Below are 57,671 nucleotides of genomic sequence, written 5' to 3'. Positions count from 1 at the left end.
CATGCGGCGGTCGCGCGGGGCAGCGTCTGCCGGGGTCGTGCGGGGTGCGATGTGTGCCGGTGCCGGTGCCGGTGCCGGTCGTCGGGCGGGATCGGCACGGCGGGGCCTGCGGGGCTCAGCGCGGGCGGACCGTGCGTGGGCCTACGCGTGAGGCGGTCGCGCGGGGCAGCGTCTGCCGGGGTCGTGCGGGGTGCGATGTGCCCGGTGCCGGTCGTCGGGCGGGATCGGCACGGCGGGCCCTGCGGGGCTCAGCGCGGGCGGACCGTGCGCGGGCCTACGCATGCGGCGCCCGCCGCGTGGACGCGGGCGCGCAGCTCGCGGTCGGCGGTCACCACCAGGCAGTGGCGGGGGGCGGCCGCCGCGGCGAGCCCGGCGATCAGATCGTCGCCGCTGCCCGGCGCCTCCTCGATCCTGACGCCCGCCACCGGCGGCACCCCGCGGGCCGCGCCCTCGGTCACCAGCACGATGTCGAGCGGTACACCGGTCGCCCACGCCGGGGTGCCGCCCGCGGCGGGCAGGCCCGAGGCGGCGAGCGGGACCAGCAGGTCCCGCAGCCGGGCGGCGGCGCCCTGCCGGTCCCGCCACCAGCCGTCGGGCACGGAGCCGACCACGTTCGCACCGTCCACGAGCAGCAGCGGTGCGGGGCCGGTCACGACGGCTCCCCGCCGCCCGCCAGGTGCGGGAAGCGGAATTCGGTACGGCTGCGCAGCACCTCGCCGGGACGCAGCTGCGTCGAGGGGTACTCGGGACGGTTCGGCGAGTCCGGCAGGTGCTGCGTCTCCAGGCACACCGCGTCGTGCGGGCCGTAGGAGCGGCCGCCGGAGCCGGTGAGGCTGCCGTCCAGCAGGTTGGCGGTGTAGACCTGGATGCCGGGTTCCGTGGTGCGGACCTCCATGGTCCTGCCGCTGCCGGGGTCGTGGAGCACCGCGGCGGTCCGCGGCACCGCCGGTTCGGCGGGCGGCCTCAGCACCCAGCAGTGGTCGTAGCCGTCGGCTGCCTTGACCTGCGGGTCCGGGGCGCGCAGCCCGTCGCCGAGCGCCCGCGGCGAGGTGAAGTCGAACGGCGTGCCCGCCACCCGCTGTTCCGGCCCCCACGGGATGGACTCGGTGGAGACCGGCAGGAAGCCGTCGGCGTCGACACGCAGCATGTGACGCAGTATCCCGCCGCCGGCCGCCCCCTGCCCGCCGGAGGCCGGCGGGTCCGCCTGCGCCCCGGCCAGGTTGAAGTACGCGTGGTTGGTGAGGTTGACGACCGTCGGCAGGTCGGTGCGCGCCTCGAAGGACAGCGCCAGCGTCCCGTCCTCGCCGAGCGAGTACGTCGCGCTCACGTCCAGCGCGCCGGGGAAGCCCATGTCGCCGTCCGGGCTGTGCAGCGTCAACCGCAGCGCGCCCGGCAGCGGTTCGGCCTGCCACAGCCGGTGGTGGAAGCCGTCGGGGCCGCCGTGCAGGGTGTGCCCGCGGTCGTTGGCCGGCAGCCGGTGCAGCCGGCCGTCGAGAAGCAGCCTGGCGCCGCCGATCCGGTTGGCGTAACGGCCGATCAGCGCCCCGAAGAACGGGCTCTCGGCGTAGGCCGGCACGTCCGGCAGCGACAGCACGACCGACGCGCTGCGCCCCGCGGCGTCCGGCACGTGCAGGGCGTGCAGGGTGCCGCCGTAGGTGAGGATCTCGGCGGCGACCCCGGCCGCCGACTCCAGCCGCCAGCACTCCACCGGCCGTCCGTCGGGGGCGTGGCCGAAGGGTGAGCTGTGCGGTGTGGGCGCGGGCATCTGCGGTCCTCGGCGGTCGGCGGGTCGGGGCAGGGGCGGAGCGGGGCAGGGCTTGCCGGCATACGGGCGTTCGCCCGCGGGTTCAGCCGGCGCGTGCGGCGGTGGACTCCCGTGCGACCAGCGTGTAGCCGGGGCGTATCCGCTCGGGCTGCAGCTGCGGGGCGCCGGCCAGCCTGGCCACCACGCGCTCGACCGCCAGCCGGGCGATGGCCTGCTTGTCGGGCGAGACGGTGGTCAGCGCGATCGTCGAGAAGCGGCCCTCCTCGACGTCGTCGAACCCGACCACGGAAACGTCCTGGGGCACCCGCAGCCCCCGTTCGACCAGCGCCCGCATCGCACCCAGCGCCATCAGGTCGTTGTACGCGAAGACCGCGTCCGGCCGCGCGCCGCGGTCGAGCAGTGCGTTCATCGCCGCGGCGCCGTCCCAGCGGCCGTAGCCGTCGGTCGCCGCCACCAGCGTCTCGTCGTGCGGGAGCCCTGCGGCGGTCAGCTCCTCGCGCCAGCCGCGCAGCCGCAGGTGGGCGGGCTGCCTCGCCATCTCCCTGCGCGCGCCGAGGAAGGCGATCCGCTGCCGGCCGAGCCCGGTCAGGTGGCGTACCGCGGTACGCGCCGCGGCCACGTTGTCGATGGCGATGTGGTCGTAGGGCGCGTCGTACTCCCGCTCGCCGAGCAGCACCAGCGGGGCGTCGCCCGGGCGGCCGAGCAGGTCGGCGGCCTCCAGCTCGATCGGGCTGAGGATCAGGCCGTCGATGACGTGCGCCCTGAAGCCCTGCGAGACCAGCACCTCCTTCTCCCGCAGGCCCGCGGTGTGGTCGAGCAGCACCGTGTAGTCGTGCCGCGCGGCGGCGTCGATGACGGCGCCCGCCAGCTCCGCGAAGTAGGGGTTGCCCAGTTCGGGCACGGCGAGCGCGATGATGCCGGTCCTGCCCTTGCGCAGATGGCGGGCGGTCAGGTTCGGCCGGTAGCCGAGCTCGTCGATGGCCCGCTGTACGCGCTCCCGCATCGCGGGGGTCACGTGCGGGTAGTTGTTCACGACGTTCGACACGGTCTTGACGGACACGCCTGCCAGCTGCGCGACGTCCTTGAGGCTGGCGCCCACGGAGTTCCTTCCCTCGGCCGTCCTGCGGAGGCACGGCGGTTCCGGCCTCAGTGTGCCGGTCCCGTATCCGGTACGGGTGCGCGGCCGGTGTCCGTCAGGTGCCGCGTCTGGCCGCCGACAGATACCGCTGGGCGACCACGACCACGATCAGGAAGCCGCCGCTGACCACCGACTGGTAGGAGGAGTTGAGCGAGCCGATCTGGTTGATCAGGTTCTGGATGACGCCGAGCAGCAGCACTCCCCACAGCGTGCCGGACACCGAGCCCGCCCCGCCCACCAGCAGCGTGCCGCCGATGACCACCGCGGAGATGGCGTCCAGCTCCATGCCGACGCCGATGATGGTCACCCCGGACGACAGCCTGGCCGCGTTCAGCGCCCCGGCGAACCCGGCGAGCAGCCCGCTGAGCGTGTAGACCAGCACCTTGGTACGCGCCACCGGCAGGCCCATCAGCAGCGCCGCGTCCCCGCTGCCGCCGACCGCGAACAGCGCCTGGCCGAAGGAGGTGCGCTGGAGCACGAGCCCGCCGACGCCGAACAGCGCGAGCGCGATCAGCACCGGGTAGCCGAAGCCCCACACCGAGCCGCCGCCGAGTTTCTGGAAGGCAGAACCACGCGGCACCAGATACGTCTTGGCGCCCTCGTGGGTCAGCGCGAGCAGCAGCCCGCGGGCGCCGAGCAGCGAGGCGAGCGTCACGATGAAGGGCGCCATGCCGGCCTTGGCGACCAGCAGCCCGTTGATCGCGCCGATCGCCCCGCACACCACGAGCGGCAGCAGCAGCGCCGGCAGGAAGCCGTACTGCGACGCCCAGGCGGCGACCACCCCGCCGAGCGCGAAGACCGAGCCGACGGACAGGTCGATGCCGCCGGTGACGATCACCAGGGTCATGCCGAGCGCGACGACCGAGAGGAAGGACGCCTGGATGGTGATGCCGCGGGTGTTGTCCAGGGTCGCGAAGGACGAGAAGAGGAAGGAGGAGATCACGCAGAGCAGGACGAGGACGGCCAGCACGCCCTGGCGCTGGAGCAGTTCCGCGGCGCGCTGCCGCCCGCTCGGGCGCGGTTCCGCGACCACGGTGGGCGGCGGGCCCGCGGGCGCGGGCAGGGCGGGGTTCACGAGGGACTTCATCGGGCTCTGCGCTCCCGGGCGACGTAGACGGCGACGAGGATGATGCCCGCCTGGACCATCTGGGCGGTGGAGTCGTGCAGGTCGTGGGTGACCAGGGTGGCGTGCAGCAGCTGCATCAGCAGGGCGCCGAAGACGGTGCCGAGCACCCGGACCGAGCCGCCGGTCAGCGGGGTGCCGCCGACCACGACGGCGGTGATCGCGGACAGCTCCATCAGGTTGCCGAGCGAGGACGGGTCGCTCGCGGTCAGCCGTGCGGTGGCGAGCACGCCCGCGAGCGCGGCGAGCACCCCGCAGATCACGTAGACCCCGATCAGCACCCGCCGGACCGGCAGCCCGGCCAGCGCGGCGGCCTTCCTGTTGCCGCCGACGGCCACCAGCTGGCGGCCGAAGGCCGTGCGCTGGACCAGCCCGGCGACGAGTGCGGCGAGCACACCGGCGATCAGCACGACGACCGGGATGCCCAGGACGCTGTCGGTGCCAAGGCTCAGCAGGTCGGTGTTCTCGATCTGCTTGAGCTGCCCGTCGGCGATCACCAGGGCCAGGCCCCGGCCGCCGACGAACAGCGCGAGCGTGGCGACGATCGGCTGGAGCCCGACGAGCGACACCAGCGAGCCGTTGACCAGCCCGACCACCACTCCGGCGAGCAGCGCCACCAGCAGTGCGGGCACGATGCCGTAGCCGAGGTAGAGCGGCAGCAGCGCGCCGGACAGTGCCATGGTGGAGCCCACCGACAGGTCGACCCCCTCGGTGCCGATCACCAGGGCCATGCCGAGCGCGACGATCACGACGGGGGAGACCTGGACCAGCTGGGTGCGCAGGTTGTCCGCGGTCAGGAAGTGGTCGGTGAACAGGCCGTTGAAGGCCAGCAGCGCCAGTACGGCCGCGTAGACGCCGTAGCGCTGGAGCGCGTCGGCGATCCGCGGCCGGTCCAGGCCGCGGGGGAGCGCGAACGACGTCATCGGGGGTCCTCCTCCTTGCGCGGGCCGGGCGCCTGCGCCGACGGCCGGTCCGCGGCCTGGTCCGGTGCCTGGCCCGCCGCCGGGTCCTTCGCCCGGGCGGCCTCGTCCACGGCACTCGGCGATCCATCCGGGGTGCCGTCCGGCGATCCCTCCGCCGGTTCGACCGCCGGGCCTTCCGCCGGTTCGACCGCCGGGCCTTCCGTCGGTTCTGCGGGGTCCGGCGCGGTCTCGGCCAGTACGGTCAGCAGCGCGCCCTCGGAGACCTCGTCGCCGGTCAGCTCGCCCGCGACGGCGCCGGCCCGCAGCACCACGATGCGGTCGGCGCCCTCCACCAGCTCCTCGAGCTCGGAGGAGATCAGCAGCACCGCAAGGCCCTCGGCGGCCAGCTCGTCGATCAGTGTCTGGACCTCGGCCTTGGCGCCGACGTCGATGCCCCGGGTGGGCTCGTCGAGCAGCAGCACCCGCGGCTCCAGGCACAGCCAGCGGGCCAGCAGCACCTTTTGCTGATTGCCGCCGGACAGCTCGCCGACCTTCTGCTCCGGGCTCGCCGCCTTGATCCGCAGCCGCTTCATGAAGACGTCCACCACCCGGTCCTGCCTGCGCCGGGAGACGAAGCCGAAACGGGACAGCCGGGGGAGTGCGGCCAGCACGATGTTCTCCCGCACCGAGAGGCCGGGCACGATGCCCTCGGCCTTGCGGTCCTCCGGCAGCAGGCTGATGCCGGCCCTGATCGCGGCGGCCGAGCTGATCCGCCGCAGCCGCCGGCCGCCGACCGAGATCTCGCCGGCGTCCAGCGGCAGCGCGCCCGCGAGCGCCTTCGCCGTCTCGCTGCGGCCCGACCCGAGCAGCCCGCCAAGGCCCAGCACCTCACCCGGCCGCAGGTCGAGCCCGATGCCGTCGAGCAGGTGCCGGCGGCTCAGCCCGGTCGCGGTGAGCACGGGTTCAGCGCCTGCCGTCCTGCCGCCGCCGAAGCTGGTGGCGCCCTCCTTGCGGACGCGGGCCAGTTCCCTGCCGAGCATCATCGAGACCAGCCGTACCCGGTCGGTGTCCGCGAGGTCGCCGGTGTGGACCAGGCGCCCGTCGCGCAGCACGGTGACCCGGTCGCAGATCCGGTACAGCTCGTCCATCCGGTGGCTGACGTAGACCAGCGAGATGCCGCGGTCGTGCAGCTCGCCGATCACCCGGAACAGCGTCTCGACCTCACGGGGTTCGAGCGACGAGGTGGGCTCGTCCATCACCACGACCCGGGCGCGTACCGAGACCGCCCGGGCCAGCGCCACCATCTGCTGGGTGCCGACGCCCAGGGTGTGCAGCGGGCGGCGCGGGTCGGTGGTGATGCCGAAGCCGCCCAGCAGCTCCGCGGTCTCCCGGTGCATCCGGCGGAAGTCCACCAGGCCCAGCCTGGTTTTCGGCTCCCGCCCCAGGAAGATGTTGCGGGCCACGCTCATCAGCGGGACCAGGTTCACCTCCTGGTAGATGGTGGAGATGCCGGCCTGCTGCGCCTCGTGCGGGCGGTGGAAGGAGACAGGTTCGCCGCCGAGCCGCAACTCGCCCTCGTCGGGCCGGTGGACGCCGGTGAGGATCTTGATCAGCGTCGACTTGCCCGCCCCGTTCTCCCCGACGAGCGCGTGGGTCTCACCCGCGCGCAGGGTGAACGAGACATCGTCGAGCGCCACCACGCCGGGGAAGCGCTTGCCGACGCCGACCGCCTCCAGCACTGGGGTCGGCGGGGCGGCGGCGTCCCGCGGGTCGTCGGGACCTGGCGGGGCGGACTGCGCCGCTGCGGCTTCTGGTGGTGCCATGTCGGTGGCCTGGCCTTCCGGGTGTCAGGGTGCGGGTCGGCTCAGAAGGCCCCGGCCACCGAGTCCTTGGCGTTGCTCTCGTCGTAGGCGCGGTCGGAGATGATCACGTTCTCCGGTATCGCCTCGCCGCCGTAGAACTTCTGCGCGGTGGCGAAGGCCAGCGGCCCGAAGCGCGGGTTGGACTCGATCACCGCGTTGTACTGGCCGGCGACGATGGCCTGTACGGCGTTGCGGGTGCCGTCCACCGAGACGATCTTCACGTCCTTGCCGGGGTTCTTGCCGGCGCTCTTGAGCGCGGTGACCGCGCCGAGGCCCATCTCGTCGTTCTCCGCGTAGACGGCGGTGATGCCGGGCTTGGACTGGATCAGCTGCTCCATGACCTGCTGGCCCTTGTCCCGGGTGAACTCACCGGTCTGCTGGGCGACCACCTTGAGCCCTGGCGCCTTGGCGGCGATCTCGTCGAGGAAGCCCTTGGTGCGGTCGGTGGTGACGTTGTTGCCCGAGGAGCCGAGCAGGATCGCCACCTGGCCCTTGCCGCCGGTCGCCTTGATCATGGCGTCCGCGGCGCGCTGGCCCTGCTTGACGAAGTCCGAGCCGAGGAAGGTGACGTAGTCCTTGCAGGAGGTGGCGTTGATCTTCCGGTCGATGGTGATCACCGGCACGTGCTTGGCCGCCGCTGCCTGGAGTGCGGGCTCCAGCCCGTCGGAGTTGAGCGGCGCCACGATGAGCAGCTGCGCGCCCTGGGTGAGCATGTCCTGGATGTCGCTGATCTGCTTGGGCAGTTGGGACTGCGCGTCGGTGGTGAGCAGTTTCTTCACCCCGAGCTTGGCCGCCTCGTCCTTGATGGACTTGGTCTCGGCGATCCGGAAGGGGTTGTCCTCCTTCTCGGACTGCGAGAAGCCGACGACGGCGTTCTTCAGGTCCAGCTTCTGCGCGCCGTGGGACGTCAGGGTGCAGCCGTCGGCCGCGGCGGTGGCCGATTCCGTGACCTGTTGCTGGGCGGCGTCCTGTGACGATCCGCTGGGCGTGGCCGCCTTGTCGTCGCCCTCGGACTTGGAGCAGCCCGTGGCGGCGAGGCCCGCTGTGGCGAGCAGCAGGCAGGCGGCGGCCAGGGCGCGGGTTCTGTGCTTCTTCATGCTCACGACACTCCTTGGTCTCGGCGGAGGTGGGTCCGCCGGTCGTACGAGTGGTCCGGGGCAGCACGCGGGGAGGCGGGAACAGGTGTTCCCTGATGCGGCTTTACAACGTTATATACGCGCCCTCGGGTGGCGACAAGAAGTCTGTCGAGAGTTTCGAAAACCTGCCATTCCCTGCCGTCGCCCGCTGCTTGCCGATGCGGGTGGGACTTGTGACGACTTCTGTGTGAGCTATGGACATGACAGCCGGGGCATGCTGTCATGCCGGGTGGCATCGATCTTTCCAACGTTGGAAGAATACGAACCGCCAGGAGGCCACCCCCCATGCCCCTGAACCGCCGACAGTTCGTCGCCACCGCGATCACCGCGGGCGCCGCGCTCCCGCTGCTGCCGTCCGCGCCCGCCCAAGCCGCCGCCGGGGACGGGACACCGGGCCGTGCCTCGTCCCGGGTCACTCCCGCCCCCGGCGGTCTCTACAGCCCCAACGCCGCCCCCCTCGCCCCCACCGCCTTCCTCCGGCTGCCGCCCGGCGCGGTCACCGCCCGCGGCTGGCTCGACGGCCGGCTCCGCCAGCAACTCGCCGGGCTGTGCGGCCAGTACGCCTCGACCTCGCACTTCCTGGCCATGGACGACAGCGGCTGGGTCCACCCGGAGAAGACCGGCTGGGAGGAAGTCCCGTACTGGCTGCGCGGCTACGTCGACCTGGCGATCCTCACCCGCGACAGCACCGCGCTGGCCGCAGTGCGCCGCTGGGTCGACGCCATCCTCGCCACCGCGAAGTCCGACGGCTTCTTCGGCCCGACGGCGCTGCGCACCTCACTCGGCGGCGGCCCCGACTTCTGGCCGTACCTGCCGCTGACCTGGGCGCTGCGCAACTGGCAGGAGTACAGCGCGGACACCAGGATCGTGCCGATGCTGACCGCCTTCTTCCGCTACATGAACGCCCAGGGCCCGGGTGCCTTCAACCAGAGCTGGGTGTCGGTCCGCTGGGGCGACGGCCTGGACAGCGTCTTCTGGCTCTACAACCGCACCGGCGACGCCTTCCTGCTCGACCTCGCCGACAAGATCCACGCCGGCGGCGCCAACTGGGTGAACAACCTGCCGACCCTGCACAACGTCAACATCGCCCAGGGCTTCCGCGAGCCCGCGCAGTACGCGCTGCGCTCCCCGTCCACGGCGCTCACCCAGGCCGCGTACCAGAACTACACCACCGTGATGACCGCCTACGGCCAGTTCCCCGGCGGCGGCTTCGCGGGCGACGAGAACGCCAGGCCCGGCTTCGGCGACCCGCGCCAGGGCTTCGAGACCTGCGGCATCGTCGAGTTCATGGCCAGCCACCAGCTGCTGACCCGGATCACCGGCGACCCGGTGTGGGCCGACCGCTGCGAGGACCTGGCCTTCAACTCGCTGCCCGCCGCCCTCGACCCGTCGGGCAAGGCCGTGCACTACGTCACCTCCGCCAACAGCGTCGACCTGGACAACACCGCCAAGACGCAGGGGCAGTTCCAGAACAACTGGGCCATGCAGGCCTATCTGCCCGGCGTCGACCAATACCGCTGCTGCCCGCACAACTACGGCATGGGCTGGCCGTACTTCACCGAGGAGCTGTGGCTCGCCACCCCCGACCACGGCCTGGCCGCCGCCATGTACGCACCCAGCACCGTGACCGCGAAGGTCGCGGGCGGCACCCAGGTGACCGTCACCGAGACCACCGACTACCCCTTCGCCGACACCGTGACGCTCACCCTCAACACCCCCGGGCCGCTGGCCTTCCCGCTCTACCTGCGCATACCCGGCTGGTGCACCGCGCCCCGCCTGACCGTCAACGGCGCCGCCGTGAGCGCGCCCGCCGGACCTGCCTTCACGGTCGTCAACCGCACCTGGAACAACGGCGACTCGGTCGTCCTCACCCTGCCGCAGACCACCACGACCAGGACCTGGCCGGGCAACCACGGGGCCACCGGCGTCGACCACGGCCCGCTGAGCTACTCCCTGGACATCGGCGAGACGTACGTGCAGACCGGCGGCACCTCGCAGTTCCCCGAATACGCCGTGCACACCACCTCGGCGTGGAACTACGGGCTCGCCCTCGACGCGGGCGCCACCGCCTTCAGCCGCACCGGCGGCCCGCTGCCGGCCGACCCCTTCAGCCACGGCGGGAACCCGGTGCGTATCACCGCCCCCGCCCGGCGGATCGCCGAATGGCAGGCCGACAGCCAGCACGTCGTCACCCCGCTCCAGGACTCGCCTGCCCGCAGCACCGCCGCCGTCCAGACCGTCACCCTGATCCCGATGGGCACCGCCCGGCTGCGGATCTCCGCCTTCCCCACCACCTCGCCGACCGGCCACCAGTGGTCGGCCCCCGCCCCCTACCGCAGGATCAGGAACAAGAACTCGGGCAAGGTGATGGGTGTGGATCTGATGTCGACGGCGAACAGTGCCCATGTGGTGCAGTTCGACGACAACGGCACGGCCGACCACCTGTGGCAGCTGGTCGACAACGGTGACGGCTGGTTCCGCATCCGCAACCAGAATTCCGGCAAGGTGATGGGTGTGGATCTGATGTCGACGGCGAGCAGTGCCCATGTGGTGCAGTTCGACGACAACGGCACGGCCGACCACCTGTGGCAGCTGGTCGACAACGGTGACGGCTGGTTCCGCATCCGCAACAAGAACTCGGGCAAGGTGATGGGTGTGGATCTGATGTCGACGGCGAACAGCGCCCACGTCGTGCAGTACGACGACAACGGCACCGCCGACCACCTGTGGCAGTTCGTCTGACCCCGGCCGTGGAACCGCCGGTCAGCAGGGGTCGCGCCACGCGTCCAGCGAGAGGTGCTTGCGCATCGAGCTGAAGCCCGCCTTCTTCGCCGCCGGGCAGAAGCGGGAGGGCTCCAGCTCGTACTCGACGTGGAAGACCGGCTTGCCCGCCGCGATGAACGGGGCCAGCCGCCCGCACTCGTCGTACTGCGCGCACTGCTCGTCGACCGAGAAGTCGAAGTCGCCCACCAGCTCCGGCACCTGCCCGAGGTCGTTCTTCAGCCCGACGGCCAGCCCGCGGTCGTGGGCGAGGCCGGCGATCATGCGGTTGTACGCCAGCTGGTCGGCTGCCGTCAGCGGGAAGCCGGTGGTCTCGGCGTACCCGTCCAGCAGATCGGGTTCGACCGCGTCGAAGCCCTTGGCGCGGCACATGTCCAGGCGGGAGGCCATCAGCGGGCGCAGCCGGTCGAGCGCGCGGATGTCGAGCCAGCGCTCACCGTCCCAGCCGTCGCCGCGGCCCAGCAGCGCGGCAGGGAAGTCGCCCGCGTCCGGACGGAAGGACTCCCACGCACCGGCGTTGACGTAGCAGACCACCTTGCGCCCGTCGCCGTGCAGCCGGGCGACGACGCCCGCGCCGTTCTCGAAACCGTCGATGTCGTAGACGGGCACGTCCACGGTGGTGTCCACGGTGCCGCTGAGCTGCCACTGCCAGGCGAGGCCCGGACGCGGCCGCCAGCGCCCGCCCGGCGCCGGCGCCGGTGACCCCGCGGACGTCGGCGGGGACGTCCGCGGGGACGGGCGCCGGGAGACCGGCGGAGGAAGGGGCGGCGCCGATGCCGGCGCCCGCGGGGCCGCGGACGCCGACCGGGACGGCTCCGCGGACCGGCTGTCGTCGTGGCCGCCGGACGGGGAGCAGGCCGCCGCCGCGAGCAGCAGCGCGCCCGCGACGACGGGCCCGAGCAGCCGGGCGGCGCGGCCGGTCACGCGGGACCCGCGGGCACGTGCTGCCACGGGTTCGGCGGCCCGCCCGGCACCGCGCAGTGCACGGCGGCGCCGCGGCCCGCGGCCGTCCGCGCCACCGCCCGCGCGGCCGCGTCGCCGGGCACCCCGTAGACCAGATGGCAGAAGCGCTCAGGGGGATGGTCGGCCGTCCAGCCGGGAACATCCGCCGCCGCGTAGTCCGTCCAGCTGCCCTCGTACGTCACCAGCAGGTCGCACACCGCTGCGTAGCCCGGGTCGGGGTGCACCCCGGGGTTCAGAACCACGGTCCGCGCACCGCCGAGCCTGGCCGCGCCGGCCAGCCGCCGGTAGTACGGCAGCCGGTCGCGGCCCGCCGCGACCCGGTCGAGGAAGACCCCGCGCACCCCGAACCACTCCCGGTGCCGCCGCACATCGCGGTCGACCTCCTGGACGGGCCGGGTGCCGTAGCCGGTGTCCACATAGCCGAACAGCGGTACCCCGGCGGCCCGCAGCCCTTCCGCCGCCGCCACGACGACCCCGTCGGGCCTGCCGCCTGACCCCGGCCCGTCCGCCACGTTGACCACCACTCCGTACAGCCGCCGCGCCGCCCGCTCCAGGGCCAGCCAGGCCCCCGGATCGACGGCGGGATGGATGTACAGCGGGACGAGGAGCGAACGCGCGGCCGCGGCGGGCGGCGTGGCCCGCCACGGCAACGGCCGCGGCGCGTAAGGGGACCGCGGCCGCGACGCGTACGGCACCGGCGTGCGGCCGCGGTACCCGGCCCGCCGCTCGGCGGGCGTCACGCCGGGCCGCCGGTGGCAGGCGCGGTGGCGTCCGACAGCGCCGCCAGCGCGTCGTGCAGGGAACGGACCGGCTGCCAGCCGAGCGTCGCGGCGGTCAGCGAGATGTCCGCCCGCATCCACGACACCTCCGCCGAGCGCTCGGAGCCGGCCCCCGACTCCTCGATCCGCCCGGTGAAGCCGCACAGCCCGGCGAGTTCCGCCGCCAGGTCGCGGACCAGGGTGGCCGCGCCCGACCCGACGTTCAGCACCGGGGGGAGCGGACCCGCGGCGGTGGCGGCCAGCGCGACCGCCTCCGCCACGTCCGTCACGTCCACGAAGTCACGGTACGCGCCCAGGTCGCCGGTGCGGACCCGCCCGTCGGGCGGCGCGCCGCGGAAGGCGGCGGCGAGCCGCCCGGGCAGCCCGGATCCGGGGGCGCCGGCTCCGACCGGGTTGAACACCCGCAGCACCACCGCGTCGAGCCGGGAACCGGCCACCGCGAGGGTGCCCGCCAGTTTCGTGGCCCCGTAGACCCCGGCTGGCCGCGCCGGGGCCGACTCGGCGAGCGCCGTCCCCGGCACGGCCGGCCCGTACTCCGCCGCGGAGCCCAGGTGCACCAGCCGGGCCGCGGGCACCGCCGCGGCCATCGCCTCGCACAGCACCGCGGCGCCCCGGGCGTTGACCGACGCCAGCGCGCTCGCCGGGCCCGCCGTGAGCCCCGCGCAGTTGACCACCACGTCGGGGACGAGCGCCCCGAGCCCGCCGGCCAGCACGTCCACCGGCACCGTGCCGAGGTCGACGTGCAGGTCCGGCAGCGGGCGGCCGCGGGTCCCGTGGCCGCCGTCGGGACCGTGGCCGCGCGCGGCGCGTCCCGCGTGCAGCACGGCCGCCCCCGGCAGCGCGCGGAGCCGCGCGGCCACCGGGGCGCCGAGGAAGCCTCCGCCGCCGAGTAACAGGATCCTGGTCACGCCGCCCTCACGCCCCCTTGAGCAGCAGCGGGCGCAGGCTGCTGAATTCGGCGTTGGCCCGGTCGTAGTCGTCGGGCCTGCCGATGTCCAGCCAGTAGCCGTCGAAGTCGTGGGCCCGCGGGGCGTGGTTCGCGGCGAGCAGGTCCAGCACCACCTCGTCGAAGCCGAGCGGCAGCCCGGGGGTGTACCCGGCGAGGGTGCCGCGGGAGACCCCGTAGACCCCCATCGACACCCGGTAGTCCATGCTCGGCTTCTCGGTGAAGCCCACCACCTGCCCCTCGTCGGTGGACAGCACCCCGAAGTCGATGCTGACGGTGCGCTGGTAGGTGGCGATCGTCAGCGGCGCGCCGGAGCCCGTGTGGCCGCGCAGCAGCCCACCGAAGTCCAGGTCGGTGAGCACATCGCCGTTCATCACCAGGAAGTGCTCCGGCAGTTGGTCGCGCATGGTCAGCAACGGGCCCATCGTGCCCAGCGGGTTGTCCTCCGTCACGTAGTCGACGGCGAGCCCCCACTGCGAGCCGTCGCCGACGTAGGCGCGGATGATGTTGCCGAGATGCCCGATGGCGATGGTGCAGCGCTTGAAGCCGGATGTGGCGAGCTGTCTGAGCACGATCTCCAGGATCGCGTGGCTGTCGCCGATCGGGACCAGCGGCTTGGGCAGCGCGGTGGTGTACGGCCGCAGGCGTACGCCTTTGCCGCCCGCGAGGATGACTGCGTGCATGGTGGGTCCCCCCAGAAGTCGTGAGTACATGGTGGTATGAGGTCCTGAAAGACCGTCGGACGGTGATCGACGGACGGCGTCAGACGTTGTAGGCGGTGGTCTTGTAGCGCGCGAGGTGCGCGGGGTCGCGGAAGAAGTCGATGGTGCGGGCGAGGCCTTCCTCCAGCGGGTGGGCCGGCGCCCAGCCGGTCGCCTCGCGCAGCCGGGTCGCGTCGCACACCAGCCGCATCACCTCGGACGCGGCAGGGCGCAGCCGCTGCGCGTCCTCGAGCACGGTGAGGTCGGTGTCCATCAGGGTGCCGATCAGCCGCACCAGGTCGCCGACCGAGATCTCGCCGCCCGTACCGGCGTTGAAGGTCCTGCCCACCACCCGGTCGGCAGGCGCGGTCCCCACCGCGAGGAAGGCCGCGGCGGTGTCCTTGACGTAGGTGAAGTCCCTGGTGGGCCGCAGATCGCCCAGCGTCACCTTGGTCTCGCCCGCCGCGACCTGCCCGATCACGGTCGGGATCACCGCCCGCATCGACTGCCGCGGCCCGAAGGTGTTGAAGGGCCGCAGCGTCACCACCGGGGTGCCGAAGCTGGCGTGGTAGCTGTCGGCGAGCCGGTCCCCGCCGGCCTTGGACGCCGCGTACGGCGACTGGGTGACGATCGGGTGGTCCTCGCTGATCGGGACGGTCTGCGCGGTGCCGTACGTCTCGCTGGTCGAGGTGTGCACCAGGCGCTCGATGCCCGACTCCCGCACCGCTTCGAGGACGTTGAGGGTGCCGCTGACATTGGTGTCGACGTAACTGCGGGGCGCGCGGAAGGAGTACGGGATCGCGATCAGTGCGGCCAGGTGGTAGACGGTGTCGCAGTCCGAGACCAGGTCGCGTACCGAGCCGGGGTCGCGGACGTCGCCCAGGACGACGTCCACGCAGTCCATGACGTCGGACGGCAGCAGTTCGAGCCAGCCGTGCGACGAGAAGGAGTTGTACTGCACCATCGCCCGCACCCGGCGGCCCGAGGCGACCAGCGCCTCGACCAGGTGCGAGCCGATGAAGCCCTCGGCGCCGGTGACGGCGACGGAAGTTGCGGTGGACACGGAAGAATCTCCTTGTGAGCAGGGTGAAGTGACAAAGCCGAGGCAGTGGAGGGAGGGGCGGCCGGGTCGGCCGGTGGTCTGCGGCCCGGGGGCCCGCGGTGGTCAGCGGTGGGTGGTCACCTGCGCGGTGACGGTGCCCGTCGCGGCGAGGAGAACGGCGGCGGCGCCCGCGCCGGTGAGGCCGATGACGGCGCCGGGCGGGCCGGCGTGCGCGGCCAGCAGCGGTACGGCGGTCGCGGTCGCGGCGGACAGGACGCCCGCCGCTGTCCAGGGGCGCCCGCAGGACTGGAGCAGCAGCGCGAGCCACAGCGTGCAGCCCAACGCGAGCAGTACGCCCAGATGCGGCGCGTCCCAGGGCGCCGCCCCCGGCAGCAGAACGGACTCGACGCCGGCCAGCGCCGCGAGCGTGGCGGCGTAACCGCACAGGCAGCGCAGCAGCACCCGCCACGACCTGGCGGACAGCCGCTCGGCGACCCCGGTCCTGCGCAGCGCCACGAGGCAGCGGCTGCGGAAGCGGAAGAGCAGCCACTCGGCGAGTCCCATGCTCACCGTGAGCGCCGCGACGAACTCCCCGGCCAGCGCCGCGGCCACCACAAGACCCCCGGCGGCCAGCCCCCCCACCGCGAGCGGCACCGACCGGTGCAGCGGCACCGGCGGCCCGCCCTCTGCGGCCACACCGCTCCTGCGCAGCCGCGCGATGAGGCGTTGCGGGCCGTCTGCGGTGGCGCCCCGTGCCGTGGTGCGGCGGCGTTTGAGGCGCGCGGTGAGGCGTTGCGGAGCTTCTGCGGTGGCGGGGTCTGCCGTGGTGCGGCGGCGCTTGAGGCGTGCGGTGAGGTGTCGGCGGGGTGGCGTGGTGGCGCCGTCCGCCGTGGTGCGGCGGCGTTTGAGGCGTGCGGTGAGGTGTTGCGGAGCTTCTGCGGTGGCGGGGGCTGCCGTGGTGCGGCGGCGCCTGAGCCGCGTGGTGAGGCGTCGCGGAGCTTCTGCGGTGGCGGGGCGCCGTCTCAGGCGTGCGCTGAGGCCGCGCGGTGCCGTACGCGGCGAGGTGGCGCGGGCGGCGGTGGACACCGCCGCGGCCATGGCGGCGACGACCGTCCCGACGAGGATCGCGGCGACCGCGGGCGAGGGCAGGCCGCCCGCGCCGCAGACCGCCGCCACGGTCAGCGGCGCCAGCACGTACAGCAGCGAGCGCTCGCGGCCGAGGACCAGCAGGACGGTGGCCGCCGCCATGTAGAGCGCCTGGCCGAGCGCGAAGGCCGGTGCGGCCGGGTGCGCGAGGCCCGTCACGGCGACGGCCGCGGAGGTGGCGAGCAGGGTGCCGGCGGCGGCGCCGGTGAGCAGGCAGCGGGTGGCGGCCCGCGGCCGCTGCGCGAGCAGCAGCAGGGCCGCCCGGTGCGCGAGCCCCTGGTTCCAGCCCCAGCTGCACAGCGCGGCCGCCGCCCAGCCCGCGACCGCCGCGGTCACCCCGAACGGCCCGTCGGGCCCGCCGGCCCAGCGGCCGCCGACGACGTAGGCGACGCCCGGCAGCGCGAAGGTCAGACCGCGCAGCACACAGCGCCTGACGTCCGTCCGCCACGGGTCGGCGGCCGGCTCCGGCTCCGGGTAGGCGCGCGGCACCAGGGCGAAAAGCTCCTCGGCGAGCGAGAACAGGTCACGGTGCCGGTAGCGCCCGGTGATCTGCTCGTCGGTCAGGCCCTCGGACTCCAGCAGCGCGGCGACCTCGTCCGGGTGCACCGCGCTCGCACACGGCACGGCCAGCCGCTCCGCCAGCTCGGCGACCGGGTCGGCGACCGCCCACGACGGTGTCCGCCGCGCCCGCGGCAACCGCACCACCGCTCCCATCGCCCCGTCCTCGCCGGTCTTCTCGGCCAGCGGCAGCGGCCCGCTCATGCGGTGCCCTCCGCCTGCTGCTCGACCTGCGGCTGTCCGGGCGCCGCCGCGGGGTCCTCGCGCCAGACCCGGGACATCCACGTCACACCGCCGTACTGCTGCGCGGTGCGCGGCTCGGCAGGCGACAGGCCGGTGTAGATGCCGCGGAAGGCGTCGATGGTCTGCCGCAGGGTGAACTGGTCGATCACCCGCAGCCGTGCGGCCTCGCCGAGCGCCGCCCGCCGGGCGGGGTCGCGCAGCAGCGCCAGGGCGGCCACCGCCATCGCGGCCGGGTCGCGCGGCGGGACGACGAGACCGGTGTCGCCGACCGCCTCGCGCACTCCGCCGACATCCGTCGAGACGGTGCAGCGCCCGCAGGACATCGCCTCGATCAGGGTGAAGGGGAAGCCCTCGCTGATGCTGGAGAGCATCACCACCTGCCCGGCGGCGTACGCGGTGCGGATGTCGTCCACCCGGCCCTCGAAGCTGACGGCGTCACCGGCTCCCACGGCGACGGCCAGCGCCTCGCACCGCGAGCGGTACTCCTCGCCGCCGCGCGGGGTGCCGCCGAAGATCCGCAGCCGGGCCGCCGGTATCTCCTCGCGGACCAGCGCGAACGCGCGGATCAGCGTCTCCAGGTCCTTGATCGGGTCGATACGCCCCGCCCAGGCCAGTGTGGGCGCCTCCGGCTCGGGCCCGGCGAGCGGGAAGGCCCCGGGGTCGACCCCGTTGTAGACGGTGCGGATCCGGTCGCCGTGGGCGCCGCCGTGCTCCTCCCAGCGGCGGTTGTAGCGGTTGCCGGGAGTGATCAGCGCGCTGTGCCGGTAACCCTCCCGGGACAGCAGCCGGAAGAAGTGCAGCATCAGCGACTTGACCGGCCAGCGGTAGGGGCCGGTGCGGTGGCCGAGATACCGCTCGCGCTGGTAGACGCCGTGCTCGGTGAGCAGCAGCGGCACCTCGTCGCGGTGGTGCGCCAGCAGTCCCGGCAGGGTGGCGAGGCCGCCGCTGACCGCGTGTGCGACGCCGGTCGGGGCGGACGCGGCCAGCGGGCGCAGCGCGTGCTCCAGCAGATCGGTGCCGGTCAGCGCGTCGTGCTGGGTCGGCGCTGCCGCCGCCACGTCCGTGCCGGGCCGCCGCCACAGCCCGGCCAGGGTGCGTACGGCCGCCTCGGAGCGCAGCGCCGCCGACAGCGTGCCGGCGTCGGCCCACCCGGCGAGGTCGTACAGCGCCGGCCCGAACATCTCGTCCGCGGCGTCCCCTTCGGCCAGCAGCGCGGTCAGCATCCGCTCCCACGCGCCGAGGAAGGCCCTGCGGTCCCGGCCGCGCGGCTCCCTTCCCTGGGGTGTGGCGCCCCACATCGGGATCGACTCCAGTGCCGTGACATGCGCGGGCAGGTCCCACACCGGCTCTTCGAGCCCGGTCGCGGTGACGGCCGTGATCCGGAAGCCGACATCGGGCAGGGCGCGAACCAGCTGGTCGCACCAGACGCTCACCCCGCCGGGGCTGTGCGGATACGTTCCCTCGGTCAGCAGCGTCACCTGCGCGACGGGTGACGGCGGTTCGCCGAAGACTGCGTGCATGAAGCGGTGTCCCCCCTGGACGGATCGGTCGGATCGGGTGTGGGCGCGCGCCCGGCCGTGCGGGCGGGGCCATGACCGCCCCACCCGCACGTGTGCGTTTCCGCCGGACGGGCCCTGCGGGCCCGGGGCCTCAGCGCCGGTTGCGGTCGCCGGGCCCGGCGGGCACGGCCTTCGCGACGCCCTTGGGCACCGGCAGCTTGCCGACCGGGGCGGCGACCTTGACCGGGCTGTGCGGGGCGGCCGACAGTGCCGCGGGGACCGCGGCGGCCGGCAGCGTCAGCGTGACCGCGCCCTGCAGCAAGCCCGGCTGCGTCCAGCCGGACAGCCGGCCCGCGTAGGCGGTGCCGAAGGCCGTCGAGCCCAGCAGCTGGGCCTGCCGGGTGCCGGCGGGCACGGTCGCGTCCACCTGCACACCGCTCGGCGCGCTGACGGTGACCGTGTCGCCGATGCGGTAGGCGGTGACCTTGCCGCCCTTCCACGCCGAGCTCCACGCTGCCCTGCGCTGCAACTCGGTGGCGATGTCCGCGGTCCGCAGGTTCTCCGTCGGCGTGTTCGCCGCGAAGAGCGCCGCGTAGTCGCCCAGCACGCGCTCCAGCACCGGGTACGCGATCCGGTCCTCGGCCAGGTTGGACTGGTGGATGAAGTGCGGACGCGGGTTGTTGCCCAGCACGTGGCCGAGGTCGATCCTGGCCTCCAGCGGCACGATGTACGAGGCGTAGCCGGTGGCGGGGTCCAACGGGGCGATCAGGCAGGTGGAGTTGCCCGAGGTCGCGCAGGCGCCGCTGCCGCCCTGCGCGAGGTTGGTGTAGATCCAGTTGTACTCGTCGGTCTCCTCCTGTGCCGTGCCCGCGTTGTAGAAGACGTTCATCGGGAAGCGCGGCACGGTCACTGCCGGGCCGACCTGGCGCTGGTCGGGCTCACGGGAGTTGTCGCTCGCGAGGTACTTCACGCCGAGCCCGTTCAGTGCGGTGGCGAGGTTGGGGTTGTCCGCGGGCTGCTGCGGCAGCACCTTGAGCCCGGAGTGCTCGCCGGTGACCAGTTCCTGGTTGTTCAGGGACAGTCCGTGCGAGGCGGCCCAGGTGCGGTTGTCCTTCACCGCCGCGGTGATGTCGGCCTTGCTCACCCACGACGTGGCGCCGCTCGCGGTGGTCTCGCAGCGCCACGGCACCACGCTGACGTCCTGCACGCAGCCGAGGAAGGGGTGCAGGTAGGTGTGGTTGACCCAGCGGTAGGTGTTCTTGTCGGCGACCAGCTGGTCCACCAGCGGGTCGGTCGTCGTGTCGTGGTCGGCCTTCCAGTCCTCGCTGCCGCCGCCGTTGAAGACGAAGTCGAGGGTGAAGCCGTGCGCCTTGGACCACTGCGTGGCGTAGGCCGCGTCCGCCGCGGTCATCCGGATCGGGTCGGTGTCCTCGCCGGTGCCGATGGGGCAGTCCACGTCGCCCGGGGTGCAGTTCAGGCCGGGATTCCACCGGTCGTCCGCCAGGAAGACGTCGTCGACCTGCACCTCGAAGTAGTTGCGGTCGGCGCCCAGGTGGATGCCCTGGGTCATCCACTCCACGATGCCGCGGGCCAGCAGCCTGAACTGCTGCTGGTACTGGTTGTAGACGAAGGGGATGACCAGCTCGCTGCGACCGTCGTGCGTGTACTGCCCGACCAGCACCCCGCGTTCCGCGCTGCCCGGGATGGGGGCGTCCACCAGCGGGGTGAAGGCGGCACCCGCCGCCTGCGCGGCCAGCGGCGTCGCCAGGTAGCCGTAGCTCTCCGACTGGTACTGGTCGTTGTCCTCGAAGGGCACCGCGCCCTTGAGGTACCCGAAGTCACCTGCCGCGCCTTGCGCGGTCACCTGCCCCTGCATGCCGTCGAGCTGGCCGATGTAGCCGCCGGTCTGCGCGTAGTTCAGCCCGACCGAGGGCTGTGCGTAGGTGTACGCGTCGACCTGCCGGATACCGAACGTCGTCTCGTAGGCCGCCAGCGCGGCCATCTCCGCGGAGCCCGCGCCGAACGGGTTGTCGTTCGGCAGCACCACCGACTGGTACTTGGCACGCGGCCGCCCCGACACGGTGTCGCTCAGGAAGGCGGGAGTGATCACCGGCCGGCCGGCGGCGGCGAGATTCACGGTCGTGTACGGAGTGCCCGCCCCGTCCAGCTCCGAGATGATCGCCGCTGTCGCGGGACCGCCGTCGTCCACCACCAGCACCCTGAGGTCGACCCGCGGTGGCGCCGCGGACTGCGCCACCGACGGCGAGACCGCGAGTGCCACCAATGCCGCCGCGGACGCGACGGCTGCGGCACGCAATGCTCTGCCCATGAATTTCCTCCCCCGGCAGCCGCCGACTTCCCCATCGGTGTGCTGCCATTCGCAACGGCTCTCTTCCGGCCGTTTTTCCGGGCACCATCGTGGGGCACCTCGCGGAGGAGTTGTGACCATTCTGCGGAGGGGATCGGAAAGGCTGTGCCGTACACCCAGGAGTGTTCGAGCGAGCAGGGCTCTCACCTGCGATGTTTGCGCCTGTCATGTTCGCGGCGCATGCAGATTATCGACCTGAATGATGAATGGCCGGGCGTATTTTCGAATCTTTCCCGTACGGGGGAGTAATCGGAAAAGCATGCGAGCGGGAAAACTCATGAGGTGAGAGCGGCGCGAGTGCAAATTCCGTACACGCCCGGGGGGTCGCAGATCAGTCCGCGGTCGCTCTGCAATTGCCGGACACCGCGGACCGTCGCCGCGTCGAACACGCCGGTCTGCGAGACGTGGATGAAGCCCTGGTCGAACAGCAGCCGCTGGAGTTCGGTGACGTCGGGGCCGCGGCTGCCCGCCAGCAGTACCCGCGGGCCCGCCGCCGGGACCTCGGGGGGGGTCCTGCGCGGGGGCGACGGGTCGGCGGTCTTGATCCTGCGCGGTGCCGGGGCAGACGGGCCGGTGGCCGCCGGCGCCCCCAGGCGGGGCGCGACGGGCGCAGCGCCGAGCTTCTCCGCGAGCGGCGCGTGATGCGACTGCGGCCACAGCTGCCATCCGATGACCGCGGCCAGGCTCACCCCGGCGACGGCCAGCGAGCACAGCAGCAGCGGGCGCTCCCGCCAGGGCCTGCGGGCACCGGGCAAGGGCACATCGATGACGTCAGGCGGCTCCATGCCACCCCGCGCCACCGGGCGCCGCACGATGACCGCGAACTCCCCGGCCGCCCCGCGGCCATCCATCCGCTTCACGGACCCCCCACCCCCACGCATGCCTGCGCGGCACGATATCGGACCCCTGTCGGGGAGCGCGCCCGCCCGCACTCCCCGGGGCGCCCGCGGGGGCGCGGGGCCCTCGGCGCGCGACCCGAGGCGCCGGGCACGGCAGGACCACTCCGATGGCGCCCCTTCGGGGGCGACAGCGGCGGCCTGCCCGGCCCGGCGCCGGGGAGAGGGTCGGCGGCGGCAGGAGGCACCTCCTACGCGGGCGCCGCCGTGCGGTCGATCGGCGGGGGTGCGGGTGCCGGTGTGGGCTCGGGGGACGGGGGGACAGGGGACGGCGGGGTCGGGAGCGGTGTCGGAGCCGGCCCCGGGACCGGATGCGGCTCAGGGGACGGGACCGGGTCGGGTCCCGGCACCGGCTCGTCCGGTGGTGGTACGGGAGGGAACGGGTCAGGGTACGGGCTGGTCATCGCACACTCCGGGGAAGATCGCGGACTGTTCGCCCCCACGTGTACCCGAACCCCGCACGGCCATGCCCCGCACGCCCCCGTGCGCGCTCCGCGCGCGCTCCCGTGGGGGTGAAAGGCACCCCGGCCCGCAACTGGGCCCCGCCCTCCGGGGTCCCTCCCGGCAACCGATCCGCGGCGGAAGGAACCGACAGTGCCGTACGACTGGGAACGCCTGCAGGAACCTGGCCTGGTGCACGTGGTGGTCACCGCACGTGACCCGGCAAGCGCCTACCGTGTCTTCGACGCCCTGGTCGACCGCTTCCCCGCCGTCGACCCGCCGGCGTGGCTGACCGCACCACCCGGCCTGGTCGCCTTCGCCGTCCTGACCCCCACCCGCCCGCCGGGCACCGCGTGAGCGGCCCGCCGCACGGGGCCCGCGACCGCCCCGGCCCCCCGATCGGCCCCGCCGCCCCCGCGGGACGCGCTGTCGTCAACGCGGGCCGCACCGGCGGGAGTCGGGCACACGTGCGCCGGACAGCGGCGGGTCGCCCGGTGGCCTCCGGCGGGCGGTGCGCCCGGCCGCGCGGTTGGATACCGGGAGAGTGCCGGCCGCGCCGTTGGAGCGGTCACGGGACCGCCCCCGGCACGGGAGTGCCGTATGCGCGCCGGGCTGATATCCGCCGCCGCCCTCGCCTCGGCCGCCCTCGTGGCGGCCCCGGCGGCCGCCCGGGCCGCCGTCGCGGCCGACGGCCCCGGCTTCACCGCCACTCCGGCCACCGCCGCGCCGGGCGACACCGTCGTCCTGCGCGCGACCGGCTGCGCGGGTCCCGCGACCGTCTCGGCCCCCGGCCTGTTCGGCACCGTCGCGCTCGGCACGGGCCGCGGGCCCGGCCAGAGCGCCGCGGTCACCGTCGGCCGGTACGCGGTGCCGGGGGCCCGCTATGACGTCACCTTCGGTTGCGACGCGGCACTGGGCACCGTCCCGGTGGCCATCGCGGACCGCGACGCCGCCGCGCCGGGCGCGGTGCGCACCGGGCTGGGCGGCGGAGTGACCGGCCCCGGCTCCGTCAAGGCGGTGGCGGTCGCCGCGCTGGTCGGCGTGACCGGCCTGGTCGTGGTGCACCGCCGCCGTACGGCCCGCCGCTGACGGCGGTATTCGCCCGACGCGGACCACCGCCATCGAAGTGCATAATGGCCTTGATGGGCATGAAACGTGCCGTAGTGATCCCAGTCGCAGTGATCCCGATGGTCCACCCCGCGGAAGCGCCCCGATGACCGCGGATCCGACCCCCCGGAGCGAGTGCATGGCAATGCGTAAGCGTCCGGTCCGCAGTGGTTACGATCCTCGGGTCGGCGCAGTCCCGACGCTGGGACGGCCTCCGGAGACGGAGATCGGCCCGGGGGAGAGGCTGGCCCTGAACGGGATGGGCAGCTTCGACTGGGACCTCGACATGGGCACCTTCGAACTCGACGAGGCCGGCCTCGCGGTGTTCGACCTGCGGCCCGACGAATTCGACTCCCGCCCCGAGTCACTGGTGCTGCGCGTCTCGCCCGAGGAGGGCGCCCGGCTGGACTACGCCCTCAGAAGGGCTTTCCAGGCGGGGCACCGCAGCTACGGCGGCTACTTCCAGATCACCCGCAGGGACGGCGTCAAGCAGTGGACGCACACCCAGGGCACGATCCTGCGCGACCACCGCGGCAACGCCTACCGCATCGTCGGCATCGTCAGGGACGCCACGGACGAGCTGACGCAGGCGCCAGAGGTGCCCACCAGGCGGCCGCCGGATGAGCGGCAGAGCCTGTCGCCGATCGTCCGGCTCACCACGGAGGCGCTGTCGCGGGCGGTGACCGTCGACGACGTCACCGCGGTGCTGACCGGCGCGGGCGGCCTCGAGCGGTTCGGCGCCGACGCCCTGATCCTCGGGCTGGTCGAGGACGGCGACCTGCGCTTCGTCGCGGCGAGCGGCATGCCCGCCGAGGGCCTGCCGCTGCCGCCGCTCCGCCTCGACGGGTCGCTGCCGCTGGACGAGGCCGTGATGACGCAGCAGCCGATCTTCGTCGAGTCCTTCGAGGAGGTGCAGGAGCGCTTTCCCGCCGCCCAGCAGCACGTCGCGAGCATGGACCTCGAAGCCGCCGCCTTCCTGCCGCTGGTCGCGCAGGGCCGCTCCATCGGCGGCCTGGCGCTGTTCTTCGCCTCGGGCGACTCCCTCACCCTCGCGCACCGGGAGCTGTGCGCCGCCCTTGCCGCGATCGTGGCGCAGTCCCTCCAGCGGGCGACGCTCTTCGACCGGGAGCGGGAGTTCGCCACCGGCCTGCAGGCCGCGATGCTGCCTCGCGACATACCCCGCTTCCACGGCGCGGGAGTCGCGGTCCGCTACCACGTCGCCTCCAGCGGCCGGGAGGTCGGCGGCGACTGGTACGACGTGGTGGCGCTGCCGCAGAACCGGGTGGGCGTGGTCGTCGGCGACGTGCAGGGCCACGACACCCACGCGGCCGCGGTCATGGGCCAGCTGCGGATCGCCCTGCGGGCCTACGCCGCCGAGGGCCACCCCCCGTCGACCGTGCTGGCCAGGGCCTCCCGCTTCCTCGCCGAGTTGGACACCGAGCGCTTCGCGACCTGCGCCTACGCCGAACTCGACCTGGCCAACGGCGCGGTGCGCGCCGCCAGGGCCGGCCACCTCGGTCCGCTGGTGCGGCACACCGACGGCCGCACCGGCTGGCCGCACGTGCGCGGCGGGCTGCCGCTCGGCCTGGCCACCGCCCTGAACATGCACCAGTTCCCTGAGACCCGGCTCGACCTGGTGCCGGGCGAGACCCTGGTGTTCTGCACCGACGGGCTGGTCGAGGAGCACGGTCTCGACATCACCATCGGCATGGAGGCCCTGGCCGAGGCGGTGCGGGACGGTCCCGAGGAGGTGGAGGCGCTGGCCGACCACCTGGCGGACAACCTGTGGCAGCGCTGGGGCTCGCAGGACGACGTGGCCCTGCTGATCCTGCGCCGTGACCCCGACCCCGGCACCTCGTGGGCGCCCAGGATGCACTCCTACGTCCACCAGGCCGACCCCGAGGGTCTGGCCGACGCCCGTCTGGCGCTGCGCCAGGCGCTCGACGCGTGGCAGCTGACGGAGCTGGCCGACGACGTCGAGGTCGCGGCGGGCGAGCTGCTGGTGAACGTGCTGCTGCACACGGAGGGCGGCGCGGTGCTGACCTTGGAGGTGCTGCCGGAGCCGGTCCGCCGGGTACGGCTGACCGTCCAGGACCGCTCCAGCGTGTGGCCGCGCCGGCGCAGCCCTGGCGAGGCCGCGACCTCGGGCCGCGGGCTGCTGATGATCGACGCCCTGTCCAATGCGTGGGGGGTCGAGCCGAGGGGCGACGGCAAGGCCGTCTGGTGCGAGTTCGGCCCCGCGGTCGAGCGGAGCCTGCTCGGCTGACTGCCTCCCGCCGGCGTGCGGCCGGCCGGCGGGAGGCGGGCGGTCAGCCGACGGTGAGCGCGGTGTCGTCGATGACGAAGGACGTCTGGAGCTTGGAGCCCTCGGTCCCGGTGAACTTCAGCGTGACGTTCTGCCCGGCGTACCCGCTCAGGTCGAAGGAGCGCTGGGTGTAGCCGGAGCCCGCGTTGAGGTTGGTGTACGTGGCCAGGGTGCTCAGCACGGTGCCCGAGGAGTTCAGCACCTGCGCCTTGAGGGTGTCGTACGCGGTGCTGCCGGTCTCCGCGGTGTCGACGTGCAGCCAGAAGGTGAAGCGGGCGGCGCAGCCGGACGGGAGGGCCACCGGCTGGGAGAGCGTGTCGGTGGTCGCGGTGCCGTAACCGTCGAGCCAGGCCTTGTAGGAGCCGCTGTGCGCGGCCTCGCTGCCGTCGTTGTTGATCACCCCGCTGCTCGCGGACCACGAGGAGCTTCCCGACTCGAAGCCGGGGTTGGCGAGCAGTTGGCGGGCGGTGCAGTTGCCGCCGCCACCGGTGGTGCCGCCGGTGGAGGTGGTCGGCGGGGTGGTGGGCGGTGTGCCGCTGCCCGAACCCGCCAGCCAGGCGGTGGCGTTGAGCGCCAGTGCCGCGTCGGTGCCCGCCGGGTCGTTCCAGCCGTCGTAGAGCGTGTTCCCGGACTGCCCCGTGCCGTCGTCGACCGGCGAGCTGTCGCCCCAGATCGCCACCCGGCCGCTGCCGAAGGTGCTGGTGGCGAAGAAGGCGCCGCTGTTGCCCGAGGAACCGGCGCGGTAGAGCAGGCCCTTGACGTTCGGGTTGTCGGCCGGCTTGAGGGTGAAGGTGGTGCCGTCACGCAGGATGGATCCGGTGACCGTGCCGAACGGGCCGTGCAGCACCGGGTCGGAACCGCTGCTGACCGCGCGGGGGTTGTCGGTGCTGATGTCCAGCAGGTCGACGGAGAAGCCGAACGGGTCGGTGTTGTCGACGCCGTTGCTGGTCAGCAGGTCGTTGATCACGCACGGGGAGTCGCAGCCGTCGTTGTTGCGGTCGCTGTTGTCGTGGTCGGAGATCAGGAAGAGGCCGCCGCCGTTCTTGACGAAGGTCATCACCGCGGTCTTCTCCGCGGCGCTGAGCTTCACGTTGGGCTCGGTCAGCACGAAGGTGTCGAAGTTGCTCAGGTCCTGGGCGTTGGAGGTGCTGCCGTAGGTGATGGTCCGGCCGGTGGGCAGGGTGGCGAGGCTGTAGCCGCCGGCCTTCTGCAGGGCCACGCCCCACGAGGACAGCGCGCCGGTCCAGTCGGTCTCGGAGTTCGGCGTGGAGTCCTGGCCGAGCGGGTCGGGCTGGCTGGTGCTGATGATCCAGTCGGCGTTGCCTGCCGTCTCCGCCTTGGTGTTGTCGAACAGCACCCGGTGGGTGCCGGCCGCGGCGGGGGCGGCGGAGCCGGCCGGCGCGGCCTGCGCGCTGCCGGTGGCGACGCCTGCTGCGGCAAGGGCGATCACGCCCAGTGCCGCGGTCGCGCCGAGGGCGATCCTGCTGCGGGACATGCGTGGACCAGGCATCCGTCAACCTCCATGTGGGGCGGTGGGTGGGGTGCGGAGAACGATTCTGCGCGCGTAGAACGTGTGGCTGGTGAGGCGGGCGTTACCGGCGGATGAACGCTCCAGGTCAGCAGGCGTCCGGCGGCGGCCCGCCCGGCGCGGGATCACCCGGACGGGGCAGCGGCGGAGCGCCGGGTTGCGCCGGGCGGGTGCCGTGTGCCGGTACCCGGGCGCAGCGCCGCCGCCGCGCGCGGCGGCCCGGGGCAGGATGGCGGCGGAGCCGCATGGACACGGCCGGCGCGGGTACCCGCGCCTCGTGGGCGCCCGGCCCGCGCGCCCGCCCGGCCGGCCCGCGGCACGAGGAGGAGCACCATGCCGATCGCCACCGTGAACCCCGCGACCGGGGAGACGGTCCGTACCTTCGACGCGCTCGGCGCGGACGGTATCGAAGCGCGGATCGCCACCGCGGAGAGGACCTTCCGCAGCTGGCGCGAGACCGACTTCGGCACCAGGGCCCGGCTGCTGGGCGCCGCCGCCGACCTGCTCGACAAGGAGCGGGACGAGATCGCCCGCACCATGACCACCGAGATGGGCAAGACGCTGGTCTCGGCCCGCGCGGAGGCGGCCAAGTGCGCCAAGGCGATGCGCTGGTACGCAGCCCGGGCCGAGGCCCTGCTCGCCGACGAGCACCCGGACGCCGCCGACGTCGAGGACAGCGGTGCGGTCCGGGCGTACGTCCGCTACCGGCCGCTCGGCGTGGTGCTCGCGGTGATGCCGTGGAACTTCCCGCTCTGGCAGGTGGTCAGATTCGCCGCGCCCGCGCTGATGGCCGGCAACGTCGGCCTGCTCAAGCACGCCTCCAACGTCCCGCAGACCGCGCTCTACCTCGGCGACCTCTTCCATCGCGCCGGCTTTCCCGAGGGCTGCTTCCAGACCCTGCTGGTCGGCTCCGGCGCCATCGAGGACGTGCTGCGCGACCCGCGGGTGGCGGCCGCGACCCTCACCGGCAGCGAGGGCGCGGGCCGTGCGGTCGCCTCGGTGGCGGGCGACGAGGTGAAGAAGACGGTGCTGGAACTCGGCGGCAGCGACCCCTTCGTGGTGATGCCGTCGGCCGCCGCCGACCTGGACCGTGCGGTCCAGGTGGCGGTCACCGCCAGGGTGCAGAACAACGGCCAGTCCTGTATCGCCGCCAAGCGCTTCATCGTCCACACCGACGTCCACGACGAGTTCGCCGAGCGCTTCACCCGGGCGATGAGCGCCCTGCGGGTCGGCGATCCGACGACGCCGTCCACCGATGTCGGCCCGCTGGCCACCGAGCAGGGCAGGGCCGACCTGGAGGAGCTGGTCGAGGACGCGCTCGGCCGCGGGGCCGAGGCGCTGTGCGGGGCCCGCCGCCCCAAGGCGCTGCCGCCCGGCTGGTACTACGAGCCGACCGTGCTCACCGGGATCACCGAGGAGATGCGCATCCACCGCGAGGAGGCGTTCGGCCCGGTCGCCACCCTCTACCGGGTGCCGGATCTGGACGCCGCCGTGGCGCTGGCCAACGACACGCCCTTCGGCCTGAGTTCCAACGTGTGGACCACCGACGAGGACGAGCAGCGGCGCTTCGTGCGCGACCTGCAGGCGGGCGGGGTGTTCTTCAACGGCATGACCGCGTCGCACCCGGCGCTGCCCTTCGGCGGCGTGAAGCGCTCCGGCTACGGCCGTGAGCTGTCCGAGCACGGCATCCGCGAGTTCTGCAACGCCACCACCGTCTGGTACGGCCGCTGATCCCGCGCGCCACAGCATTGTCATGTACATCTGCCTCCCCACGGGGAGTCGTGTTCACCCATGGGGAGGCAGAATCGTCGGGGCCCGGGGCGCATCGAGCCCCGGGCCGGTCCGTCAGCTGACCGTCCAGACGAAGGTCGCGGTGTCCGCCGCGCCCTGCCCGTCGGAAGCCGTCACGCTGATCGTGCTCGTGCCCTTCGCCTTCGGGGTCCCCGAGATCACCCCGTCCGCGCCGATGGCCAGACCGTCCGGCAGCCCGGTGGCGGTGAAGACCGGGATGCCGCCGCCGGTCGCCTTCGCGGTGACCGCCAGCCGCACCGGGGTGCCCGCCGGGCTGCTCATGCCGTGCGGGTTCGCCACGGTGACCGAGGCCGCCGCGGTGGCCGCCGCGCCGACCGTCTTCGCGCTCATCGCGGTGGCCACGTTCAGCGTCCCGGTCAGCGGCAGATTCCGTGACGAGTCGCCGACCATGATCTGGTAACCACCGGCCGGCGTCGTCCAGTTGCCGGCAGCGGTGTTCCAGTACGCCAGATCGTGCGCGGTCACCGTGAAGGTCACCTTCGCACTCGCCCCCGGCTGCAGGTCCACCCGCTGGAAGCCCTTGAGCTGCTTGGCGGGCTCACCCGTGGATGCCGGATCACCGACGTAGAGCTGGGCGATCTCCGCCCCGGCCCGGCTGCCGGTGTTGGTGACGGTCGCGCTCACCGTGGCGTTGCCGCTGCCGTCCAGCGCACCCACCTGCAAGCCCGAGAAGCCGAAGCTGGTGTACGACAGGCCGTACCCGAAGGGGAACAGCGGGGCGATGTTCTGCGCGTCGTACCAGCGGTAGCCGACCTTGAGGCCCTCGCTGTACTGCACGTTGCCGTTGCCCGGCCACTGGGCCGCGGTGTGCGCCGGCACGTCGTTCAGCGACGCGGGGAAGGTCACCGGCAGCTTGCCGGACGGGTTGACGTCGCCGAACAGCAGTGCGGCAAGGGAGTTGCCGACCTCCTGGCCGGCGTACCACTCCTCGATCACGCCCTTGACCTGCCCGAGCCACGGCATGGTGACCGCGGAACCGGTGTTGAGCACCACGACCGTGTTGGGGTTGGCCGCGGCGACCTGCTGGATCAGCTGGTTCTGCGAGTTGGGCAGGTCGATGCTTGCCAGGTCGGCGCCCTCGTTCTCGCCGTAGCCGACGCACACCACCGCCACGCTCGCAGAACGGGCCGCGTTCACAGCGGCGTTGACGTCCGTGCCGTCGTTGTACGTCACCGTGGCACCCGCGCCCGCCCTGGCCTTGATCGCGTCGATCGGCGCCTTCGTACCGGAACTCGTCGCCGTGGCGCTGCCTCCGCCGACGCTGCGCACACCGGCGCCGCCGTCCGGGCCGATCACCGCGATGGAGGAGGCGCCGGCGCCGGAAAGCGGCAGCACACCGCTGTTCTTGAGCAGCACCGAGCCCTGCTCGGCGACCTGCCGTGCGGTGGCCTGGTGCGCCGCGCTGGTCACCACCGAGTTGCGGTCACCTGTCTTGTGCTTCTCGAAGACGCCGAACGCGAACATCGGCGTGAGCACCCGGCTGACCATCGTGTTCAGCGTCGCCTGGCTGACGGTGCCGTTGGCGAGCGCCTGGGCCAGGAAGTCGGCGTAGAAGTAGCCGCCCGGCATCTCGATGGTCATGCCGTTGTTCGCCGAGTCGACCGTGGAGTGCGCGCCGCCCCAGTCGCTGGTGACGAAGCCGCCGAAACCGGCCTGCTGGTAGAGCGCGTTGTTCAGCAGGTTCGCGTTCTGGCAGGCGTAGACGCCGTTGACCGTGGAGTAGGCGCACATCACCGATGCCGACGCGCCCTTGCTCACCGCGGCCTGGAAGGCCGGGAAGTAGATCTCCTGCAGGGTGCGCTGGTCGACGATCGCGTTGTCCTGCGGCCCGTTGCGGTTGGTCTCCTGGTTGTAGACCGCCACGTGCTTGGCCTCGGCCATCACGCCCTGGCTCTGGATGCCCTGGATGCTCGCGGTGGCCATCTGGGCGCTCAGGTACGGGTCCTCGCTGTAGGTCTCGAAGGCCCGGCCCCAGCGCGGGTCGCGCACGATGTTCATCGTCGGGCCGAGCGCCACGTCCGCGCCCTTGCCGGCGAACTCGGCGCCCGCGACGGTGCCGTAGCTCTTCTGGAGAGCGGTGTCCCAGGTCGCCGCCGACGACACGGCGGACGGCAGCTGGGTCACCCCGCCGAAGCCGTCGCCGACCCCGCTCGGCCCGTCGTGGAAGCCCATCGCCGGGATGCACAGCGACGGGATCGCGGCGGTGTCGCCGATGTAGGGCGAGCTGGCTCCGGTGCCGTGCAGCATCTGGATCTTCTGCGCCTGCGTCATCTGCGCCAGCAGCTGGGCCACCCGGGTGGCCACCGGGGCGGTCGAACCCACCCACGGGCAGTCGCCGTTGCCGCCGCCGGGCGGCGTCGTGGTGGTACCGGGGGTGAGCACGGTGAAGTCCCACAGCGAGTAGCCCCACTGCGTCGCACGGACGGTGCCGTACATCCGCACGTAGCGGCCGGTCGCGGTGAAGGAGTGCGTCTCGGTGCCGCCTGCGCCTGCCGTGGTGGAGTAGACGGTGTTCCAGGTGCTGCCGTTGTCCGAGACCTGGATCTGGAACGCCTTCGCGTACGCCGCCTCCCAGGTCAGGGAGACCCCGCAGACCGCCTGCGAGGAGCCGAGGTCGACCTGGACCCACTGCGGGTCCGCGGCCGCGCTCGACCAGCGGGTACCGGGGTCGCCGTCGAAGGCGGCGGAGGCGGGGGTGCCGGCGTTCTCGGTCGAGGACGCGGTCGCGGGCCTGCCGATCGCCGAGGCGGTGTTGCCGCACCCGGTCGGCTGGGTGCCGCCGGAGCCGCCCCAGACCTGGAACTCCCACAGGGAGTAGCCGTAGGCGGTGGCGCGCGCGGTGCCGTACACCCGGACGTAGCGGCCGGTGCCGGTGACGTTCAGCGTCTGGATGCCGCCGGTGCCGGTCGTGGTGGTGTAGACGTCGGTCCAGGCGGCGGCGTTGTCCGACACCTGGACGCGGAAGCCGGTCGCGTAGGCGGCCTCCCAGTTCAGTACGACCTTGCTGATCGGCTGCGAGGAGCCGAGGTCGACCTGGAGCCACTGCGGGTCGCCGAACGCGCTGGACCAGCGGGTGCCGGCGTCGCCGTCGACCGCGGCCGAGGCGGGCGTGCCGGCGTTCTCGGTGGATGACGCGGTGGCCGCCTTGCCCTGGGAGAGCAGCACAGGATCGGCGGCGTGCGCGATCCTCGGCGTGGCCACCAGGGCCAGCGCGACGACGAGGAAGAAGCCGACGACGGCGGCGAGCCGGGACCGTGCGGCGGTGGGCCGCCGTCGCCGAAGGGGTGGGGGAGCGCCGAACGAGGCTTGCAGCATGGGGACATCGCCTCTCTCACCCGGCGCACGGGCGGCCGCCGGACGTGGTGGGGGGAGGGCGGATGCCCGGGTCCCGTGCTGCGTGGGACCCGGGCATCCGGGGGTGGTGCGTTACTGCGAGACGCGCACGTAGTCGACCAGCATGCGCTGCGGGAAGACCGTGCTGGCGTCCGGTGCGCCGGGCCAGTCACCGCCTACCGCGTTGTTGAGGATGATGTAGAACGGGTGGTCGTACACCCAGGGGCCGCGGGTGGACTCCACGGTGGCCTTGTCGGCGGTGAAGAAGGCGTGGCCGTCCACCGAGAAGGTCATGTGGCTGGAGTCCCAGTCCACCGCGTAGGTGTGGAAGTCCGACGCGAAGTCGGAGCCCGCCAGGGTGTAGGGGGAGCCGTAGCCGTTGCCGCCGTTGTAGGCGGGGGCGTGCAGCGTGGAGTAGACCGAGTCCGCGACCTTGCCGACGTGCTCCATGATGTCGATCTCGCCGGAGTTCGGCCACGGGGTGCCGGTCTTGAAGTTGGACCCCAGCATCCAGAACGCGGGCCACAGGCCCTGCGTGCCGGACACCTTGATCCGGGCCTCGACGTGCCCGTAGGTGAAGTTGAAGTGGTCCGAGGTGTTGATCCGGCCCGAGGTGTACTGGTGGCCCTCGACGGTCTCCTTCCTCGCCTCGATGACGAGGTTGCCCGCGCCGTCCATCGTGGTGTTGTTGCCGTTGGTGTAGTACTCCAGCTCGCCGTTCTGGCCGCCGCCGACGTCCTGGGTCCACTTGGCGGTGTCCGGCTTGGTGCCGGCGGCGCCGTTGAACTCGTCGCTCCACACCAGGTGCTCGGGGTTGCCCGGGTTCGGCGGCAGGGCCGGCGGCGCGGTGGGGTTGCCGCCGGTGCCGTAGACGTCGAAGGTCCACAGCGAGTAGCCGTAGCCGTTGCTGCGCGCGGTGCCGTACATCCGCACGTAGCGGCCGTTGCCGTCCACGTTCAGGGTCTCCTTGAAGCCCTTGCCCGTGGTGGTGGAGTAGATGGGGGTCCAGTTGCTGCCGTCGGGCGAGGTCTGGATCTGGTAGGCCACCGCGTAGGCCGGGTCCCACTGCAGGACGACCTTGGTGATGTGCGCGGTCGCGCCGAGGTCGACCGCGATCCAGCCCGGGTCCACCCAGCCGTTGGTGTCGCTGGTCGCCCAGCGGGTCGCCGGGTCCTCGTCGAAGGCCTTGGCCGGGGTGCAGCCGGTGCAGCTGTTGGCGTTCTGGTACGTCGAGGAGGTCGCGGGCTTGTTGTACGACAGCAGTGTCGCGCCGTCCGGCGGGGGAGTGGTGGTGCCGCCGGTGGTACCGCCGTTGGTGGTGCCGCCGTTGCCGCCGGAGCCGCCGGTGAAGATCTGGAACTCCCACAGCGAGTAGCCGTACTGGGTGGCGCGCTGGGTGCCGTACACCCGGACGTAGCGGCCGGTGCCGGTCAGCGTGATCAGCTCGGTGGCGCCGGGCCCTGTCGTGGTGGAGTACGCGTTGGTCCAGGTGGTGCCGTTGGCCGAGACCTGGATCTGGTAGGCCTTGGCGTACGCGGCCTCCCAACTGAGCTGGACGCCGCAGATGTTCTGCGAGGAGCCGAGGTCGACCTGGAGCCACTGCGGGTCGGCGGCGGCGCTGGACCAGCGGGTGCCGGTGTTGCCGTCCACCGCCGCGGAGGCGGGGGTGCCTGCGTTCTCCGTCGAGGAGGCGGTCGCGGTCTTGTTGAGCGCCGCGTTGGTGGTGCTGCAGGTCCCGGTCCCGGTGCCGGTGTTGCCGTAGACCTGGAACTCCCAGAGCGAGACGCCGTACTGGGTGGCGCGCTGCGTCGTGTAGATCCGGACATAGCGCCCGGAACCGTTTACGGTGAGTGTCTCGTTGCCGCCTGCTCCCGTGGTGGTGGAGTAGACGCTGGTCCAGGTGGTGCCGTTGGCCGAGGTCTGGATCTGGTAGGCCTTGGCGTAGGCGGTCTCCCAGTTCAGGGTGACCTGGGTCAGGTCGGCGGTCGAGCCGAGGTCGACCTGGAGCCACTGCGGGTCGGCGGCGGCGCTGGACCAGCGGGTGCCGGTGTTGCCGTCGACGGCGGCCGAGGCGGGTGTCCCGCCGTTCTCGGTCGAGGAGGCGGTGGCGGTCCTGCCCTGGGACAGCAGGGTGCCTGCGGCCTTGGCCTGGCTCTGGGTGACCGCGAGCGCGAACGCCGCGAGCACGGCGGCGACGAACGCGAAGACGAGGGAGCGGGGGATGCGTCTGGACAGAGGTGGGGGGTTGCCGGTCACGGCGTCTCCTGGGTGCGTGTGAGAGCGCTCTCTGGTTGCTGTGATGATTACGGCGCTGTTGCTGACACGTCAAGAAAGTGAACGAGATTGGTACTACTGTTTCGGGGCGTTCCGGCTTGCCGTCGACCTCCGAACGATCAGTGAACTCCTTGCCCGCATAGACGAGTTATGCCGGATATCGCTGAGTGCAAGGTCTTGACGCGCCGTCGGCCACGCCGTCGCCGGTGGCGCCGGGGGTGTGAACCCGCCGTCCCCCGACGCGCCGCGCCGCCTTGCCCGGCACATCGTGCCTAGGCTGTGCCGGGCAGGTGAGAACGCCCGGAGCGGGAAAGGTCATGGGATGCCCGACGTACCAGAACCCATGGTCAAGCTCGTCCGGTGGACCGCGGAGCCGGTCGCCGCGCAGATCCTGCGCTCCACCGCGGCAGCCGTCATCTCCTATGTCGTGGCGGTGTGGCTGCTGCCGAACCCGGCGCCGCTGACCGCGCCGCTCACCGCGCTGCTCGTGGTCCAGGTGACGCTCTACTCCACCCTCAAGACCGGCATCAACCGGGTCAACGCGGTGGTCGCGGGTGTGCTGATCGCCATCGGCTTCACCTGGCTGGTGGGGCTGACCTGGTGGAGCCTCGGCCTGATCATCCTGACCTCGCTGCTGATCGGCCGGTTCGTGCGGGCCGGCGACTTCGAGATCGAGGTGGCGATCAGCGCGATGCTGGTGCTCGGGGTGACGCAGGTCGCCAACACCGCCTGGGACCGGATCTACGAGACGCTCATCGGGGCCCTGGTCGGCCTGCTGTTCAACCTGCTCGCCCCGCCGGTGTGGGTGCAGTCCGCGGGCGGGTCGATCGAGTCACTGGCCCGCCGGATGGGCAGGCTGTTCAGGGACATCGGCGGAGAGGTCGCGGGGAACCTGCCGGTCGAGCGCGCCGCCGCCCGGCTGCACGAGGCGCGCCGCGTCGACCACGACATCGTCGAGGTGGACGCCTCGCTGCGACAGGCCGAGGACAGCCTGCGCTGGAATCCGCGGGTGCGCGAGGGAGCGCTCTCCCGGATCGTGCTGCGGACCGGTCTGGACACCCTGGAGATCTGCGCCGTGGTGCTCCGGGTGATGTCGCGTACGCTCACCGACCTCGCCAAGCACCGCACCGACGAGCCGCTGTTCCCCGACGAGGTGGCCGGCCGGCTGGAGGAGCTGTTCGATCACGTCGCGTATGCGATCGAGAGCTTCGCGGTGCTGATCACCAGCCAGGTGGCGGCCAACGCGCAGGCCGCCGAGGAGCGGCTCGCGCAGGCGCTCGCCGACAGCGCGCTGAGCCGGGACCGGATCGCCGACCTGCTGCTGTTCAGCGTGCAGCAGCACCCCAGGCAGTGGCAGTTGCACGGCGCCCTGCTGGCCGAGGTGGACCGGATCCTGGACGAGCTGGCGGTGGAGAAGCGCTCCGAGCGCCTGGTGGAGGAGCTGGACCGGTACGGCAGCGAGATGAGCAAGCGGCACCCCAGGCTGGCGATGATCAAGCGCCGGCTCGACGACAGCGGGGTCTACCGGCGTTCGTCCGCGGCGGTCCGCGAAGCCTTCAAGTAACCGGCCGGGCGGTCCGGAAACCGCTCTCCCGCCCATCTGCCGCCGCCCGGCGCCTCGCGCGCCGGCCCGCCGGGCCGACTTCCCGTGCCCGCACGCGAATCGTTGCCTTCCGAGGCGTAGACGCCGCCGTAGCGCGTCTGTAACACTCTGCCAACACGCACGCAAATAATGAGCAGAAGAACGATGGATCTGCATGGGATGAGCGCAACAACAGATGTTCATCCCGCACGTTTCGGATAGCCCGTCTCGCCCTTCCCCTGATCTTCCCCACACGACACAGAGGGACGTTATGAGAACGAAGCGCTCGATCCCACGGCTGCTGGCGGGGGTGGTGTCCGGCAGCCTGCTGCTGCTGGGCGGTTCCGCCCTGCCCGCCGTGGCCGCGGGAGTGCCGGACCTTGCCGTCGGCAAGGCGGCCTCGGCCAGCAGCACCAGCGGCGGGAATTCCGCCGACCGGCTCAACGACGGCGACCAGGCCACCTACTGGGAGAGCTCGGGCAGCGCCCTGCCCCAGTGGGCCCAGGTGAACCTGGGCAGCAGCACCCTGGTCGACAAGGTGCAGCTCAAGGTGCCGGCCTCCTGGAATGCGCGCACCGAGACGCTGTCGCTCCAGGCCAGCGAGGACGGCACGCTGTTCTCCACGGTGGTCGGCTCGGCGGCGTACACCTTCACTCCGGCCAAGGGCAACACGGTCACGATCGCCTTCCCGGCCACCAAGGCGCGCTACCTGCGCGCCGACGTGTCCGCGAACTCGGCGGGCAAGACCGCACAGCTGTCCGAGATGACCGTGCAGGCAGCCGCGGCCGCCACCGACAACCTCGCCGCGGGCAAGCCCACCGCCGAGTCCGGCCACGCCGACGTCTACGGCTCGGGCAACGCGGTCGACGGCAATGCCAACTCCTACTGGGAGAGCGCCAACAACGCCTTCCCGCAGTGGCTGCGCGTCGACCTGGGCTCCGGGGTGCCGGTCAACAAGGTGGTGCTGAAGCTGCCGCCCGCCACCTCGTGGGCGACCCGCACCGAGACGCTCGCCGTCCAGGGCAGCAACGACGGCTCGACCTTCAACGACCTGGTCGCGTCCACGGGCTACACCTTCAACCCGTCCAGCGGCAACACGGTGACCATCACCTTCAACACCGCCACCACCCGGTACGTCCGGCTGAACATCACCGGCAACACCGGCTGGCCGGCCGGCCAGATATCCGAGTTCGAGGTGTACGGCCCGGCCACCGGTGACGTCACCGCCCCCTCGGCGCCGGCGAACCTGGCGTACACCCAGCCCGCCTCCGGCCAGATCAAGCTGACCTGGAGCGCCTCGACCGACGACACCGGTGTGACGGGCTACGACGTCTACGCCAACGGCCAGCTGCGCACCTCGGTCGCGGGCAACGTGCTGACGTACACCGACAGCCAGCCCGCCACCGCGACGGTGTCGTACTACGTGCGGGCCAAGGACGCGGCGGGCAACCAGTCGCCGAACAGCAACACCGTCACCCGCACCGGCACGTCGGGCGACACGCAGGCGCCCACCGCGCCGGCGAACCTGGCGTACACCCAGCCCGCCTCCGGCCAGATCAAGCTGACCTGGAGCGCGTCGAGCGACAACACGGCCGTCACCGGCTACGAGGTCTTCGCCAACGGCAGCAAGATCGCCACGACCGGCGGCAGCACCCTCACCTACACCGACAACCAGCCGGCCACCGCGACCGTCGCCTACTTCGTGCGCGCGATCGACGCGGCGGGCAACGAGTCGGGCAACAGCAACACGGTGACCCGCAACGGCACCACGCCGCCCACCGGCGGCACCAACCAGGCGGTGGGCAAGCCGATCACCGCGTCCTCCACGGTGCTGAACTTCGTCGCGGCCAACGCGGACGACGACGACCTCAACACCTACTGGGAGGGCACCGGCACCAGCTCGCTGACCGTCTCGCTGGGCTCCAACGTCGACACCAGCTCCGTGGCGGTCAAGCTCAACCCCAGCAGCGCCTGGGGTGCGCGCACCCAGACCATCGAGGTCCAGGGCCGCGAGCAGAGCGCGAGCGGCTTCACCCAGCTGGTCGCGCCCAAGAGCTACTCCTTCGACCCGGCCTCCGGCAACTCGGTGTCCATCCCGGTCACCTCGCGGGTCGCCGACGTCCGGCTGATCTTCAGCAACAACTCCGGTGCGGGCGGCGGCCAGGCCGCCGAGCTCCAGGTCATCGGCGTGCCGGGGCCGAACCCCGACCTCACGGTGACCGGGCTGACCGCGTCGCCCACCGCGCCGGTGGAGACCGACCCGATCACGCTCAGCGCGACGGTGAAGAACGCCGGCACCAACGCCTCGCCGGCCAGCAGCGTCAACCTCTACCTCGGCACCGTCAAGGTCGGCACCGCGAGCGTCGGGGCACTGGCCGCCGGCGCGAGCACCACGGTGACGGCCGGCATCGGCGCCAAGGACGCGGGCAGCTACCAGCTGACCGCGAAGGTGGACGAGGCCAACACGGTCGTCGAGCAGAACGAGACCAACAACTCCTACACCAACCCCACCGCCCTGGTGGTCCGGCCGGTCGACACCTCCGACCTGGTCGCCTCGCCGGTCGCCTGGTCGCCGGGCAACCCGTCGGCGGGCAACAACGTCGCCTTCTCGGTGGCCATCAAGAACCAGGGCACCGTCGCCTCCGCGTCCGGCGCGCACAACGTCACGCTGACCGTCGCGGACGCCACCACGGGCAACGTCGTGAAGACGCTCACCGGCTCCTACAGCGGCACCATCGCGGCCGGGGCCACCACCAGCCCGGTCAGCCTGGGCAGCTGGACCGCGGCGAACGGCAAGTACACGGTGAAGACCGTGATCGCCGCCGACGCCAACGAGCTGTCGATCAAGCAGGCCAACAACACCAGCAACCAGTCGCTGTTCGTGGGCCGCGGCGCCAACATGCCCTACGACACCTACGAGGCCGAGTCCGGTGTGCTGGCCGGCGGTGCGACGGTGCTCGGACCGAACCGCACCATCGGCGACCCCGCCGGTGAGGCGTCGGGCCGCAAGGCCGTGCACCTGGCATCGAACGGGTCCTCGGTCGAGTTCACCACCCTGAACAGCACCAACACCCTGGTGACCCGCTTCAACATCCCGGACGGCACCGACTCGACGACCCTTGACATCTACGTCGACGGCACCTTCCTCAAGACCATCAGCCTCACCTCGAAGTACGAGTGGCTGTACGGCGACGAGGCCAGCCCCGGCAACTCGCCCGGCTCCGGCGCCCCGCGGCACATCTACGACGAGGCCAACGTGATGCTCGGGACGACCGTCCCGGCCGGCCACAAGATCCGGCTGCAGAAGGACGCGGCCAACTCCGCGGCCTACTACAACATCGACTCCGTCGACCTGGAGCAGGCGACCGCGATCGCCAACCCGGACCCGACCAAGTACGTCGTGCCGGCCGGCTTCACCCAGCAGGACGTGCAGAACGCGCTGGACACCGCGCGGCAGGACACCACCAAGCTCGGTGTCTACCTGCCCGCGGGCGACTACCAGACGTCCAGCAAGTTCAACGTATACGGCCGTGCCATCAACGTGCTCGGCGCGGGCCCCTGGTTCACCCGGTTCTACACCCCGACCGGGCAGGAGAACACCGACTCCGGCTTCCTGGCCTCCGCCAGCGGTACCAAGTTCAGCGGCTTCGGGATCTTCGGGAACTACACCAGCCGGATCGACGGCCCCGGCAAGCCCTGGGACCTGACCGGTGTGTCCAACATGACGATCGACAACGTGTGGATCGAGCACACCATCGTCGGCGTGTGGGGCACGAACGTCGACAACTCGACCATCACCAATCTGCGGATCCGCGACACCTTCGCCGACGGCGTGAACCTGACCAACGGCAGCAGCGGCAACACGGTCAGCAACATCGAGGCCAGGAGCACCGGCGACGACAGCTTCGCGCTCTTCCCTGCGATCGACCACACCAACGAGCAGGAGACCAACAACACCTTCCAGAACCTCACGGTGAAGAACGTCTGGCGGGCGGCCGGCCTGGCGGTCTACGGAGGCGGCGGCAACAAGTTCAGCAACCTCTACATCGCCGACAGCCTCACCTACCCGGGCATCACCATCGGGTCGCTGCAGTTCGGCGGCATCCCGGCGCTCGGCTTCGAGTCCTCTCCGCAGACCACCTTCTCCAACATCTCGCTGGCCAGGGACGGCGGGCACTTCTGGGGACAGCAGGCCTTCCCCGCGCTGTGGGTCTTCTCGGCGGAGTACAAGCTCCAGGGCCTGCGGATCAGCGACGTCGACATCACCGACCCGACCTATGCGGGCGTGATGTTCCAGACCAAGTGGAACGGCAGCACCTCGCTCAACCCGATCAGCGACACGGTCTTCACCAACCTGTCGGTGACCGGCGCCCACAAGAGCGGTGACGCCTTCGACGCCAAGTCGGGCTTCGGACTGTGGGCCAACCCGCAGCCGGAACCGGGACAGGGCCCGGCGGTCGGCTCCGTGACGATCAACGGGCTGCACGAGAGCGACAACGCGGTGGACATCCAGAACACCACCTCCACCTTCACCATCAACGTCACCAACTAGGGCCGCAGGCCAGAGGCGGTGCCCGCGTTCGAAATCTGAACGCGGGCACCGCCTGCGTGCGCTCGCGGGCCGGGGCGCCGCGAATTTGTCTTCAGTTGCTGAACGTGGGGTCTTGACGGGGCATTGGTCTAGTCCTACGGTCTGCGATGCGCCGTCAGTCACGTCGGCGTCCACCGTTCATTCACCTGAATCAACGGTCCGGGCTGTCCGCAACCGGAAGGCCTCCCCCCATGCAAAGACCGCGCATCGAGCTCAAGACGCTCGGCGCTCTGACCGCAGTGCCCGCACTGGCAGCAGGCCTGCTGCTCGCCACCGGCGCCCCCGCGCACGCCGCCGCCAACCCAGGGCCCGGCTTCCCCGCGCAGTACGCCGCCCCCTACGCCGAGGTGTGGAATTCGCCGTCGGCGATGACCAACGTCAAGAACGCCACCGGCCTGAAGTACTTCACCCTCGCCTTCGTCATCGACGGCGGCGGCTGCAACGCCACCTTCAACGGCGACACGTCGATCACCGACGCGAGCTGGACCTCCGCCATCAACAGCCTGCGGGCCGGCGGGGGCGACGTCATCGCGTCCTTCGGCGGCGCGTCCGGCACCGAGGAAGCGCTGGCCTGTACGTCGGTCTCCGCGCTGGAGACCCAGTACAAGCGGGTCATCGACGGGCTCAACCTGACCCGGGTCGACTTCGACATCGAGGGCAGCGCGCTCAACAACACCGCGGCCAACGACCGCCGCAACACCGCACTCGCCGACCTCCAGCAGCAGTACGCCGCCCAGGGCAAGCGCCTGGACGTGCAGTACACGCTGCCGGTCGACCCCAGCGGCCTGGAGTCCAACTCCCTGAGCCTGCTGAACAACGCCAAGAGCCACGGCCTGAACGTCAATCTCGTCAACATCATGACGATGGACTACGGGTCGGCCATGGACATGGGCAACGCCGCCATCAGCGCGGCGCAGGGCCTGCACAACCAGCTCGGCCAGATCTGGAACACCAAGACCTCGGCCCAGCTGTGGGCGATGGAGGGCAACACCCCGATGATCGGGGTCAACGACACCTCGAGCGAGGTCTTCTCCACCTCCGACGCCCAGGACGTGGAGAACTTCGCCAAGACCAACGGCATCCAGGAGCTCTCCTTCTGGGCGCTGGGCCGCGACAAGGCGTGCGCCACCAACGGCGGCTCCGCGCAGAGCGGGTGCAGCGGCACCTCGCAGTCGGCCTGGCAGTTCTCCGCCATCTTCAACGCGGTCACGGGCGGCGGTGGCACCACCCCGCCGCCGACCGGCGGCGGCAGCCCCATTCGCTCCGGATACGCCGGCAAGTGCGTCGACGTGGCCGCGGCGAGCAGCGCCAACGGCACCGCGGTCCAGCTCTACGACTGCAACGGCACCACCGCGCAGAACTGGTCCGTCGGCTCGGGCAGCACCCTCCAGGCGCTCGGCAAGTGCATGGACGTCGCGGCGGCGGGCACCGCCAACGGCACCAGGGTGCAGATCTACGACTGCAACGGCACCGGCTCCCAGGTCTGGCAGAAGGGCACCGGCAACACGCTGGTGAACCCGCAGTCCGGCAAGTGCCTGGACGCCACGGGACCCAGCTCGGCCAACGGCACCCGGCTGCAGATCTGGACCTGCGCGGGCGGCGCCAACCAGCAGTGGACGCTCCCGTCCTGACCCTGCGGCACGTGCGGAACGGGGCGCACCACGCGCCCTGAACGGCAGGCAGCACATGACGCCCGGCCCCGGGCGGGTCCGACAGACCCGCCCGGGGCCGGTGCGATGTCCGCACTCCCGCGGCGGTGATCGGCGAGGATCGGATCATCAGGCCGCCACGGGACCACCGGGCCCGCGGCGGCACCGACCCGCCGCGAGGAGCACCGATGAACACCGCACAACTGCTGGCCGACGCCTACGGCCGGATCAAGGAGGTCGTCCACGGCGCCGTCGAGGGCCTGGCGCCCGACGAACTGGCCTTCCGTGTCGACCCGGAGGCCAATTCGGTCGCCTGGCTGGTCTGGCACCTCGCCCGGGTCCAGGACGACCACGTCGCCGACGTGTCGGGCCGCCCGCAGACCTGGACCGAGCAGGGCTGGGACGAGCGCTTCGGACTGCCCTTCGACGCCGCCGACATCGGCTACGGCCACAGCTCCGACGAGGTGGCCGAGGTCAGGCAGGCCTCGGCGGAACTGCTCACCGGCTACTACGACGCCGTCCACGAGCAGACCCTCGACTACCTGCGGACCGTGACCGACGCCGACCTCGACACGGTCGTCGACCGCCGGTGGAGCCCGCCGGTGACCCTCGGCGTCCGGCTGGTCAGCGTGATCTCCGACGACCTCCAGCACGCGGGGCAGGCCGCGTTCATCCGTGGCGTCCTGCTGCGCCGCCGCGGTTGAGCGGGAGCGGCGGGCACCCCCGATGCTAGAGTTACTTAACCTAAGTTAAGTACCTGACCCTGGTGGGGTGTGAAGGGCCTGATGGCGACAGAAGACGCGACCAAGCGAATACAGCGGCGGCCACCGCGTATCGCGGCCGACCATCCGCACTACAAATGGGTGGCGCTGTCCAACACCACCCTCGGCATGCTCATCGCCACGATCAACTCCTCGATCGTGCTGATCTCGCTGCCCGCGATCTTCAACGGCATCAGGCTCGACCCGCTCCAACCCGGCAACGTCAGCTACCTGCTGTGGATGCTGATGGGCTACATGCTGGTCACCGCGGTCCTGGTGGTCACGCTCGGCCGGCTCGGCGACATCCTGGGCCGGGTCAAGATCTACAACGCCGGCTTCCTGATCTTCACCGTCACCTCGGTGATCCTCTCCGTCGACCCGCTGCACGGCGGCGGCGGCGCGATCTGGCTGATCGGCTGGCGGGTCGCCCAGGCGGTCGGCGGCTCCATGCTGATGGCCAACTCGGCGGCGATCATCACCGACGCCTTCCCGGCCCGCCAGCGCGGCATGGCGCTCGGCGTGAACATGGTCGCCGGCATCGCCGGATCCTTCATCGGCCTGGTGCTCGGCGGCCTGCTCGCCGAGTGGAACTGGCGCTCCATCTTCTGGGTCAACGTGCCGATCGGCCTGATCGGCACCGTGTGGGCCTACCGCTCGCTGCACGAGACCGGGGTGCGCCGCCCGGCCAGGATGGACTGGTGGGGCAACATCACCTTCGCCGTCGGCCTGACCGCGCTGCTGGCCGGCATCACCTACGGCATCCAGCCCTACGGCGGCCACACCATGGGCTGGACCAACCCCTGGGTGATCGCGGGGCTGGTCGGCGGCGCCGCCATGCTGGTGGCCTTCTGCCTGGTCGAGGCCAGGGTCGCCGAGCCGATGTTCCCGCTGAAGCTCTTCCGCAACGCCGCGTTCGCCGGCGGCAACGCGGCCACCCTGCTGGGCTCCATCGCCCGCGGCGGGCTGCAGTTCATGCTGATCATCTGGCTCCAGGGCATCTGGCTGCCGCTGCACGGCTACAACTACGCCGACACACCGCTGTGGGCCGGCATCTACCTGCTGCCGCTGACCGTCGGCTTCCTGGCCGCGGGACCCATCGCGGGCGCGCTGTCCGACCGCTACGGCGCCCGGCTGTTCGCCGCGTCCGGATTCGTGGTGATGGCCGGCTCCTTCGCCGGGCTGCTGCTGATCCCGACCGACTTCAGCTACTGGGTCTTCGCGCTCGTCGTCTTCCTCAACGGCCTGGGCGGCGGCCTGTTCGCCGCGCCCAACACCTCCATCATCATGGCCAGCGTGCCCGCCGAATCCCGCGGCGCCGCCTCCGGCATGCGTGCCACCTTCCAGAACGCCGGCATGGTGCTGTCCATCGGCGTGTTCTTCTCGCTGATGGTCGCCGGCCTCGCCCGCTCCCTGCCGGACACCCTCAGCACCGGCCTGATGGCCCAGGGCGTACCCGCGACCAACGCGCACGAGGTGGCGAACCTGCCCCCGGTCGGCACCCTGTTCGCCGCCTTCCTCGGCTACAACCCGATCCAGCAGCTGCTCGGCCCCGATCTGCTCGGCAAGCTGCCGGCCGCCGACGCGCACACCCTGACCGGGCGGGAGTTCTTCCCGCACCTGATCTCGGGTCCCTTCCACGACGGCCTGGTCGTGGTGTTCGCCCTCGCGATCGTGATGTCCTTGGTCGCGGCAGGCGCGTCGCTGATCCGCGGCCGCCGGACCGCAGGCACGGACAGCTGACCCAGGTACGGCCCAGGAGGCGCCCCGCCCATGACGGACACCGACGGGCGCGTGGCGCCCTCCTCCGCCGTACCCCGGCTGCGACTGGTCATCGCCCGGCTCTACCGGCAGCTCGCCCAGGCCTCCGGCGACGACCTCAACCTCACCTACGCCCAGCTGTCCGCGCTGGCCAGGACCCAGGAGCACGGCCCGCTGCGGATCGGCGAGCTGGCCGCCCACGAGCAGGTCGCCGCCCCCTCGCTGACCCGCACGATGGGGCCGCTGATCGCCGCGGGACTCGTCACCAAGCACCCCGACCCGTCCGACGGCCGCTCCTGGCTGGTCAGCATCACCCCGGCCGGCGGCGACCTGCTCGGCCGGATCCGCCGCGAACGCTCGGAGCTGCTGGCCCGCAGGATCGCCCGGCTCGAACCGGACCGGCTCGACGCGCTGCTGGCGGCGCTGCCCGTGCTCGAGCAGCTGCTCACCGAACCGGAGTCGGAGCCCGCACCGGAGCCCGTACCGGAATCCGGGCAGGAGCAGGAGCAGGAGCAGGGGCCGGAGCCCGCGCCCGGATCCGCGCCGGGCGCGGAAGCGCAGGCGGCGCCCCGGGGGAAGAAGGCGCACACCCCGGAAAGCGGCTGACGCGTCCCTACGGCGTCAGAGGCGGGACGCGCCGCCCGTGCCGGGTTCGAGCGGCGGCGCCGACACGCTGCAACTCGACCGGCACGCCGGCCGGACCGCAGGACCGCCGCCCTCTTCCCGCAGCGCTCCGGAGGGCACCAGCGCGAAAGCCAGCAGCGCGGCGAGCCCGCACAGCCCCGCGCAGATCAGCATCGACGAGCCGAAAGCCGCGTCCACCCGGTGCGGCGAGCGGTACGCCTGGTCGGAGAGCCCCACCAGCAGCGGCAGCGCGGCCACGATCAGCAGCTGCGCCACCCGGGCCGCCGCGTTGTTCACCCCGCTGGCGACACCCGCGTGATCGACGTCCACCGAGGCCAGCACGGTCGCCGTCAGCGGCGCCACGAACATGCTCATCCCCAGCCCCTGCACCACCACCGCGGGCAGCACGTCCAGCGCGTAGGACGAGGAGCCGGGCCCGAGCCGGGTGAGCAGCAGCAGACCCGCCGCGGTCACCAGCGGTCCCACCGTCAGCGGCAGCCGCGGCCCGATCCGCTGGGCCAGCGCGCCGGCGGGCGCCGACAGCAGCAGCATCAGCACCGTCACCGGCAGCGTGGCCAGGCCCGCCCGCAGCGCGCTGTAGCCGGCCGCGATCTGCAACTGCACCGGCAGGACGAAGAACACCCCGCCGATCGCCGCGTACAGGCACAGCGTCACGACGTTCATCGAGGTGAACAGCCGGGAGGAGAAGACCGAGAGCGGCAGCATCGGATGCTCGCGGCTGCGCTCGGTCCGCACGAAGGCCACCCCGCACGCCACGCCCGCCACCGCCGGCGCCACCACCGACGGCCACGACGGGTGGCCGGACGCGGCGATCAGCGCGTAGGTGATGCCGGCCAGGCACAGTGCGGCCAGCGCGGCGCCCCGCACGTCGAAACTCCCGGACGCCGTACGGTCCCGGCTCTCCGGCACATGGCGGACCGCGATGGCCACCACCACCGCGGCGATCGGCAGGTTGACCAGGAAGATCCACCGCCAGCCCGGGCCGTCCACCAGGTAGCCGCCGAGGAACGGGCCGACAGCGCCGGCCACACCGCCGAGGCCTGACCAGGCGCCCACCGCCTTCGCCCGGTCCTGCGGCCGGAAGGTCGACTGAACCAGCGCAAGCGAACCCGGCGTCAGCAGCGCACCGCCCACCCCTTGCAGGGCCCGGGCGGCGATCAGCACACCGCTGTCCGGTGCCGCCCCGCAGGCCGCGGACGCCAGCGCGAACCACACCACACCGATGACGAAGACCTTGCGGCGCCCGTAGCGGTCGCCGAGGCCGCCGCCGAGCAGGATCAGCCCGGCCAGCGTCAGCAGGTAGCCGTTCACCGTCCACTGGAGGTCCGCGAGCGTGGCGCCGAGGTCGGTGCCGATCCGGGGGAGTGCGATGTTGACGATGGTGCCGTCCAGCAACGCCATGCCCGAGCCGAGCACCGAGCACGCCAGCACCCAGCGTCCGGTGGCGGACGCCAGCGGAACGCCTGCCGCGACGGGCTGATCGGGGGTCATGCCGCCACCCTATGGTGTCGCGAAGGCCCCGCCTGGGTATCCGATCGTCCACGTCCCCCCGGATGTCGCCGTCCCACGCTGCGGTGCGGTACGGCGGACGGAGCCGGGCAGGGACCACAATGGCCGGGCAGGCCAGAAGCAAGCCGCAGCTAAGGAGACGTGGATGCCGCACCAGCGTGCCGGGACACCGGCCCGGCCGGACGACCTGGTCGACGTACCCCGCCTGATCACGGCGTACTACGCGCTGCACCCCGACCCGGCGGAGCCGGGGCAGCGGGTGGCGTTCGGAACCTCGGGTCACCGCGGCTCCTCGCTCGACACCGCGTTCAACGAGGACCACATCGCCGCGACCAGCCAGGCGATCTGCGACTACCGCAGCGGGCAGGGCACCACGGGCCCGCTCTTCCTGGGCATCGACACCCACGCCCTGTCCGAGCCGGCCAGGGTCACCGCCCTGGAGGTCTTCGCCGCGAACGGCGTCACCGTGCTGCTCGACGAGAACGACGGCTATACGCCGACCCCCGCGGTCTCGCACGCCATCATCACCTTCAACAACGGCCGCACCAGCGGACTTGCGGACGGCGTGGTCGTCACCCCGTCGCACAACCCGCCGTCCGACGGCGGCTTCAAGTACAACCCGCCGAACGGCGGCCCGGCGGCCTCCGACGCCACCACCTGGATCCAGGACCGGGCCAACCAGCTGATCACCGACGGCCTCAAGCGCGTCCACCGGATCGGCTACGCGCGGGCCCTGGCCGCGCCCACCACCGCCCGCTACGACTTCCTGGGCCGGTACGTCGACGACCTGCCCGCCGTGCTCGACCTGGTCGCGGTGCGCCGCGCCGGGGTGCGGATCGGCGCCGACCCGCTGGGCGGCGCCTCGGTCGAGTACTGGGGCCGTATCGCCGAATGGCACGGCCTCGACCTGACGGTGGTCAACCCGGTCGCCGACCCGACCTGGCGGTTCATGACGCTGGACTGGGACGGGAAGATCAGGATGGACTGCTCGTCGCCGTACGCGATGGCCTCGCTGATCGACCGCAAGGACGACTACGCCATCGCCACCGGCAACGACGCCGACGCCGACCGGCACGGCATCGTCACCCCCGACGGCGGCCTGATGAACCCCAACCACTACCTGGCCGTCGCGATCGGCTACCTGGCCGCGCACCGCGAGCAGTGGGGCCCGGAACTGGCCATCGGCAAGACCCTGGTGTCGTCCTCGATGATCGACAAGGTGGTCGCCGACCTCGGCCGGCCGCTGACCGAGGTGCCGGTCGGGTTCAAGTGGTTCGTGGACGGGCTCAGCGGCGGCACCCTGGCCTTCGGCGGCGAGGAGTCGGCCGGCGCGTCCTTCCTGCGGCGCGACGGAAGCGCCTGGACCACCGACAAGGACGGCATCCTGCTGGCGCTGCTGGCCGCCGAGATCACCGCGGTGACCGGGCGCACGCCCTCGGAGCACTACGCGGACCTCACCGGCAAATTCGGCTCACCCGCCTACGCCAGGATCGACGCGCCCGCCGACCGCCACCAGAAGGCCGTACTGGCGAAGCTGTCGGCCGACCAGGTCCCGGCCAGGGAGCTGGCGGGCGAACCGGTCACCGCGGTGCTCACCGAGGCGCCCGGCAACGGGGCGGCGATCGGCGGCATCAAGGTCTGCACCGACAACGCGTGGTTCGCCGCCCGCCCGTCGGGCACCGAGGACGTCTACAAGGTCTACGCCGAGTCCTTCCTCGGCGCCGACCACCTGGCCGAGGTCCAGCAGGAGGCGCAGGCGATCGTCGGCGCCGCCCTCGGCGGCTGACGGCCGCCGGCGGGGGTCCCGGGACCGGGGCCCCCGCCGCGGTCAGGCCAGCTGGGCCGCCTGGAGACCCGCGTACGCGCCGCCGCCGCGCAGCAGTTCCGCGTGCGAGCCGATCTCCGCGATCCGGCCCTCGTCGAGCACCACGATCCGGTCGGCGTTCCTGATGGTGGACAGCCGGTGCGCCACCACGAAGACCGTGCGGCCGCGCACCAGCCGGGTGAGCGCCTGCTGCACCAGTGCCTCGGAGCGCGAGTCGAGCGCCGAGGTGGCCTCGTCCAGGATCAGCACCCGGGGGTCGCGGATCAGCGCGCGGGCGATGGCCAGCCGCTGCTTCTGACCGCCCGACAGCCGGGCGCCGCGCTCGCCGACGACCGTGTCGAGGCCGTGCGGCAGCCGGTCGATGAACTCCAGCGCGTTGGCGTCCCGCAGCGCCGCTCGCACCTGCTCGTCCGCCACGCCCTCCAAGCCGTAGGTGACGTTCTCCCTGATGCTGCCCTCGAACAGGATCGACTCCTGGGGCACCACGGACAGCCAGCTGCGGTAGTCCCGCAGATCCAGTGTCTCCATGTCGACACCGTCGAGCAGGATGCTGCCCTGCGACGGCCGCAGGAAGCCGATCACCAGGTTGAGCACCGTGGACTTGCCCGCACCCGAGCCGCCCACCAGCGCGATCGTCTCACCGGGTCGCACGTCCAGGTCGAAGCCGGTGATCGACGGCCGGTCGGCCTCCGGGTAGGTGTGGGAGACCCCGTGGAACTCGAACCGCCCCAGCACCCCGGACACCGGCGCCTTGCCGTCGTTCTGCTCCAGGTCGGGTGCCTGGAGCACCTCGCCTATGGAGCGGACGGACTCCAGGCCCTTGCCGATCTGCGGGGTCAGCGTCAGCAGCGTGGTGACCGAGCCGGTGAGGCTGGAGAAGTACGCGCTGAGCATCACCACGGTGCCGGGCGTGACGCTCAGCCAGCCGTAGTACGCCACCAGCGCGGAGCCCGCCAGGCAGGCCACGCCGATCGCGTTGAGCAGGATCCAGGCGAGCGACCCGAACCAGCCGTTGAGCCGGTCCAGCCGCAGGCCGGCGTGCAGCACCTCGCCCAGCGTCCGGTCCACCCGGTGCAGCGCGGTGTTCTCCAGGCCGTGGGCGCGGGTGATCGGGATCAGCGCGGTCATCTCGTTGACCCGCGACGACAGCTGCTCGACCTGCTGGCGGAAGGACTCGTTGCGGTCCCGCAGCCGCCGCCGCAGCTTGACCACCAGGACCGCGGACGCGGGCACGACGACCATGTAGACCGGCAGGAAGGCGGGCGCCTGGATGCCGATCACGACCAGCCCGCCGGTCAGCGTGGCGGTGGCGGCGAGCCCGTTGTCCGCGGTCTGCTGCGCCGCGGTCTCGATCGCCTCGACGTCCCTGATCACCTTGGCCTGGAGCACCCCGGCGCTGACCCGGGAGTGGTATCCGATGGACAGCTGCTGCATCCGGTGGCACAGCGCCGTCCGCAGCCGGGTGCCGGTGCGGCGGATCGAGCCCTGCATGCAGCGGACGTACGTCAGATGCAGCGGCAGGTTGAGGACCAGGATCACCAGCAGGACCGCGGAATTCCACCACAGCACGGAGATCGGCCGGTGCTGGACGACGACGTCGACGACATTGGCGGTGATCAGCGGCAGCAGCCACACCGGTGTGTGCTTGCCGAAGAAGGCGGCGACGGCCAGGGCGACCCGCCGCCGGTCGGGGTGGAAGAGGTAGAGGAGGGTTCGTACGGGGTGCTCGCCACGGTAGCGGTGGCTGAGCGTGCCTTGCGGCAACGCCATTGCAGGCTCCTCGAATCACGTCTTCGCGGTGCGGCACAGGGCGCACGGACCCGCCACCTCGACGCTGAGGCGCTGATGTGTTCATGTGCGCGCATACACCTTATGGCCCGGGCGGCCTGCCGCGCCCGGGCCTTTTCCACCGGCGACCGCGCTCCGTGGAGCCCGCGGTCACATCACCACGACGGACCGCAGCACGTCACCGGCCTGCATCCGGTCGAAGGCCGCCTCGATCTCGTCGAGCGCGATGGTCTCGCTGACGAACGCGCCCAGATCCAGCCGCCCCTGGAGGTGCAGATCGATCAGCATCGGGAAGTCGCGGGACGGCAGGCAGTCGCCGTACCACGACGACTTCAGCGCGCCGCCGCGTCCGAAGACGTCCAGCAGCGGGATCTCCAACTGCATCTCGGGGGTGGGCACCCCGACCAGGACCACGGTCCCCGCGAGGTCCCGCGCGTAGAAGGCCTGCCGGTAGGTCTCGGGGCGGCCCACCGCCTCGATCACCACGTCGGCGCCGTGGCCGCCCGTGAGCTCGCGGATCGCCTCGACCGGGTCCTGGCCGCGCGAGTTGACGGTGTGGGTGGCGCCCAGCGCGGAGGCGGTGGCCAGCTTGCGGTCGTCGATGTCCACCGCGATGATCCGGGCCGCGCCGGCCAGTCGCGCCCCGGCGATCGCGGCATTGCCCACGCCGCCGCAGCCGATCACCGCGACGGAGTCGCCGCGGCCGACCGCGCCGGTGTTCACCGCCGCGCCGATCCCTGCCATCACCCCGCAGCCGAGCAGCCCGGCCACCGACGGCGAGACCGACGGGTCGACCTTGGTGCACTGGCCTGCCGCCACCAGGGTCTTCTCGGCGAAGGCCCCGATGCCAAGGGCGGGGGTCAAGGCGGTGCCGTCCGCGGCGAGGGTCATCTTCTGCGCGGCATTGTGGGTGTCGAAGCAGTACCACGGCCGACCGCGCCGACAGGCACGGCAACGGCCGCACACCGCACGCCAGTTGAGGATGACGAAGTCGCCCGGGGCCACCTCGGTGACACCCGCGCCCACCTCCTCGACCACGCCCGCGGCCTCGTGCCCGAGCAGATAAGGGAAGTCGTCGCCGATGCCGCCCTGCCGGTAGTGCAGATCGGTGTGGCAGACCCCGCATGCCTGGATCCTCACCACCGCCTCGCCGGGACCCGGGTCCGGAATCGTCACCGTCTCGATCCGCACCCGCTCGCCCTTGCCCGGTGCCACTACCCCGCGGACTTCCTGTGCCATCGCTGAGCCCTCCTTCGCCGACGTCCCACCGCAGACCTTAGGCGCCGCGGGCGCGGCGGCGGGAGTACGGGGGCGCCGACCTTGTGGTGCGAGGGCCGCGGCCCCGGCGAGGGGAGCCGGCGCGTCCTTCCGCCGGGACCATGCCGCCTCAGCGCCGCCGCACGCTCCGAAGGCGTACGGCGGCCGGCCGTGCGGTCATCAGCGGGCGCCGGCCCCCTTGGCCCTGCGGTAGAGCACCGTGCCACCGAGCAGCAGTGCCACGCTGCCCGCGGCCGCCGCGCCGACGCCGCCGGCCCCGGTGTGGGCGAGCATCGGCGCGTCGGGAGTGTCCTGCGCGGGCGAGGCCTGCTCGGGGACGCTGGCGGGCGGTGCGGGGTTCGGTGCGTGGGCCGGCGGGGCGGGCGTCTCGTCGTTCACCGCGGTGTTGCCCACGGACGGGTTTCCGACGCCGACCACGTTCACACCGTTGCCCGAAGCGTTCAGCGGCAGGTCGATCGGGAGCTGCAGTCCGTTGCCGGCCAGCACGCCCGCCGAGTCACGCGTGCCGCCGGCGGCGTGCGCGCCGCCGTCCGAGCGCGAGACCGAGGACGCGTCCTGCGCACCCGCGTGCCGTGCGTGACCGGTGCTGCCGGCCCTGTCGGCCCTGTGCGATGACGCCTGCGCCGCGGGCGACGACACGTTCGCGCAGGTGTTGCCCGCCGCCGCGTTCAGCAGACCGATCACATTGACCGTATTGCCGCACACGTTCACCGGCACGTGCACCGGGACCTGCACCAAATTGCCCGACAGGACTCCGGGCGAACCCTTGGCATCCCCTCCGGCGGCCGCATCGGCCTGCGCGTATCCCGCGGAGGCCAGCACGCCGCCGGCGACCATCGCGGAGACAAGTCCCTTTCGGGCGAGCCTGTTCATACGATTCCTGCTTTCCGGACATCATCTCGGGCCGTATGCCCGCACCGTGACAACGTCTCGGAGTACCGATCGGGTCATGCCGCCGGGCAATTTCATCCCAACGGGTTCATCCGCGCCTTCCGAAAATGTGACAGCAGGATATTCACTCCGGAGAGCACGGCGGTGCCATGACGAATCGTCAGGCGGCCGCTTCGTCGGCTTCCACGATTCGGGCACGGGCCACCGCGAGGGCCGCGTCGATCTCCCGGGTGCCGGTCGACACGCACAACGTGTAAACCGTGTCCCGCAGTTGCCGGTCGATGTCCGGTTCCGTGCCGTCGATGCCGTCGATGCCGTCGGAGAGCGATTCGTAGCGTTCCACCAGGTTCCGCAGGATGGTCGGGTGGGCCATCAACATCGGTGTACTCCTCGAAGATCGGTGAAGTCGAGCGGCGTATGCCCGCTCCCTCGGGGGTGCATGCTTCATACACGCGGAATGTCGCGCAGGTCTCATCGCCGCCCGGCCGGGAATACGCCCCCCGGCCGGCGCGGAAGCGGCGCCCACGGCAGCGGGCCGGGCGGGGGACCTGGATGGATGTCCCCCGCCCGGCCCGCGGTGCCTGGCGCTTCTCGCCGGTCGGGCGATGAGTCGACTAGTCGATACTGCGCAGGATGTGCGTCTCGGTCAGGTCGTCCTCATATCCCGCGAGACGGATGGGGGCGCACCGGGACCAGGTGTCCAGGGCGCCCTCGCCGTCGAGGATCGCGGCGGCCTCGGCCTTGTGCTCCGCCGCTGTCTCATTTCGCTTGGGCTGATCTCGTGACACCGCGCACTCCTTAGCGTCGCGTCGACCGGATGCGCCCTGCGCGGCCATGGCCCTGCGCCGGACGCCCGGCTGGATTCCGAACTGGGCGGGTGCGGACGCGGTGGCGCCTGTTGCGAAAGCCGGAATCGCGGCCGTGGTGGCGACTCGTTCCGGGACGGGCCCGAGGGGCCGGTACATCCCCTGGAGCCTGCTCGTCCCGCACAGCGTATTACCGCCGCCCATGCCGCCACCAGCCGGTTTTGCCCGCGGTCCAGCCGCGCGGCGCCTCCCGTACGACGCCGCGGAGCACACCCGGGCGCCGCGGCACAGGGCACTGTTGCTACCGTTTCCCGTGCTCAAGAGTGAGAAGGACCGCAAAAACCGGACTGGGCCATCCGGGTCTGCGATACCCGGCCCGGCGCCCACCGGGCGCAAAAACCGGCTGCTCGCCGATATCGGACCGCTTCGCGAACACGCGGACTTCCGCCGGCTGTGGTTCGGAAACACCGTGTCCTACATAGGCCAGCAGATGACCGCCATGGCCGTGGCTCTCCAGGTCTACGCGATCACCGGCTCCAGTTTCCACGTCGGCCTCGTCGGCCTGTGCTCGCTGGTGCCGCTGGTCGTCTTCGGGCTCTACGGCGGAGCGGTCGCCGACGCCGTCGACCGCCGCAGGCTCGGCCTGGTCACCGCCACCGGCGCCACCGTCCTGTCCGCGGCGCTCGCCGCCGTCGCGATCGCGCACGTGCGCTCGGTCGCCGTGCTCTACCTGATCGTCGCCCTCCAGGCGGTCTGCTTCGCCATGAACTCCCCGGCCCGCTCCTCGATGATCCCCCGGCTGCTGCCCGCCGATCAGCTGCCCGCGGCCAACGCGCTGGCCTCGCTCGCCGGCGGCGTCGGACAGATGGCCGGCCCCATGCTCGGCGGCGTCTTCGTCGGCCTGTGGGGCTACCAGGCCGCGTACCTGATCGACGCGGCCGCCTTCACCGCGTCGCTCTACGCGATGTGGCGGCTGCCGGCGATGCTGCCGGGGGAGGGCGACGGCGCCGTCCGGCGGCGGCCCTCGGTCATCGAGGGCCTGCGCTACCTGGCCGCCCGGCCCAACCTGCGCACCACCTTCGTCTCTGACCTCGCGGCCATGGTGCTGGCCCAGCCGCGGGTGCTCTTCCCCGCGGTGGCCGGGCTGTGGTTCGGCGGCGACGCCGGCACCGTCGGCCTGCTGGCCGCCGCGCCCGCGGTGGGGGCCCTGGTGGGCGGGGTCTTCTCCGGCTGGTTCGGACGGGTACGCCGCCAGGGCTTCGCGGTGCTCGCCGCGGTCGGCTCCTGGGGCGCCGCGATCGCCGTCTTCGGCCTGACCCGCAACCTCTGGCTCGGCCTGTGCTTCCTCGCGCTCGCAGGCTGCGCCGACACCGTCAGCATGGTCTTCCGCAACACCATGCTCCAGTCCGCCGCCCCCGACGACATGCGCGGACGGCTCCAGGGCGTCTTCCTCGTGGTCGTCGTCGGCGGCCCCCGCCTCGGCGACTTCCTCGCGGGAAGCGCCGCCGACCTCTTCTCCCCGGCCACCGCGATCGTCGGCGGCGGCCTGGCCTGCATCGCCGCGATCACCCTCATCGGCCTCTTCCAGCGCGGCTTCGTCTCCTACGACTCCCGCCGTCCGGTCGCCTGAAGCCGCCGCCGTCCGGCCCTTCCGGCCCTTCCGGGCAAGGCGGCCCCACGGGATCTTGCGGCGCCCGGTCCGCGCGGGCCCGAGCGGGGGCCACGCTTCACAGGCCTGACGACTGTCACGCGATCTCCGGCGGGCGCACTCGGACGGGGGTCAGCGGTTGGTCAGGCGGAAGGCGGCTTCCTGCTCCTGGTCGCCGGATGCCGTCCCGACGATCTTGACGGCGAAGGACTCCGCCAGGCCCTCGCGCAGGCGGTCGACCGCGTGATAGCCGCCCTGGGCGGTGAGGGTGACCGGGTCGCCGAGGTGGGCGGGGCCGCCCGGCAGCGCCAGGGTGCGGGACACGTCGAAGGTGGCGGTCCAGACGATGGGGCCGCCACCCGGTGCCTCGCCGGGCGCGTCACCGGAGTCGCGATCGCCCGCGAAGCTGGTGTGCAACGCGTCGAACACGGTCCTCGCGTCCTCCTTGGCGCAGCTGTCGAGGGTGACGGTGACCTGGGCCGACGGTTCTGCGGGCTGCTCGGGTGCCGTACTCACGGGATGTCCTTCCGTTGCGCGGGACGCCGCTGTCCCGCTGTGCGCATTTCCCTTCAGCCGCGGACGAAACACCCGTTGCCGCGAATGGCGCAGCGATCGTCCGCGACAATCGGAGCATGTCCGCACGCCCCGCACACAAGCCTGTCCCCTGTCCCTGCGGTCTGCCCGCCGCGTACGCCGAATGCTGCGGCGCGCTGCACGGCGGACGCGCCCATGCCGCGACGGCCGAGCAGCTGATGCGGTCGCGCTACAGCGCCTTCGCCGTACGCGACGCCGGCTACCTGCTGCGCAGCTGGCACTCGTCGACCAGGCCACGGGATGTGGCCTTCGATCCGGAGGTGCGCTGGGCCGGTCTCGACATCCTCGGCGGCACCGGCGGCAGCGCCTTCCACACGGAGGGGACAGTGGAATTCCGGGCCCACTTCCGCAGCGGCGGCCTCGCGGGCGACCAGCACGAGAACAGCCGCTTCGTGCGCGAGGACGGCCGCTGGGTCTACCTCGGCGAGGTCGGGCGGTGAGCGCCGGGCAGGAGCCGGAGCTCGACCCCGCGATACGCGCCGCGCTGGCCGCGGAGCTGCTGATCGCGCTGGGGCGGGCCTGCCCCGGCTCCACGGCGGAGCTGCGCGGTTCGCTCGCGGCCGGCACGGAGGACCGCTACAGCGACATCGACATCGCCTGGGAGGTGCCGGCCGCCGACTTCGGGCGCTGCGTGGAGCAGCTGCGGCGCACGCTGACCCGGGTCGGCCCGCTGATCTCGCTCCGCGCCGATCCGGAGCACGCGCGGACGCCCGGCCACCGGCTGGTCTTCGCGGCTTTCCGCGGGCTGCCGCTCTTCTGGCGGCTGGACCTCGACGTGCACGCGGACCGGCGGGCCGAGGCCTCGGTGCCCGCGGCCTCGGCGACCGACCCGTGGTCGCCTGCCGCCAGCGCGCTGGCCAACGCGGTGGCGGTGATGAAGGCCGTGGGCAGGGGCCGGCCGGAGACGGCGCGGGGTCTGCTGGAACGCGGCCTGCTACGGGTCGGGGCCGAGCCGCTGGTGACCGGCCACTGGCGCACCGACCTGTCACGCCTCACCGCGGCGGCCACGGCGGCGGAACCGGCGCAGCAGTCCATGGCCACGGCAGTGGAGACGCTGGCCGACACCCTGCTGCCCCGGTAGGTCCCGTCGTCCGGATCTCCGTGCAGCAAGGAGCGGCCTCCAGCCGCGGTACGCATCCCCGGTCGAGCCCTTCCGCGGGCCCGAGCCCTCGGGCCGCGGCGAACTGCGCGCCGAGCCACGACGTCGGTTCGTGCGCCGGGCCACCGCATGTGGCACCCCCGTTTGCGGGCGGGCCCCGTTCCGTGGCCGAGCCTGTGCGCGGGGCCGAGCCTCTGGGGGCGCGGGGAACTGCGCGCCGAGCCACGACGTCGGTTCGTGTGCCGGGCCACCGCAAGTGGCACCCCCGTTTGCGGGCGGGACCCGTTCCGTGGCCGAGCCTGTGCGCCTGGCCGATCCCTCGGGGGGCGCGGGGAACTGCGCGATAAGCCACGACAGCGGGTCGTGTGCCAGGCCACCGCAAGTGGCACCACCGCTCCGTGGCCGAGCCTGTGCGCGGGGCCGAGCCTCTGGGGGCGCGGGGAACTGCGCGCCGAGCCACGACGTCGGTTCGTGTCCCAGGCCACCGCAAGTGGCACCCCCGTTCCGTGGCCGAGCCTGTGCGCGGGGCCGAGCCTCTGGGGGCGCGGGGAACTGCGCGCCGAGCCACGACGTCGGTTCGTGTCCCAGGCCACCGCAAG

General features: G+C 72.4%; 41 protein-coding genes. 15 read left to right on the top strand and 26 right to left on the bottom strand.

Annotation, left to right across the window (positions count from 1 at the left end):
* Positions 1–248: 248 nt before the first annotated feature.
* The 7 genes from ACGFMP_RS10425 to ACGFMP_RS10395 all read right to left on the bottom strand — a co-directional run bounded on the left by ACGFMP_RS10425 (position 249) and on the right by ACGFMP_RS10395 (position 7,887).
* Positions 249–653, bottom strand: a complete 405-nt coding sequence (locus ACGFMP_RS10425; protein WP_393671638.1) for an NTP pyrophosphohydrolase — start codon at positions 651–653, stop codon at positions 249–251.
* Positions 650–1,765 carry an aldose epimerase family protein gene (locus ACGFMP_RS10420; protein ID WP_393671637.1) on the bottom strand — a complete coding sequence of 372 codons (1,116 nt, stop codon included), beginning with the start codon at positions 1,763–1,765 and terminating at the stop codon, positions 650–652. The genes ACGFMP_RS10425 and ACGFMP_RS10420 overlap by 4 nt, the downstream gene beginning before the upstream one ends.
* Positions 1,766–1,847: 82 nt before the next feature.
* On the bottom strand, positions 1,848–2,864 hold the full coding sequence (locus tag ACGFMP_RS10415) for a LacI family DNA-binding transcriptional regulator (RefSeq protein WP_393671636.1): 1,017 nt from the start codon (positions 2,862–2,864) through the stop codon (positions 1,848–1,850).
* Between the two features lie 94 nt (positions 2,865–2,958).
* Positions 2,959–3,990 (bottom strand): ABC transporter permease, encoded by a 1,032-nt coding sequence (locus ACGFMP_RS10410; RefSeq protein ID WP_393671634.1) that lies wholly within the window; start codon positions 3,988–3,990, stop codon positions 2,959–2,961.
* Positions 3,987–4,949 (bottom strand): ABC transporter permease, encoded by a 963-nt coding sequence (locus ACGFMP_RS10405; RefSeq protein WP_393671632.1) that lies wholly within the window; start codon positions 4,947–4,949, stop codon positions 3,987–3,989. The genes ACGFMP_RS10410 and ACGFMP_RS10405 overlap by 4 nt, the downstream gene beginning before the upstream one ends.
* The gene (locus tag ACGFMP_RS10400; RefSeq protein ID WP_393671631.1) at positions 4,946–6,751 is read right to left on the bottom strand and encodes an ATP-binding cassette domain-containing protein; all 1,806 of its coding nucleotides are present in this window, start codon (positions 6,749–6,751) and stop codon (positions 4,946–4,948) included. Before ACGFMP_RS10400 ends, ACGFMP_RS10405 begins: the two co-directional genes overlap by 4 nt.
* 41 nt (positions 6,752–6,792) lie before the next feature.
* On the bottom strand, positions 6,793–7,887 hold the full coding sequence (locus tag ACGFMP_RS10395; RefSeq protein WP_393671629.1) for an ABC transporter substrate-binding protein: 1,095 nt from the start codon (positions 7,885–7,887) through the stop codon (positions 6,793–6,795).
* 324 nt (positions 7,888–8,211) lie between these two features.
* Here ACGFMP_RS10395 and ACGFMP_RS10390 point away from each other — a divergent pair, with 324 nt between their 5' ends.
* A complete protein-coding gene (locus ACGFMP_RS10390) occupies positions 8,212–10,668 on the top strand; it encodes an RICIN domain-containing protein (protein ID WP_393671627.1) in 2,457 nt (818 codons plus the stop codon).
* Positions 10,669–10,689: 21 nt separating this feature from the next.
* Here ACGFMP_RS10390 and ACGFMP_RS10385 read toward each other — a convergent pair whose 3' ends face one another.
* The 9 genes from ACGFMP_RS10385 to ACGFMP_RS10345 form a co-directional block, all read right to left on the bottom strand.
* Positions 10,690–11,631 (bottom strand): endo alpha-1,4 polygalactosaminidase, encoded by a 942-nt coding sequence (locus tag ACGFMP_RS10385; protein WP_393671626.1) that lies wholly within the window; start codon positions 11,629–11,631, stop codon positions 10,690–10,692.
* Positions 11,628–12,320 (bottom strand): spherulation-specific family 4 protein, encoded by a 693-nt coding sequence (locus tag ACGFMP_RS10380; RefSeq protein WP_393672135.1) that lies wholly within the window; start codon positions 12,318–12,320, stop codon positions 11,628–11,630. The genes ACGFMP_RS10385 and ACGFMP_RS10380 overlap by 4 nt, the downstream gene beginning before the upstream one ends.
* Before the next feature lie 86 nt (positions 12,321–12,406).
* On the bottom strand, positions 12,407–13,357 hold the full coding sequence (locus ACGFMP_RS10375) for an NAD-dependent epimerase/dehydratase family protein (protein WP_393671624.1): 951 nt from the start codon (positions 13,355–13,357) through the stop codon (positions 12,407–12,409).
* A 7-nt stretch (positions 13,358–13,364) separates the two neighbouring features.
* Positions 13,365–14,078, bottom strand: coding sequence for a sugar phosphate nucleotidyltransferase (locus ACGFMP_RS10370; protein ID WP_393671623.1), 714 nt, complete (start codon positions 14,076–14,078; stop codon positions 13,365–13,367).
* 79 nt (positions 14,079–14,157) lie between these two features.
* Positions 14,158–15,159 carry an SDR family NAD(P)-dependent oxidoreductase gene (locus ACGFMP_RS10365; RefSeq protein ID WP_393671622.1) on the bottom strand — a complete coding sequence of 334 codons (1,002 nt, stop codon included), beginning with the start codon at positions 15,157–15,159 and terminating at the stop codon, positions 14,158–14,160.
* A gap of 102 nt (positions 15,160–15,261) precedes the next feature.
* Positions 15,262–17,046 (bottom strand): hypothetical protein, encoded by a 1,785-nt coding sequence (locus ACGFMP_RS10360; protein WP_393671621.1) that lies wholly within the window; start codon positions 17,044–17,046, stop codon positions 15,262–15,264.
* On the bottom strand, positions 17,043–18,605 hold the full coding sequence (pelF, locus tag ACGFMP_RS10355; RefSeq protein ID WP_393671620.1) for a GT4 family glycosyltransferase PelF: 1,563 nt from the start codon (positions 18,603–18,605) through the stop codon (positions 17,043–17,045). Before pelF ends, ACGFMP_RS10360 begins: the two co-directional genes overlap by 4 nt.
* Positions 18,606–18,735: 130 nt before the next feature.
* Positions 18,736–20,913: a hypothetical protein gene (locus ACGFMP_RS10350; RefSeq protein ID WP_393671619.1), complete on the bottom strand. Its 2,178-nt coding sequence runs from the start codon at positions 20,911–20,913 to the stop codon at positions 18,736–18,738.
* Positions 20,914–21,227: 314 nt separating this feature from the next.
* A complete protein-coding gene (locus tag ACGFMP_RS10345) occupies positions 21,228–21,803 on the bottom strand; it encodes a peptidoglycan-binding protein (protein ID WP_393672133.1) in 576 nt (191 codons plus the stop codon).
* A 639-nt stretch (positions 21,804–22,442) separates the two neighbouring features.
* Between ACGFMP_RS10345 and ACGFMP_RS10340 the strand changes: the two genes are divergently transcribed.
* From ACGFMP_RS10340 to ACGFMP_RS10330, 3 genes are all read left to right on the top strand, one after another.
* The gene (locus ACGFMP_RS10340; RefSeq protein WP_393671618.1) at positions 22,443–22,646 is read left to right on the top strand and encodes a hypothetical protein; all 204 of its coding nucleotides are present in this window, start codon (positions 22,443–22,445) and stop codon (positions 22,644–22,646) included.
* Positions 22,647–22,889: 243 nt separating this feature from the next.
* On the top strand, positions 22,890–23,378 hold the full coding sequence (locus ACGFMP_RS10335) for a hypothetical protein (protein ID WP_393671617.1): 489 nt from the start codon (positions 22,890–22,892) through the stop codon (positions 23,376–23,378).
* A 277-nt stretch (positions 23,379–23,655) separates the two neighbouring features.
* Positions 23,656–25,662, top strand: a complete 2,007-nt coding sequence (locus tag ACGFMP_RS10330) for a SpoIIE family protein phosphatase (protein ID WP_393671616.1) — start codon at positions 23,656–23,658, stop codon at positions 25,660–25,662.
* A 43-nt stretch (positions 25,663–25,705) separates the two neighbouring features.
* Here the strand turns inward: ACGFMP_RS10330 and ACGFMP_RS10325 are convergent, their stop codons facing one another.
* A complete protein-coding gene (locus ACGFMP_RS10325) occupies positions 25,706–27,211 on the bottom strand; it encodes a hydrolase (protein WP_393671615.1) in 1,506 nt (501 codons plus the stop codon).
* A gap of 351 nt (positions 27,212–27,562) precedes the next feature.
* Between ACGFMP_RS10325 and ACGFMP_RS10320 the strand changes: the two genes are divergently transcribed.
* Positions 27,563–28,960, top strand: a complete 1,398-nt coding sequence (locus ACGFMP_RS10320) for an NADP-dependent succinic semialdehyde dehydrogenase (protein WP_393671613.1) — start codon at positions 27,563–27,565, stop codon at positions 28,958–28,960.
* Between the two features lie 114 nt (positions 28,961–29,074).
* Here ACGFMP_RS10320 and ACGFMP_RS10315 read toward each other — a convergent pair whose 3' ends face one another.
* Both ACGFMP_RS10315 and ACGFMP_RS10310 read right to left on the bottom strand, forming a co-directional pair.
* Positions 29,075–32,356, bottom strand: a complete 3,282-nt coding sequence (locus tag ACGFMP_RS10315; protein ID WP_393671611.1) for a glycoside hydrolase family 3 C-terminal domain-containing protein — start codon at positions 32,354–32,356, stop codon at positions 29,075–29,077.
* Between the two features lie 111 nt (positions 32,357–32,467).
* The gene (locus ACGFMP_RS10310; protein WP_393672132.1) at positions 32,468–34,597 is read right to left on the bottom strand and encodes a discoidin domain-containing protein; all 2,130 of its coding nucleotides are present in this window, start codon (positions 34,595–34,597) and stop codon (positions 32,468–32,470) included.
* Positions 34,598–34,970: 373 nt separating this feature from the next.
* Between ACGFMP_RS10310 and ACGFMP_RS10305 the strand changes: the two genes are divergently transcribed.
* The 6 genes from ACGFMP_RS10305 (at position 34,971) to ACGFMP_RS10280 (ending at position 45,595) form a co-directional block, all read left to right on the top strand.
* Complete coding sequence (locus ACGFMP_RS10305) at positions 34,971–36,212, top strand: FUSC family protein (RefSeq protein WP_393671610.1); 1,242 nt, start codon at positions 34,971–34,973, stop codon at positions 36,210–36,212.
* Between the two features lie 289 nt (positions 36,213–36,501).
* On the top strand, positions 36,502–40,782 hold the full coding sequence (locus ACGFMP_RS10300) for a discoidin domain-containing protein (RefSeq protein ID WP_393671609.1): 4,281 nt from the start codon (positions 36,502–36,504) through the stop codon (positions 40,780–40,782).
* A gap of 230 nt (positions 40,783–41,012) precedes the next feature.
* Positions 41,013–42,452: a ricin-type beta-trefoil lectin domain protein gene (locus tag ACGFMP_RS10295; RefSeq protein ID WP_393671608.1), complete on the top strand. Its 1,440-nt coding sequence runs from the start codon at positions 41,013–41,015 to the stop codon at positions 42,450–42,452.
* A gap of 206 nt (positions 42,453–42,658) precedes the next feature.
* Entirely contained in the window at positions 42,659–43,174 is a 516-nt protein-coding gene (locus ACGFMP_RS10290; protein WP_393671607.1) for a DUF664 domain-containing protein, read from the top strand.
* 81 nt (positions 43,175–43,255) lie between these two features.
* Entirely contained in the window at positions 43,256–44,971 is a 1,716-nt protein-coding gene (locus tag ACGFMP_RS10285) for an MFS transporter (protein WP_393671606.1), read from the top strand.
* Positions 44,972–45,001: 30 nt separating this feature from the next.
* Positions 45,002–45,595, top strand: coding sequence for a MarR family winged helix-turn-helix transcriptional regulator (locus tag ACGFMP_RS10280; RefSeq protein WP_393671605.1), 594 nt, complete (start codon positions 45,002–45,004; stop codon positions 45,593–45,595).
* Positions 45,596–45,610: 15 nt separating this feature from the next.
* Here the strand turns inward: ACGFMP_RS10280 and ACGFMP_RS10275 are convergent, their stop codons facing one another.
* Positions 45,611–47,125 (bottom strand): MFS transporter, encoded by a 1,515-nt coding sequence (locus ACGFMP_RS10275; protein ID WP_393671604.1) that lies wholly within the window; start codon positions 47,123–47,125, stop codon positions 45,611–45,613.
* A gap of 163 nt (positions 47,126–47,288) precedes the next feature.
* Here ACGFMP_RS10275 and pgm point away from each other — a divergent pair, with 163 nt between their 5' ends.
* Entirely contained in the window at positions 47,289–48,929 is a 1,641-nt protein-coding gene (gene pgm / locus ACGFMP_RS10270; RefSeq protein WP_393671603.1) for a phosphoglucomutase (alpha-D-glucose-1,6-bisphosphate-dependent), read from the top strand.
* Positions 48,930–48,971: 42 nt separating this feature from the next.
* Here pgm and ACGFMP_RS10265 read toward each other — a convergent pair whose 3' ends face one another.
* The 5 genes from ACGFMP_RS10265 to ACGFMP_RS10245 all read right to left on the bottom strand — a co-directional run bounded on the left by ACGFMP_RS10265 (position 48,972) and on the right by ACGFMP_RS10245 (position 53,713).
* Complete coding sequence (locus ACGFMP_RS10265) at positions 48,972–50,738, bottom strand: ABC transporter ATP-binding protein (RefSeq protein WP_393671602.1); 1,767 nt, start codon at positions 50,736–50,738, stop codon at positions 48,972–48,974.
* Between the two features lie 168 nt (positions 50,739–50,906).
* Positions 50,907–51,995, bottom strand: a complete 1,089-nt coding sequence (locus ACGFMP_RS10260) for an S-(hydroxymethyl)mycothiol dehydrogenase (protein WP_393671601.1) — start codon at positions 51,993–51,995, stop codon at positions 50,907–50,909.
* A gap of 198 nt (positions 51,996–52,193) precedes the next feature.
* Positions 52,194–52,907 (bottom strand): chaplin family protein, encoded by a 714-nt coding sequence (locus ACGFMP_RS10255; RefSeq protein WP_393671599.1) that lies wholly within the window; start codon positions 52,905–52,907, stop codon positions 52,194–52,196.
* 178 nt (positions 52,908–53,085) lie between these two features.
* Positions 53,086–53,298 (bottom strand): DUF5133 domain-containing protein, encoded by a 213-nt coding sequence (locus ACGFMP_RS10250; RefSeq protein ID WP_393671598.1) that lies wholly within the window; start codon positions 53,296–53,298, stop codon positions 53,086–53,088.
* 241 nt (positions 53,299–53,539) lie between these two features.
* A complete protein-coding gene (locus ACGFMP_RS10245) occupies positions 53,540–53,713 on the bottom strand; it encodes a hypothetical protein (protein ID WP_393671597.1) in 174 nt (57 codons plus the stop codon).
* 385 nt (positions 53,714–54,098) lie between these two features.
* Between ACGFMP_RS10245 and ACGFMP_RS10240 the strand changes: the two genes are divergently transcribed.
* Entirely contained in the window at positions 54,099–55,361 is a 1,263-nt protein-coding gene (locus ACGFMP_RS10240; RefSeq protein WP_393672131.1) for an MFS transporter, read from the top strand.
* A gap of 150 nt (positions 55,362–55,511) precedes the next feature.
* Here the strand turns inward: ACGFMP_RS10240 and ACGFMP_RS10235 are convergent, their stop codons facing one another.
* Complete coding sequence (locus tag ACGFMP_RS10235; RefSeq protein ID WP_393671596.1) at positions 55,512–55,895, bottom strand: hypothetical protein; 384 nt, start codon at positions 55,893–55,895, stop codon at positions 55,512–55,514.
* A gap of 116 nt (positions 55,896–56,011) precedes the next feature.
* Between ACGFMP_RS10235 and ACGFMP_RS10230 the strand changes: the two genes are divergently transcribed.
* Both ACGFMP_RS10230 and ACGFMP_RS10225 read left to right on the top strand, forming a co-directional pair.
* The gene (locus ACGFMP_RS10230; RefSeq protein ID WP_393671595.1) at positions 56,012–56,413 is read left to right on the top strand and encodes a YchJ family protein; all 402 of its coding nucleotides are present in this window, start codon (positions 56,012–56,014) and stop codon (positions 56,411–56,413) included.
* Complete coding sequence (locus ACGFMP_RS10225; protein WP_393671594.1) at positions 56,410–57,054, top strand: hypothetical protein; 645 nt, start codon at positions 56,410–56,412, stop codon at positions 57,052–57,054. The genes ACGFMP_RS10230 and ACGFMP_RS10225 overlap by 4 nt, the downstream gene beginning before the upstream one ends.
* Positions 57,055–57,671 lie beyond the last annotated feature (617 nt).

This window comes from Streptomyces sp. NPDC049040 (assembly GCF_043197715.1).
Lineage (GTDB): Bacteria > Actinomycetota > Actinomycetes > Streptomycetales > Streptomycetaceae > Actinacidiphila.
The sequence above is the reverse complement of the archived record's forward strand: the minus strand, read 5'-3'. Positions and strand labels throughout refer to the sequence as shown.

Excerpts from the sequence above, each read along its gene's own strand:
- ACGFMP_RS10255 (WP_393671599.1), bottom strand. The coding sequence starts at position 52,907 with ATGAACAGGCTCGCCCGAAAGGGACTTGTCTCCGCGATGGTCGCCGGC.
- ACGFMP_RS10345 (WP_393672133.1), bottom strand. The coding sequence starts at position 21,803 with ATGGATGGCCGCGGGGCGGCCGGGGAGTTCGCGGTCATCGTGCGGCGC.
- ACGFMP_RS10350 (WP_393671619.1), bottom strand. The coding sequence starts at position 20,913 with ATGGGCAGAGCATTGCGTGCCGCAGCCGTCGCGTCCGCGGCGGCATTG.
- ACGFMP_RS10230 (WP_393671595.1), top strand. The coding sequence starts at position 56,012 with ATGTCCGCACGCCCCGCACACAAGCCTGTCCCCTGTCCCTGCGGTCTG.
- ACGFMP_RS10405 (WP_393671632.1), bottom strand. The coding sequence starts at position 4,949 with ATGACGTCGTTCGCGCTCCCCCGCGGCCTGGACCGGCCGCGGATCGCC.
- ACGFMP_RS10335 (WP_393671617.1), top strand. The coding sequence starts at position 22,890 with ATGCGCGCCGGGCTGATATCCGCCGCCGCCCTCGCCTCGGCCGCCCTC.
- ACGFMP_RS10275 (WP_393671604.1), bottom strand. The coding sequence starts at position 47,125 with ATGACCCCCGATCAGCCCGTCGCGGCAGGCGTTCCGCTGGCGTCCGCC.
- ACGFMP_RS10260 (WP_393671601.1), bottom strand. The coding sequence starts at position 51,995 with ATGGCACAGGAAGTCCGCGGGGTAGTGGCACCGGGCAAGGGCGAGCGG.
- ACGFMP_RS10370 (WP_393671623.1), bottom strand. The coding sequence starts at position 14,078 with ATGCACGCAGTCATCCTCGCGGGCGGCAAAGGCGTACGCCTGCGGCCG.
- ACGFMP_RS10305 (WP_393671610.1), top strand. The coding sequence starts at position 34,971 with ATGCCCGACGTACCAGAACCCATGGTCAAGCTCGTCCGGTGGACCGCG.
- ACGFMP_RS10410 (WP_393671634.1), bottom strand. The coding sequence starts at position 3,990 with ATGAAGTCCCTCGTGAACCCCGCCCTGCCCGCGCCCGCGGGCCCGCCG.
- ACGFMP_RS10300 (WP_393671609.1), top strand. The coding sequence starts at position 36,502 with ATGAGAACGAAGCGCTCGATCCCACGGCTGCTGGCGGGGGTGGTGTCC.
- ACGFMP_RS10280 (WP_393671605.1), top strand. The coding sequence starts at position 45,002 with ATGACGGACACCGACGGGCGCGTGGCGCCCTCCTCCGCCGTACCCCGG.
- pgm (WP_393671603.1), top strand. The coding sequence starts at position 47,289 with ATGCCGCACCAGCGTGCCGGGACACCGGCCCGGCCGGACGACCTGGTC.
- ACGFMP_RS10390 (WP_393671627.1), top strand. The coding sequence starts at position 8,212 with ATGCCCCTGAACCGCCGACAGTTCGTCGCCACCGCGATCACCGCGGGC.
- ACGFMP_RS10290 (WP_393671607.1), top strand. The coding sequence starts at position 42,659 with ATGAACACCGCACAACTGCTGGCCGACGCCTACGGCCGGATCAAGGAG.
- ACGFMP_RS10265 (WP_393671602.1), bottom strand. The coding sequence starts at position 50,738 with ATGGCGTTGCCGCAAGGCACGCTCAGCCACCGCTACCGTGGCGAGCAC.
- ACGFMP_RS10285 (WP_393671606.1), top strand. The coding sequence starts at position 43,256 with ATGGCGACAGAAGACGCGACCAAGCGAATACAGCGGCGGCCACCGCGT.
- ACGFMP_RS10330 (WP_393671616.1), top strand. The coding sequence starts at position 23,656 with ATGGGCAGCTTCGACTGGGACCTCGACATGGGCACCTTCGAACTCGAC.
- ACGFMP_RS10395 (WP_393671629.1), bottom strand. The coding sequence starts at position 7,887 with ATGAAGAAGCACAGAACCCGCGCCCTGGCCGCCGCCTGCCTGCTGCTC.
- ACGFMP_RS10320 (WP_393671613.1), top strand. The coding sequence starts at position 27,563 with ATGCCGATCGCCACCGTGAACCCCGCGACCGGGGAGACGGTCCGTACC.
- pelF (WP_393671620.1), bottom strand. The coding sequence starts at position 18,605 with ATGCACGCAGTCTTCGGCGAACCGCCGTCACCCGTCGCGCAGGTGACG.
- ACGFMP_RS10360 (WP_393671621.1), bottom strand. The coding sequence starts at position 17,046 with ATGAGCGGGCCGCTGCCGCTGGCCGAGAAGACCGGCGAGGACGGGGCG.
- ACGFMP_RS10250 (WP_393671598.1), bottom strand. The coding sequence starts at position 53,298 with ATGGCCCACCCGACCATCCTGCGGAACCTGGTGGAACGCTACGAATCG.
- ACGFMP_RS10400 (WP_393671631.1), bottom strand. The coding sequence starts at position 6,751 with ATGGCACCACCAGAAGCCGCAGCGGCGCAGTCCGCCCCGCCAGGTCCC.
- ACGFMP_RS10315 (WP_393671611.1), bottom strand. The coding sequence starts at position 32,356 with ATGCTGCAAGCCTCGTTCGGCGCTCCCCCACCCCTTCGGCGACGGCGG.
- ACGFMP_RS10295 (WP_393671608.1), top strand. The coding sequence starts at position 41,013 with ATGCAAAGACCGCGCATCGAGCTCAAGACGCTCGGCGCTCTGACCGCA.
- ACGFMP_RS10420 (WP_393671637.1), bottom strand. The coding sequence starts at position 1,765 with ATGCCCGCGCCCACACCGCACAGCTCACCCTTCGGCCACGCCCCCGAC.
- ACGFMP_RS10325 (WP_393671615.1), bottom strand. The coding sequence starts at position 27,211 with ATGCCTGGTCCACGCATGTCCCGCAGCAGGATCGCCCTCGGCGCGACC.